Raw genomic sequence first — 55,031 nt, forward strand, 5'->3', positions numbered from 1 at the left:
TATCGTGCGCGGCGACCACGGCGCGCGCGAGCGGATGGTCGCTCTGGCGCTGCACCGCCGCCGCGAGCGCGAGCGCTTCGTCGTGCGGCACGCCGACGGCTTCGAACGCGGTCACGGACGGCTTGCCTTCGGTCAGCGTGCCGGTCTTGTCGAACGCGATCACGGTCGTGCGCTGCGCGAGTTCGAGCGCCTGTGCATCCTTGATCAGCACGCCGTGCCGGGCCGCGACGCCCGTGCCGGCCATGATCGCGGCGGGCGTCGCGAGGCCGAGCGCGCACGGGCATGCGATGACGAGCACCGCGACCGCGTTGAGGATCGCGGTTTCAGTGCCGGCGCCCGCGATCAGCCAGCCGACCAGCGTCAGCAACGCGATGCCGAGGATCGCCGGCACGAACACCTCGCTCACGCGATCGACGAGCCGCTGGATCGGCGCCTTCTCGGCCTGCGCGGATTCGACGAGGCGGATGATGCGTGCGAGTGTCGTCTCCGCGCCGATCGCGGTGGTTTCGACGACGAGCGCGCCTTCGCCGTTGATCGAGCCGGCCGTGACGGAGTCGCCGTCGTCCTTCGGCACGGGCAGGCTTTCGCCGGTGATCAGCGATTCGTCGATATGCGAGCGGCCCGACACGATCCGGCCGTCGACCGGCACGCGCTCGCCGGGACGGATGCTGACGCGGGTGCCGACGCGTACCTGCGCCAGCGGCACGTCGCGCTCGACGCCGTGCTCGACGACGCGTGCGCGGTCGGGACGCAGCGCGTTCAGCGCGCGGATCGCGTCGGTGGTCTGACGCTTCGCGCGCGACTCGAGCCACTTGCCGAAGCGCACCAGCGTGACGATGACGGCCGACGCCTCGAAATACAGGTGGCCGGGATGCAGGGGGGCGCGCAGCAGCATCCACAGGCTCAGCCCGTACGCGGCCGACGTGCCGAGCGCGACGAGCAGGTCCATGTTGCCGGTGCGCGCCTTCACCGCATGCCAGGCCGCGCGATAGAAGCGCGCGCCGTAGCCGAACTGGACGATCGACGCGAGCATGAGCTGGAGCCAGCCGGGCAGCATCAGGTCGATGCCGAACGGCGCGACGAGCATCGGTGCGACAAGGGGCGCGCTCAACACGGCGGACCAGATCACGAGGTCGCGTTCGCGAATCGCTTCGAGGTGTTTGCGGGCGTCGGGGTCTTGCGCGGGGCGGGTCGGTTGCGCATCAGCCCCGGCGGTGGCGCCGGCTGATGATGCGGCGGAGAGCGACGCGCGGTAGCCGGCCGTGGTGACGGCCGCGATCAGCGTGGCGGCGTCGAGCGCGACGGCACCGTGCACCGACGCACGTTCGGTCGCGAGGTTGACGGAAGCGCGCGCGACGCCCGGCACGGCGGCCAGCGCCTTTTCGACGCGGCCGGCGCAGGATGCGCAGGTCATTCCGCCGATGTCGAGTTCGAGATCGGCGGGCTCGGTGGAGGCTGCCGGCGGGATCGCGGCGCCGGCCACCGGCGTCGCGCCATAGCCGGCTTGTTTCACGGCTTCGGCGAGCCGGGCGGCGGTTACATCGGGCGCGGCGTCGACGGTGGCCCGTTCGGTCGCGAGATTGACCGACGCGCGCGTGACGCCCGGCACCTTCGCCAGCGCCTTTTCGACACGCGACACGCAGGACGCGCAGGTCATCCCGTCGATGTCGAGTTCGATGGTGGTGCTGTCGGCCGGAAGCGGGTGGCGCGTCGTGGAAGCGGCTGCGGCCATCGGCGCGGGCGATGCTTCGACCGGATGGGGATGCGGCGCCGCGGCGTCTTCGAGCAGCGGGCCGCGCACGGCGGCGCGGTAGCCGGCTGCGCCGACCGCCTCGACGAGTTGCGCGTCTTCTACCGTATCGTGCGCAGTCACAGTCGCCGTGTGCGTGTCGAGGTCAACAGCCGCCTCGACGACGCCCGGTACCGCGGCCAGCGCCCGTTGCACGCGGCCCGTACAGCCGCCGCAATGCATGCCGTCGATGCTCAGCTCGATCGTATGCAGCGCTGCGGAGGCAAGTGATTCAGTCATGTCGGATTCCCTGAATGCGCGGCTCATGCCGCCAATGATCCCAGTATCAACATTCCCATGATGGTAAGGTCAAGCGGTGCGTGATGCATGCGATGCAAGGCGGGTGGATCGGCTCAAGGCCATCCCTGTTCACAGGGTGCCACGGCCCGGAAAAAGCGAACGCCCGGCTTCCGCGAGGAAAGCCGGGCGTCACGTGCTTGCACGCGATCGCGTGGTCACGCGCAGAGCTTGGCGCTTGCGAGACGGTTCAGGCTGACGCCTTGTTCGGCGGCCTGGATCACCAGCGCGCGGTGAGCTTGCGGCGGGATGCGGACCTTGAATTCACCGCTATAGGTGCGGTCGGCGATCGGTTCTGGCACCTTTTCGCCGTTCGCGGTCATGTCGCGCACGACATCGGCGACGAGCCGGCGGATGCCGGCGAGCGCGCCTTCCGGCGTCGCGTCGAGCCGGTGTCAATAGTGACACCATTTGTCAATCCAGATGGCAACTCGACCGTCGCTGAGACAGATCCAAAGCCAGCCGAAACCGCTTCGATGCCGCCCCAATTATCCTGAAGATCCGGCAAGACATTTTTGGGACCCGTTCGGCCCGCGGATACGCGCCACCCGCTAATCGGCATATTGGGGGATGCCCCGAGGCGCTATGATACCGGCCTGACATCAGTGCCCACCGTTATGAACCGTAGCGAGACGGTTGTCCGGGGGAGGCTGGGGTGCCTTGCTTTCGCCATTCGCAAGTCGAACAAGGCGTTGACTGAAAAGAACGATATTCGGCCAGTAATCGATGATTGAAAACCAGCAGGAATCAGTTTCTCTGCGGCGCGCGTGCGCGTCGCTCGCCATCGCGGCGTTGCTAGCGGGGTGCGCGTCGCAACCGGACGCCATCCAGCGGAAAACCGGCTGGATGCGCGCGGAAGTCGCCGACTCCTATGTCTACGCGTATCCGCTCGTGCTGATGGACGTCGCGAAGGAAGCGGCGACGGGCGGCGACGGCGCGCAACCGGGGCAGGCGCCGCTCAACACGCTGCGCCATGCGCAGGCGCTGCCGCCCGTCGGCGCGGTCAATCCTCCGCTGCCGGGCGTCGACACGCTCGACTCGACCGGCTGGCTCGACGTCGCGACCGAACCCGTGATCGTCACGTTGCCCGACACGCGCGGCCGCTACTGGGATGCGCGCGCACTCGACATGTGGACGAACGTGCTGTGGTCGTCGTCGAGCGTGGCCGCACGCGGGGCACGCGGCGGCGCGCGATCGCAAACGATTGCCTTCGCCGCGAAGGACTGGCAGGGCACGCTGCCGAAGGGCGCGGTCCGGATCGACGTCCCGCCGGCCAACGCGTGGCTCGAAGTCCGGCTGCAGACGAGCGGCGGGCGCGACCTCACGAACGTGAAGAAACTGCAGCGCGCGATCCGCGTGGTGCCGCTGTCCGTCTACACGGGCGCGTCGCGCGGCGCGTCGGTCGCGGTGCATGCGGGCAGCGCGCCGTCCGAAGCGGTGGGCGGCGGCACGCCGGCCGAGCAGGTGGCCGCACTCGATCCGAAGGCGTTCTTCACGCGCTTCGCGCAGGCGCTGCAGGACAACCCGGCGCCGGCCGACGATGCGCACGCACAGGCACTGCTCGGCGACATCGGCGTGTCGGCCGGCTACCCGGTGCTGTGGACGGGCGACCGCCTCGCGGCCGCGACGGCCGGCGTCGCCGAGGCGCGCGCGCGGCTCTCGACCCCGCCGTCGAACCTGCTGAACGCGAACGGCTGGAGCTGGATCGGCGATACGGCCGGCAAGTACGGGCAGGACTACACGCTGCGCGCGTACGCGGCCTACACGCAGTTCGGCACCGCGACGCGCGACGACGAAACGCTCGCGGTCGTCCGCATCGATAGCGACGGCCATCCGCTGAACGGCGCGAACCGCTACGTGCTGCATTTCGCGCCGGGCGCGCTGCCGCCGGTGCGTGCATTCTGGACGCTGACACCCTATTCGACCAACGGCGCGCTGCCCGACGTCGGGTCGGCGCGCCGTTCGCTCGGCGATCGCGACCGCCTGCGCCGCAACCACGACGGCTCGATCGACATCGTCGTGTCGGCGTCGCCGGGCGGCACGCAGGCGGCCAACTGGCTGCCGGCGCCGCGCGCCGATTTCGCACTCGCGTTGCGCCTGTACGCACCGAAGCCGCAGGCGAGCGACGGGTCGTGGATGCCGCCCGTCGTCGTCCGGAAATGAACGGATGACCGGCGGCGTTGTCCGACCGGCGGGCGCGACGGCGCCCGAACCCCGTCCCGTCCCCTCCTGAGCCTATACTTTCGGGATAGCGTGCGCGGCCGCCCGGTTCTCCGGCGCGGCCCGGCATTCCATCCCGAGGCATTCAAGCATGGCAAGCGCAGACAAAGAAACCGTACCCTCCACTCTCCATGCCCTCGGTGGCGTTGCACGCTCGCGCCGGGCCCGGCGCATCGGCATCGGCCTGCTGATCTTCCTCGTTTTATTCGGACTGCTCGGGTTCTTCGCGGCGCCGCCGCTGATCCGCCATATCGCCGAACAGCAGTTGAGCAAACAGCTCGACCGGCCCGCCACGATCCAGCGCATCGCGCTGAACCCGTACACGCTGAATCTCGAAGCCGACGGCATCCATCTCGGCGACAAAGGCGGCCAGGGCGACTTCGTCGACATCGCGAAGCTCGTCGTGCGGCCGTCGTGGTCGTCGCTGTTCCGCGGCGCGCCGATCGTCAATGAAGTCCGCCTCGACTCGCCGCGCTTTCATATCGTCCGCTACGACGCGCAGCGCTTCAACTTCACCGACCTGATCGAGAAGTTCTCGACGCCGTCGCCGAAACCCGAAAGCAAGCCGACGCAGTTCTCGGTGTCGAACATCCAGGTCAACAACGGCCGGATCGATTTCGACGACCGTCTGCTGAACGAACAGCACGTCGTCGACAACTGGACGCTCGGCATTCCGTACATCGCGACGCTGGCCTCGAAGACCGACATCTTCGTCGAGCCGAAGCTGCGCGCGCGCTTCGACGGCAGCCCGATCGCGATCGACGGCAAGACCAAGCCGTTCGCGCAGTCGCGCGAATCGGAGATCGCGCTGAAATTCGACGGCCTCGACGTGCCGAAGCTGATCTCGTACGTGCCGGCGAAGCTGCCGGTGGCCGTGACGAGCGGCCTCTTGAGCAGCGACCTCACGGTCAATTTCGTGATGAGCGGCGAGACGCCCGCGCTGCGCGTGTCGGGCACCGTCGACCTGAAGGACGCGAAGGTGACGGACCACGCGTCCGCGCCGCTGTTCGCCGCGCGCGGCGTGCACGTCGCGGCGGCCAGCCTCGAACCGCTGCGCAACGCGATGCATTTCGACGAGATCCGGATCGACCAGCCGGTGGTCGACCTGTCGCGCGACAAGCAGGGCGTGCTGAACGTCGAGAAGCTCGCCGGGCAGCCGGCAGCCGCCTCGAAGGCCGCCGAGGGCAAGCCGGCGGCGTCCGGCGCCGGCGCTTCCGCCGCTGCCGAAGCCACCGCCAGCGGGGCCAAGGCCGAAGCCGGCGCCGGCGCGAAGGAGGCGCCGCCGCTCGACCTGACGATCCGCCATTTCGCGATCGACGGCGGCACGGTCAACGTCGACGACCGCGTGCCGGCCACGCCGACCGCGCTGTCGCTCACGAAGCTCGCCGCGACGCTCGACGGCTTCACGATGCAGGGCAAGACGCCCGCGAAATACACGCTGTCGACGTCGCTGTCGCGCGGCGGCGACGTGACGGCCGAAGGCGCGTTCAATCTCGCGGAGAAGCAGGCCGAGAGCAAGCTGACGGTCGCCGCACTCGCGCTGCCGGCGCTGCAGCCGTACCTCGGCGAGGCGACGCGTGCGCGCGTGCTCGACGGCACGCTCGGCGCGACCGTCAACGCGAAGGCCGACTGGGGCAAGACGCCGCTCGCCGCGCAGGTTGCCGACAGCACGGTCAGCCTGAAGTCGCTGAAGATCGCGACGCCTGACGCGAAGGCGCCCGCGATCGTGCTGCCCGACGCGAGCGCGAAGATCGCGAAGGTCGACGTGGCCACGCGCATCGCGGAGATCGCCAGCGTCGACGTCAGCGGGCTCGCGCTCGACGTGCAGCGCCTGAAGGACGGCAAGATCGACCTCGCGGCGCTGGCCGAACCCGCGCAGGCCGCGGTGCCGAAGCGCACGGTCGCGCGCAAGGCCGAGGCCGCCGCGCCGTCGTGGCATTACCGGATCGACGCGCTGAACGTGAAGGATTCCGCCGCGAACTTCACCGACCTGTCGACGCCGCGTCCGGTGAAGCTGGCGATCAAGCCGCTGGACCTGTCGGTGCAGAAGATCAGCGACGACCTGACCAAGCCGCTGCCCGTGCAGCTGAAGGCGACGCTGAACCGCAAGGGTTCGCTGAACGTGACGGGCGACGTGACCGCGCAGCCGCTGAAGCTCGGCCTGAAGATCAACGGCAACCGCCTCGACGCGGCCGCGTTCGAGCCGTATTTCGGCAGCGCGCTGAACGCGACGATCGCGAGCGCGCTGCTCAACGCGCAGGGCAACCTGACGTTCGCGCAGGTGAAGGGCGCGCCGCGCGCGACCTATCGCGGCGACGTCGCGCTGGTCGACGTGCGGATGCTCGACAAGGCGACCTCCGACCCGTTCGCGGGGTGGCGCTCGCTCGCGCTGACGAACCTGAAGGCGAACTACGACGAGAAGGGCACCGATGTCGATGCCGCGCGCGTGACGTTCTCGAACTTCTACGGCCGCGTGCTGCTCGACGCGCAGGGGCGTTTGAACCTGAAGGACGTGGTCGCGAAGGAGACGGGCCCCGCGCAGTCGCTCACGCGTGACGCGAGCAAGGGCGAGCCGGTGCCGCTGTCGCCGGGCGTGACGCCGCCGGCCGCCGCCCAGGCGGCTTCGGCCGCGGCCGCGCAGCAGGCATCCGCGCCGGCCGCCGCGTCGGCGACGGTGGTCGTGAAGGCCGCGCCGCAACCGCAGAACCCGGTGCGCATGCATTTCGGCGAGCTGCTGCTGCAGAGCGGCCGTGTGACGTACACCGACAACTTCATCAAGCCGAACTACACGGCGAACCTCGTCGCGATCAAGGGCACGGTCGGCGCGTTCGGCACGGATTCGACGACGTCCGCGCCGGTCGACGTGGCCGCGAACCTCGCGGGCAACGGGCCGATCTCGATCAAGGGTTCGGTGAACCCGCTGATCGAGAAGCCGGCGCTCGACCTCACCGCGACCGCGCACGACATCGAGCTGACCAACCTGACGCCGTACTCGGCGAAGTACGCGGGCTACCCGATCACGAAGGGCAAGCTCAACGTCGACCTGCATTACGAACTGGCGAACGACCAGCTGAAGGCGAACAACCACATCTTCATCGACCAGCTCACGTTCGGCGACCATGTGGAGAACGACACGGCGACCCGGCTGCCGGTGAAGCTCGCGATCTCGCTGCTGAAGAACACGCGCGGCCAGATCGACGTGAACCTGCCGGTGTCGGGCTCGCTGTCGAATCCGGAGTTCAGCGTCGGCGGGCTGATCTGGCGCGCGGTGCTGAACCTGATCGCGAAGGCCGTCACGTCGCCGTTCTCGCTGCTCGCGCATGCGTTCGGCGGCGGCGGCGAGGATCTCGGCTACGTCGAATTCGCGCCGGGCTCGTACCAGCTCGACGACGCGCAGCAGAAGAAGCTCGACACCGTCGTGAAGATGCTGACCGAGAAGCCGTCGATCCGCCTCGACCTGATCGGTCGCGTCGATCCGGCGAAGGACACGTCGGGGCTGGGTGACGCGTACGTCGAGCGGCTCGTGCGCCAGCAGAAGCTGAAGGACGTGGTCGGGCAGGGCGAGAGCATCGACCCGATGTCGGTGAAGGTCGAGCCGGCCGAGTACGGCAAGTACCTGACGCGCGCGTACAAGGCCGCCGACTTCAAGAAGCCGCGCAACGTGATCGGCCTGCAGAAGACGCTGCCCGACGCCGACATGAAGAAGGCGCTCGCCGAGCACGCGCCGGCCGACGACAACGCGCTGCGTGCGCTCGCGCAGCAGCGCGCGCAGGCCGTGCGCCAGTACCTCGACGGGAAGATCGATTCGAGCCGCGTGTTCGTCGTCGCGCCGAAGCTCGATGCGAAGGGCATCGAGGACAAGGGCGCGACCACCCGCGTCGACTTCGGCCTGCAGTAAGCAGGCCGTCCGCCGCCGCGTCCGATCATCCGTTCGGGCGCGGCGGCGCGTTTCCTTCAGCGCGCGGCGATCGCCGGTTCCTCGCGCTTGCCCAGCTCCTTCTTGGCAGCCAGCGGCAGACGCGCGTCGTCCCACTGCGCCAGCCATTCGACTTCCTTCGCCGTGAACACCTGTCCGTAGTTGCGCAACGCGTACTGCAACGCGTCGACGACGTGGTGGCGAATGATTTCGGGGGTGCGTGCATCGTCCAGCACGAACCGGAGGGCTTCCAGGGTCGACATACTCGTGCTCCGGGTCAGGGAAAACCCTTTATCACACACCAATAGTCGCGCGCCAAGCCGGAAAAAAAATCGTACGACCGATGACGTTGCCGACGGTTCGACCGATGCACCGGTGTAGTGCCGGCAGGTGAGCGTGCCCATCGCAATGTGCGCCCGATCACCTTGCTTCGCGAACGATTCGTGTCACTTGCGATTGGTTACGTTTGATAGAAAACAGAAAGCCCCGCTTCATGCGAGCGACCCACGGCGCAGCCATAGTCTTGCGCGCCTGATGGCTAGTCACGCAGTTCAACGTCAATCGAAGAGGTGGGGTGATCATGTCTTTCCTTGGTAAGCAGCGGAAGGTGGTGGCGATGGTGGCGGGCGCGCTGGCGCTCGCCGGTGCGGGTGCGCACGCTGCGCAGCAGGACGACGACAGTCACGGCGAGGACCGCGGCCACGCGAGCCGCGTCGTCAAGCACGTGCTGCTGATCAGCGTCGACGGCCTGCACGAGCAGGATCTCGCGCGCTGCATCGGCGCGAACACGTGCCCGAACATCGCGGTGCTCGCGAAGAGCGGCGTGACGTACACGAACGCCTACACGCCGGGCCTGTCGGATTCGTTCCCGGGCCTCGCCGCGCTCGTGACGGGCGGCTCGCCGAAGACGGCCGGCCTGTTCTACGACGTGTCGTACGACCGCAACCTGTACGCGCCGGGCGACACGAGCTGCTCGGGCAAGCAGGGCTGGAACGTCGTGTTCGACGAGACGACCGGCATCGACGCGCAGAACGGCGGCGCGCTCGTCCACCTGAACGGCGGCGGCGCGTTCAACCCGCAGGCGATCCCGAACGCGAAGGTCGACGGCAAGTGCGCGCCGGTCTATCCGCACAACTACGTGAAGACCAACACGGTGTTCGAGGCCGTGAAGGCCGGCATCCCGAACGCGACCACCGCGTGGGCCGACAAGCACGCGTGGGGCTACGACTGGCTGAACGGGCCGTCGGGCACCGGCGTCGACGACCTGATGCGCACCGAGATCAACTCGATCGACCCGGTGACGAAGACGGACTACACCGACGTCTATTCGCATACCGCGCAGTTCGACAACCTGCACGTGCAGGCGCTGATCAACCAGATCAACGGCCGTGACTCGACGGGCACGAAGCGCGCGCCGGTGCCGACGCTGTTCGGCGGCAACTTCCAGACGCTCAGCGTCGCGCAGAAGGCGCCGGTCGCGAAGGGCGGCGGCTATCTCGATGCGAACTTCACGCCGAACGGGCAGGTCGCGAACGCGATCACGTACGTCGACAACTCGATCGGCCATGTCGTCGCGGCGCTGAAGCAGGCGAACCTGTATGCGTCGACTGCCGTGATCGTCACGTCGAAGCATGGCCAGTCGCCGGCCGATCACACGAAGCTCGTGAAGAACGGCGACACGCTGACGAAGCTGCTCGAAGCGAACAACTACATCGACCCGAACGGCAACTTCGGCCAGAACAACACGAAGACGGGCAACCTGAACGACGGCTCCGGCCTGGTCGACACGGGCTTCGTGCAGACCGACGACGTCGGCCTGATCTGGCTGCGCGACCGCAACCAGCGCACGGCCGTGGTGCAGACGCTGAAGGCGAACCTCAGCTGCAACGCGCCGGGGATCTGCGCGGACGGCCCGCAGGCGTACGTGCTGTACGGCGCGGCGCTTGCCGAGCGCTTCGGCGATCCGGCCAACGGCCGCACGCCGGACATCGTCGTCCAGCCGAATCCGGGCGTGATCTACACGTCGAGCACGAAGAAGGACGAGGAGCACGGCGGCAACGCGCCGGACGACAGCCACCTCGGCCTGCTCGTGTCGTACCCGGGCCTGCATCGCGCACGCACGGTGACCGACACGGTCGGCACGAAGCAGGTCGCGCCGACGATCCTCGGGCTGCTCGGCGCGAACCCGCGCCTGCTGCATGCGGTGGTGGCCGAGGGCACGGAGGTGCTGCCGGGGCTGGGCATCCGCCGCTGACGGCGACAGCCGGACGCCGCTGCCCGGTGGTGTCCGGCAACGTGGGGCGCGCGGCCGAGCGCGTCCCGCCGCATGACGAAAGCGATCCGGCTTACGCCGGCGCGCATTCGTCCAGCATCCATGCCCTGAAGTGCCGCAACGCTTCGCTCGTCTCGAGGCGCTCCGGCGCGTAGCACAGGTAGTGCCCCTGCGCGTCGACCTCGACGGGCGCATCGAACGGTTCGACGAGCGTGCCGGCCGCGAGATTGTCCGCGATCAGGAATCGCGGCACGAGCGCGAGCCCGAGACCCGCCTGCGCGGCCTGGATCAGCACCGAATACTGTTCGAAGCGTGGCCCGGCGAGCGCGTTCATCTGCGTGGCGCGATGGCGTTCCGCCCAGGCGGACCACGCGATTTCCGCCTGCTCGTGCACGAGGCGCGGCGCCGAGACGGCGTCGGCGGGCGTGCGCAATGCGTGCCGCTCGCCGAATTCGCGCGTACAGACCGGCACGAAGGTTCGCCCGTCCAGGTAATCGCTTCGCACCCCTTCCCAGGCCCCGTCGCCATAGCGGATCGCCGCGTCGAGCCCGAACGGAAAGATGTCGCCGTGCGCGAGATGGCGGCGAAAGCTCAGCGTGACGCCGGGCGCGACGGCCAGGAAACGCGAGAGCCGCGGCACGAGCCACTTGGTCGTAAACGTCGGCACGCTGGCGATCGTCAGCAGGTCGCCGTTTTCGCGCGCGCTCAGCAGTTCGATCGACGCGTTGCCGATCTCGCGCAGCGGGCCGGCGACGCGTGCGTGGTACACCTGCCCGGCACGCGTGAGCACGAGGCTGCGCCCCTCGCGCACGAACAGCTTCACGCCGAACAGCGCCTCGAGATTCGCGATCTGCCGGCTGACCGCGCTGGGCGTCAGGCCCAGTTCGCGGGCCGCATACGAGAAGTTCAGATACTTCGCGGAACAGGTGAATGCGTGCAGTTCCGAGACGTTCGGATACAGGTGCTTCATCGCGACTATTCCTTCGGCGCACAGATCGATGCGGGCTTTGTACGTTTTTTTCATGACGATGCCATGTCGGATCCGCACACTGCGGCCATCCAGAAAACGCGTGACAGCCCCGCCCGGCGGGTGTTGCGCGGTGTCTTCGTCTCTTGTTCGCGAGTGTTTTCATGCCTGCGTCTACCGCCCCGGCCCTGGCCGATGGTGTTCCGATTTCGCGTAACAGGCCGGTGCGTCCGCGTGTCGGACGCCTCTTGCTGCACGCGCTCGTCGCGGTGTTCGGGCTCTACCTGTTGCTGCCGATCGTGCTGCTGCTGATCGGCTCGGTGGGCCAGTCGTGGACCAACACGCTGCTGCCGACCGGCTTCACCGGTCACTGGTTCGCCGATCTCGCCGGAAATCGCAGCTTCACCCGCGCATTCGGCGTGAGCCTGACGGTGGCGCTGGCGTGTTGCGCGCTGAACGCCGCGGTCGGCCTGCCGCTCGCGTATGCGCTGCATCACCGTGCGCAGGCCGGGCGCGGCATGGCGACCCGCGTCGTGATGCTGATGCCGGTGGCCGTGCCCGCGCTGACGCTCGGCTTCGGCTATATCGCGATCTTCAGCGGCGACACGCTGCCCTGGCTCGGCACGCTGCCGCTGATGATCGGAGCCCACGCGGTGCTGACGCTGCCGTACCTGCTGCAGACGCTGCTCAGCGATCTGCGCCACCTCGGGCTCGCGCGCCTCGAGGCCTGCGCGGCGACGCTCGGCGCGACGCCGCTGCGCCAGTTCGTCACGATCGTGCTGCCGAACCTGCGGCACAGCCTGTTCTCGGGGCTCGTGATGGTGGCCGCGCTGTCGATCGGCGAATTCCAGATCTCGAACCTGATTGCCGGCTTTCGCTACCGCAACTATCCGATCGTGCTGCTGCAGGCGTTCTACGGCGCGGCGGGGATGGCGTGCGCGGCCACCGTCGTGCTGCTCGTCCTCGCCGTGCTCGCGACGCTCGTGTCGGTCGGCACCGTGCAACGTATGAAGTGAGTCCGTCATGAGTCTCGAGTTCGAACACGTCAGTTTCCAGTATCCCGGCGCGCGGCATGGCGTCGACGACGTCACGCTGTCCGCCGCGCAAGGCGAGCTGCTCGCGGTGATGGGGCGCAGCGGGTCCGGCAAGTCCACGCTGCTGCGGCTCGCGGCCGGCCTGCTCGACGGCGGTAGCGGCCGCATCGTGATCGGCGGCGCCGACATGGCCGGCGTGCCGGTGTGGCGGCGCGAGGTCGGCATGGTGTTCCAGCACTACGCGCTGTTCCCGAACCTGTCGGTGGCCGACAACGTCGCGTATGGGCTGAAAATGCGCGGCGTCGCGGCCGATGCGCGGCGGCAGCGCGCGCGTGACATGCTCGAGCGCGTCGGCCTGGCGGCGCATGCGGAACGCGGCATCGCGATGCTGTCCGGCGGGCAGCAGCAGCGCGTCGCGCTGGCGCGTGCGCTCGTGATCGAGCCGAAGCTGCTGCTGCTCGACGAGCCGCTGGCCGCGCTCGACGCCGGCATCCGCCATCAGTTGCGCGACGAAATCCGCGCGCTGCAGCGCGCGTGCGGCGCGACGACGCTGCTCGTCACGCACGACCAGGACGAGGCGCTGAGCATGGCCGACCGCGTTGCGATCGTCGACGGCGGGCGCGTGCTGCAGGTGGGCACGCCGCGCGACCTGTACGAGCGGCCTGTGTCCGCGCAGGTCGCGCGCTTCGTCGGGCATTCGACGCTGCTGCGCGGCCGCGTGACCGCGCCCGACACGGTCGACGTGCGGTTCGCGACGCTGCGCGTCGAGACCGGCGGGCACCGGCCGGGCGCCGAGGTCGAGGTGCTGGTGCGGCCCGAGCACGTGGAGGCCGATCCGCCGGCGCACGGCGTGAACCGCATCGACGGCGCGCCGGGCGACGTGCGCTACTTCGGCGCGATGCAACGCTACGACTTCATTCCCGCCGGCTCCGCCGACCCGCTGCTGTGCGAAGGCCGCGTGCCGGCCACCCGGCGGATCGCGATCGACCCGCGCCATCTGCTCGTGCTGCCGGCCGCGCCGGATGCGCAATGACCCCTTTCATTCAACGGAGATTCCCGATGCCTGCAGGCCACCCTCTTGTGAAAACCCTACGCGCCGGCGTGCTGGCACTCTGCGCGTTCGCGGCGCTGGCTGCCGCACCGGCGCACGCCGCGCCGCTGTATCCGGGCGAGGACGCGCTGTATGCGAAGGCCGCCGACGAAGGGCTCGTCGTGTCGTTCGACACGGGCCCGGAATGGGCGAACTGGAAGGCGCTGTTCGCCGAGTTCCGCAAGCGCTATCCGAAGGTCGAGATCACCTACAACGATATCGGCTCGGCCGCGACCGTGGTGTCGCTCGACAAGTCGCGCCGCCGTCCGCAGGCCGATACCGCGTACTACTTCGCCGCGTCGGCGCTCGACGCCGAAAGCAAGGATGTCGTCGCGCCGTTCAAGCCGGTCAACTTCGACAAGCTGCCGGACGTGTTTCGCTCGGCGGACGGCCGCTGGTTCGCGGTGCACTCGCTGAACATCGCGTTCCTCGTCAACCGCAAGCTCGTGAAGAACGTGCCGCAGCGCTGGTCCGACCTGCTGAAGCCGGAGTATCGCAACGCGGTCGTCTATCTCGACCCGCGTTCGACCGGGCAGGGGCAGGTCGCGGTGTTCGCGGCAGCCTATGCGAACGGCGGCGGCGTCGAGAACCCGAAACCCGGTACGGAATTCCTCGGCAAGCTGAAGCGCGCGGGTAACGTGCTGCGCGTCGAAGGCACGACGCCTTACGCGAAATTCGTGAAGGGCGAGATTCCGATCCTGATCGGCTACGAGAACGACGGCCTGAAGGCGAAGTACGTCGACGGCATGGGTGACGCGGCCGACGTCGTGATTCCGCAGGACGGCAGCGTATCGGCGCCATATGCGATGAGCCTCGTGAAGAACGGCCCGAACCCGTCCGCCGCGCAGCTCTGGCTCAACCTGGTGATGAGCGACGTCGGTCAGGCGCTGTTCGCGCAGGGCTTCGTGCGGCCGGCCGTGCCCGGCACGCCGGTCGCGCCGGACGTCGCGGCGAAGCTGCCGAAGGCGCCGCAGGTACGTCCGCTCGACGTGGCGAAGGCGGCCGCGCGCAAGGCCGAGGTCGACCAGCTCTGGTCGCAGGCGACGCTCGGCCAGTAAGGGGCGCACGATGCAGACCTCCCTGGCGGAACGCGGCGCGCTGCGCCGCTTCGGCGCGGTGCCGGCGGCGGTATTGCTGGCGGTGTGCTTCGCGCTGCCCCTCGCCGCGCTCGTCGGCTCGGCCTTCACGGACGGCGGCCGTGCGTTCGGCGTGGTGCTGCGCGATCCGCTCGTCGCCGATGCGATCGCGCATTCGCTGGCGCTGGCGGTGGGCGCCGGCACGCTGTCGGTCGGCATCGGCGTGCCGGTCGCATTCGCGCTGGCGGGCCAGTCGCCCGCCCGCCGCCACTGGACGCTCGCGCTGCTCGGCGTGCCGCTCGCCTTCTCCGGGCTCGTGATCGCGTACGGCTTCATCCTCGCGTTCGGCCGCGCCGGCTTCGTCACCACGCTCGCGGCGTCGCTGGGCGCGGACCCGACCGTGCTCGGCGGCGCGATCTACACGATGCCGGGGTTGGCGGTCGCGTATGCGTATTACCTGATCCCGCGGGTCGCGCTGATGATTTACCCGGCGCTCGCGAATCTCGACCGGCGGCCGCTCGAGGCGGCACTGACGCTCGGCGCGCGCCCGTGGCGTGCGTGGCTCGACGTCGCGTGGCGCGAACTGTGGCCGTCGGTCGCGTCCGCGTGGTGCCTCGTCACGGCGATCGCGCTCGGCACCTACGGCACGGCGCTCGCGCTGGCCGGCACGCAGATCAACATCCTGCCGCTGCTGATGTATCTGAAGCTGTCGGACGGGCAAACCGATTTCTCGCAGGCGGCGGTGCTGTCGATCGTGCTGACGGCGATCTGCACCTGCGTTCTTGCATTGGGGGAAGGCCTTGTACGGCAACGACGTCATGGATGAGTGGTCGGAAGCGGCGTGCGACGCGCTGGCGCAACTCGCGCAGCGGCAGCGCGGCGCGCGGCGGCATCGCATGCCGGTCGGCGTGATCGGTCCGCGCGAGGCGACCGACGAGCAGATGCGGGTCGCGCAGCGGATCGCGCATGCGCTCGCGGCGACGGGTGTCGCCATCGTCGGCGGCGGCAAGCAGGGCGTGATGGAGGCGGCCGCGCGCGGCGTGCATGCGGCCGGCGGGTGCGCGATCGGGCTGCTGCCGGAAGACGATGCGACGCTCGCGAATCCCTACCTGAGCGTCGCGCTGCCGACCGGGCTGGGCATCACGCGCAACGCACTGGTCGCGCGGGCGTCGCTGTGCCTGATCGCGGTCGGCGGCGGGCTCGGCACGCTGTCCGAGATCGCGCTCGGGTTGCAGTGGGGCAAGCCGGTGTTCGCGATTTGCGACGCGCCGCGCGTGGCGGGTGCCGAATGCTTCGACGAAGCGGATCCGCTCGTGGCGCGGGTCGCGCGGTGGCTGGCCGATTCGGCGTAGGGCGGTGGGACGAGGTTGAGGCTTCTCGTCCGCGGACCGTCGGTAGCGGACTTGAAATGGCGCGGGCAACTCGCCATATTGGCGATGCACGAACCTTCAACGACGCCTCGAAAGGAGTCCAGATGCGCCTTCTGCTTGCCCTGCTGCTGCCGTGGTTCCAGTTCTTCACGATCGGCCGCCCGATCGCCGGGATCATCTGCCTGATCCTGCAAATCACGATCATCGGCTGGATACCGGCCGCGATCTGGTCGGTGTATGCGCTGAGCCAGTACAAGACCGATCGGAAGATCGAGGCGGCGCTGCGCGAGCGGCGCTGAAGCAATCGGCAACAGGGGCCGTCGCCCCCGCGGTGCGGGTTACTGTGGCGGCGCCCCCTCCAGCGCTTCCGCCCGCGCGAACAGCCAGTCGACGAACGTGCGCAGCGACGGATCGTCGTCGTCGCGATACAGGCAATGAAACGGCGGCGCTTCCAGATGGACTTCCGGAAACAGCGCGACGAGCCGCCCTTGCTCGATGTCGTCGCGCACCACTGCACGCGGCGCGAGGCACACGCCGAGCCCGCTTGCCGCAGCCTTGATCATCAGGAAGAACTCGCGATAGAACGGCCCGCGCAGCGTCTCGGTGACGACCGAGCCCGCCTGATGGAACCAGTATTGCCATGCCTGCGGCAAACCCGCGTAATGCAGCAGCGGCGCGTTGCGCAGGTCAGCCGGCGTGCGCGCCTGGTCGAGCACCGGGTGGCCGGGCGCGCACACCGGCACCGCGACGGTCGCGAGCAGCGGCCGCGACACGAACCCCTTGCGGCGCAGCTCCGGTGTATAGCGACGAACCACGATGTCGCAGGCTTCGTCGAACTGGTCGCGCTCGTTGTCGGGCGTCGTGACGAGTTGCACGTCGATATCGGGATGCTGGGCCTGGAACGCGGCCAGTTGCGTGAGCAACCATCCGTGCGCGAACGAGACGGACGTGTTGATCCGCACCGGATGGCCGCCGCCGGGTTCGAACATCTGCCCCGTCGCCTGAGCGAGCCGGCCGAGGCAGCTCGCGACGTCGACAAGATAATGCCGCGCGCGCGGCGTGAGCCGCAACGAGCGTCCGTCACGCTCGAACAGCTTCTGCCCGAAGAACGATTCGAGCACGCGGATCTGCTGCGCGACCGCGCTCTGGGTTACGTTCAGCTCGTCGGCGGCGAGGGTGAGGCTCTGCAGGCGGCCGGCAGCTTCGAAGCTGCGCAGCGCGTTCAGGGGCGGCAATCGGCGCATCGTGAGATCGCGAAGAAAAGCTACACAGTGGGTCAAAAAATGTCGTTTGTGGCGGTCGGGGCGCGTCCCTATGATGGCGCCGACAGGAGAACACCGCGATGACGATCATAGTGCCACCCGATTGCCGATCAACCGCAATTCGCCGCCGACTTCGCGCCCGGCGCGCGATGCGCCGCGAGGCAGCGGTGCCGACGATGCATGGCCGCGGCGCGCTGGCGCTCGCCTGTGCCGGACTGTTCGCGGTCCTGGCCGGGTGTGCAGCGAAGCCGGAAAACGAACGCCAGATCGGCAGCGGCGGATCGCTGGTGCGCTACAGCTCCAGCCAGACCGAAGTCGACCTGTCCGAAAGCGAGCAGCAGACGCTGCGCATGATGACCGACCGCCGCTATGCCGGTGCGACGCAGGGGCGCGCACTCGACGCGGTGGCCGGCGTGCTGCGCGCGCAGGGTTATGCGCCGGTGACGGTCGATCGCGATTCGGGCCTGATCGAGGGCGGGCGCAGCGATACGCTGATTCCGAAGTGGCGGCAACTGCTGCGCGGCGCGCTGAAGGCGCGCATCGGCGGCTTGCCCGCGAAGCCGGATCACGAGCGGGTGGCCGCCGTCGTCACGGTTCGCGTGACGGCGGCGCGCGACGCGATCGTGCGTGCGCGATTCGACCGCACGGTATGGGACAGCAACGGCGACTCGCGGATGAAGACCATCGTCGAGCCCGATTTCTACCAGACTTTCTTCAGCGCGATGGACAAGGCGATGTGCACGACGTCGTGCGAGCGGTGATCGGCACGCAGGTGCCGGCGCCGGGAGCGCAAGGGGGAACGGGAGCGGAGTGCGCGCTGCCGTCGCCCGGAGAATGGCCGCGCATGCCGGCGCGTCGCCCGGTGCATCCGGCCGGAGCGGCAGCCGTCAACGAGAAAACGGCTGCCGGATCGTCGCTCGACGCGGCAGCCGCTTCGCCTACTTCACCGCAAACAGCGTCAGGTTCATGAAGATCTTGAACGCATAGCCGAGCGTGACGGCGCCGATCACGCCGCCCGCCCACAGGACGACGAACCACATCCAGCCGCGCATGCGCGGCTTCGGCGCAGCGGGCTGGCGATCGGCGGAATCAGTGGTGGTAGTAATGCTGGTCTTCATGGCGCACCTTGCCTCGGAATACCCAGTAACCCATCGTCGTGTAGGCGATGATGATCGGGAGGATAACCGCTGCGCCGACCAGCGTGAAGGTCTGGCTGGAACGCGGCGCCGCGGCTTCCCAGATCGTCATCGTCTGGGGAATCGCATACGGGAACAGCGTGACGAGCAGGCCGACGTAGCCGAGCAGCACGAGCGCCAGCGCAAGCACGAACGGGGTCATGTCGTGCCGGGCGCGCACCGCGCGGCGCATCCACACCGCGCAGCCGGCGACCAGGAACGGCACCGGCAGCAGGCGCCAGAACAGCCCCGAATCGAACCAGCGCTGCGCGATGGCCGGATCCTGCAGCGGCGTCCACAGGCTGACGACCGCGATGAAGCCGAGCAGCACGACCGTCAGCGGCCACACGACGCGATGCAGGCGCCGTTGCAGGTCGCCTTCCGTCTTCGCGACGAGCCAGCAGCAGCCGAGCAGCGCATAGGTCACGATCAGGCCGAGGCCGGTCAGCAGGCTGAACGGCGTGAGCCAGTCGAAGGCGTCGCCCGCGAACACGCCGTCCTTCACGTTGATGCCCTGCAGGAACGCGCCGAGCGCGATCCCCTGGAAGAACGTCGCGCCGGCCGAGCCGCCGATGAACGCGAGATCCCACAGCTGCTTCGTGCGCCGCGCCTTCGCGCGGATCTCGAACGACACGCCGCGGAAGATCAGGCACACCAGCATGAAGATCAGCGGCAGGTACAGCGCCGACAATACGGTCGAATAGACGACCGGAAACACCGCGAACAGCCCGGCGCCGCCGAGCACGAGCCACGTCTCGTTGCCGTCCCACACGGGTGCGACGGTGTTCATCATCAGGTCGCGTTCCTTCTCGTCCGGGAAGAACGGGAAGACGATGCCGATGCCGAGGTCGAAGCCGTCGAGCACGACGTACATGAAGAGCCCCAATGCGATGATCGCGGCCCAGATTACGGTGACGTCCATAGGTTTTCTCGTATGCGGAAAGAGTGGGCTCAGACGGTCTCGAGCGGCTCGTCGACGGCCGACATCGGCCGGCGCGCGGTGTGGTCGGGGCGCGTGTCCGGGGTGTCGTCGTGCTTCACGGCGGGCAGCGCGGGGCCGGCTTTCATCAGCTTCAGCATGTAGTACACGCCGGTGCCGAACACGAGGAAGTACACGATCACGAACGTCATCATCGACAGGCTGACCTGCTGCACCGACAGCGGCGACACGGCCTGCGCGGTGCGCATCACGCCATACACGACCCACGGCTGGCGGCCCGCTTCGGTCGTCACCCAGCCCGCGAGCAGCGACACGAAGCCGGTCGGGCCCATCACGAGCGCGAAGCGCTGGAACCACTTCGATTCATACAGGCGGCCGCGGCGGCGCAGGAGCCACGCGAGCGCGGCGAGGCCGATCATCGCGAAGCCGAGGCCGACCATGATGCGGAAGCTCCAGAACACGACCGTCGAATTCGGACGGTCTTCCGGCGGGAATTCCTTCAGGCCGCGGATCTCGCCGTCCCAGCTGTGCGTGAGGATCAGGCTGCCGAGGTGCGGCACCTTCACCGCGTAGCGGGTCGTTTCCGCCTTCATGTCGGGGATGCCGAACAGGTTGAGCGGCGTGCCGCCCTTCTCGGTTTCCCACAGCCCTTCGATCGCGGCGATCTTCGCCGGCTGGTGCTTCAGCGTGTTGATACCGTGCTGGTCGCCGATCACGGCCTGCAGCGGCGCGAGTACCAGCAGCAGCCACAGCGCCATCGAGAACATCTTCTTCACGCCCTTGTCGCGGCGGCCCTTCAGCAGGTGCCAGGCGCCGGTCGCGGCCACCACCAGCGCGGCGACGATGAACGCGGCGATCGCCATGTGGAACAGGCGGTACGGGAACGACGGGTTGAAGATGATCGCGAACCAGTCGGTCGGCACGACGCGGCCGTCGACGATCTCGAAGCCCTGCGGCGTCTGCATCCAGCTGTTCGACGCGAGAATCCAGAACGTCGAGATCAGCGTGCCGATCGCGACCATCAGCGTCGCGCCGAAGTGCGCGCGCGGGCTCACGCGGTTCCAGCCGAACAGCATGATGCCGAGGAAGCCGGCCTCGAGGAAGAACGCGGTCATGACCTCGTACATCAGCAGCGGCCCGGTGACGGCGCCAGCGAAGCTCGAGAAGCCCGACCAGTTCGTGCCGAACTGGTAGCTCATCACGACGCCGGAGACGACGCCCATCCCGAACGCGACCGCGAAGATCTTCGACCAGAACAGGCAGAGGGTTTTGTAGTACTGCTTGCCGGTTTTCAGCCAGCGATATTCGAGCACGGCGATGAAGCTGGCGAGGCCGATGCTCAGCGCCGGAAAGACGATATGAAAGGAGACGGTGAACGCGAATTGCAGGCGGGCCAGATCGAGGGCCGAAAGAGCGGTGTCCATACCAGTTGACCGAGGCTGACGATACCCGCCGGCGGGTGCCGGCGGACCCCGGCGGACGGGCGTCGGGGTTGGCTGGAGTATGGGCCGCGATGTTGCACCGCGAAATGCGCCAACTCGTCGCAGATGTCCAGCCCGTCGCGCGCGATTCCGGGGTAAATCGTTGATTCGTATCAAGAAGGCTGCTTGCGGCGCGCGCGGCCGCGGCGTGGCGGTCTGACGCACGTGCGGCAATATGGCGCGTCGCGTCATCGGAACGGTTCGGCGCGGACGCAAACGCCGCGTGACACCGCGCGTCACGGCGCCCGCGCGCAGCCGAACCGTTTCAGTGCGTTATCGCGTAACGCACGCGGTCGTGCCGGCGGGCCGCGGCCGATCGGGTCTGTCACATGGGTAACGCCGCGCAACATGGGCGCGCCGGCCCGTAATGGATGACGGATCGCGCGCGGCGTAGCGTTCGGGATGTCGGGTTCGCATCGACGAACCGCCAGCCGGAGAACGTGACGTGAATGGATTGAAGCTCGCACTGGGCGCGGTGGCCGCAGTGGCGATCGCGACGGGCGGTGTGGCGCATGCCGCCCGGGTCGGGGTCTACATCGGCCCCGGCTACCCGTATTACTACCCCGTCGTCCCCGCGCCTTACTACTACCCGCCGCCTGTCGTCGCCGTGCCCGTCGATCCGGGGCCGCCGCCCGAGTACGTCGAGAAGGGGCAGCCGCAGGACGAAGGCGACGCGAACCTCTGGTACTACTGCGACGCGTCGAAGCATTACTACCCGTATGTAAAGACCTGCAAGTCCGGCTGGCGATCGGTGCCGGCGCGGCCGCAGTGATGGAGGCGCGACGATGAAATCCGTATTTCGACCGCTGCGCGTGCCGGCCGCGCTGGCGCTGGCCGGCCTGCTCGGCGCATGCGCGTACATGCCGACCGGGCCGAGCGTGATGGCGCTGCCCGGCACGGGCAAGTCGTTCGACCAGTTCCGCGCCGACGATGCGAACTGCCGTCAATACGCGTTCCAGCAATCGGGCGGCGTGAGCGCGGGCCAGGCGTCGACCGCGAGCGCGGTCGGCAGCGCGGCCGTCGGCACCGCAGCAGACGAGCCACGAGGCGCGCCACACGACCGTGACCGCGCCGATCGCGAAGGATGCCGCGCGCCACGACAGCCAGGTCATCAGCGCGGCGACGATCGGCGGCGTGACCGCGTTGCCGAGCCGCGAGAACGAATGCGTGAAGCCCTGCACGACGCCGCGCCGTTCGCGCGGGAACCAATGGGTGATCGCGCGGGCCTGGGCGGGCAGCGTCGCGCCTTCGCCGATGCCGAGCAGCAGCCGCGCGGCGAACAGCAGCCCGAGGCTGTGCACGAGCCCGGTGGCGAAGGTCGACACGACCCAGATCAGCCCGCAGCCGATCAGCGTGATGCGGGCGCCGAACCGGTCGGCGATCCAGCCGCCGCCGATCTGGCAGATTGCATACGAATACGCGAACGCGGAGAATGCGACGCCGAGTTCGGTATTCGACAGGCCGAGTTCGGCCTTGATCGCGCCGGCCGCGGTCGCCAGGTTGACGCGGTCGACGTAGAGGATGAACGAAAGCGCGCACAGCAGCCACAGCGTGTGGCGCCGTTGACGGTGGTCGTTGGGCATGTGTCTCACTCCATTCTCGTGCGCGGCGTGACAATGACGCCGCGTTCACTGGTCGGGCCAGCATCGCGCGGCGGCGGAGACACTGTCTAATGAATCTTTGGGATCAATCGATAACCCCAGGTATTCATTCCCGTTTCATCCGCATCAGCCGCATCATCTGCATCAGCCGTACTCGACGCAACGGAGCACCACAGGTGAAGAATTGACCGACGACGAAGAACTTTCACTCCGCCGCGAGAGCCGCTTCTGGGACCTGCCGCCGGTGAAATGGTGGATCCGCGGGCATGGCCGCGACGGCTATTCGTTCCGTCTGCTGCTGTGGCCGCCGGTGATCGTGTTCGTGCTCGAATTCGTCTGCGTGCTGTTCGACGCGCTGTACACCGCCATCGGCATCAGCGCCGTCGCGACGCTGTTCCTCGGCTTCGCCGGATACCACGGCGCGCAGCGCGAATGGCTGGTGCCCGCCGCGACCACGCGCGCACTCGTGAAGGCGCGCATGAAGAAGGCGGCCGAACGGTTCTCGTCGCTCGGCGTGGGCGCGACCGTGCTCGCGATCTTCGTCGCGGCGACCTCGCTGTCGCTCGTGATGTCGGGTCAGCCGGTGCTGGATACCGCCTCGAAGGACGCGGTGTCGATCTTCATCGCGCTGGTGTTCCTGCCGGTGTACGTGTCCGGCGCGGTGCGCAAGCTGGCGATCGCGCGGATCGAGGAACTGGAGGCGCTGCGCAATGCGACCCTCGGCACCCGGTTGACATTCGACCGGGCCGGTGCGGTGCGCGCGGTCGTCGTGCAGGGCGCGGCGGGGAAAGGAACGGTGTCCGTGCGGGAGTACACGGTGCTCGGGTTCAGCCCGCCGCTCGAACAGGTCGGGCGCGAACCGGGCGCGTGACGGTGTAAAGGCGGGTGGCGTCTTGATGTAGAAGCAAGAGAAAGCCGCCTACCCTATTGCATTTAAAGCGATTTCCCGACGTCGCTTTAGACGCGTGGACATAAACCTGGGCATAGATTCATGTCCTAGCGCTTCGTGGACGACCATGGATAACAATGGAGATGCCTGATGCCACGGAGAAGCGTGATCCGTGGATACCCAAGTACGGCGGACCATCAGCCGCGAACTTGGACACGAAAGGACGCAGATTACGGCGGTGTATGTGGGATGGTGACGGGCCGTGAAAAACGATACGAGTGAACCTGCCAGCCCTTAGTGATAAAGAAGCAGGAGCGGACTTCCAAGGCATGCTTTTACTTCCTCAATAGGTACGCACTGGGGCCCCATCTGCTCTAAATATTTATTCGTCAATCGAGCAAGGCAAGATGCATTGGTCATGGCTTGTTTGTATATTTTTGAATCCTTGGTCTTCGATAGATTCAGCTCATCCGCCAAGCCAAATCCCATTTGAAATGAAGGTTCCAAATCTCTACTTACATCCGTCGCAAGCTGATATTTGTCCCAGCACGCCTTATACCCAGGCGGCGCATGCGGAGAGTCGCTATGGAGTGACAGCGTAGTTCTTAGTCTTATGTCGCCGACTATAAAAAAATACTCCGGCCTCGGAATGTAGCCGATAGCATCCTGATAGCCAAGAAAGTAGGCGTGTTCGTAACGACCTTCGAGGAAGTATTTCCTTCCCCTCTCCTCTGCCTTGGTTGCCTGTTCAATATTGGCCGTCAAATTGATTTTCCTCTTGTAGTTTTTTGCTGTATTTCGAAAATCCCGCCAATCAATAACCACGTCCCCATTTAAATCTGCCTCGAAAGCATGGGCGTGGAAGGGCACAGAGGAAAGCAAAAGTGAGCAAGCAAAGCGCACTGACCTTTTGATCATTACCGATTCCTTTCGGGTTTGCCTTTGACAATCAGTGTACCCACGCCGTTGCCGTCCGCGCTACGGTGGCTAACGAGCATTTCGTGAATTGAAGACCAGCTGCTTAAGCTCAAGACAGTCGCGCAACCTTCAGACACATTGCCCACGTGAACGTATCGACTATTGTTGCCATACGAAATTGGAAACCACACTTGGTGGTGGGACAGTCTTGAGTATTCAGTCTTGTACTGATTGGTGTAGTCTTTCTTGTGAGGAAAGTCAGGCAACAAAATCGAGTATGTCCCTGGCGGAATAGGATAGAAGTCGCCGTTCCAACTGGTGTTCATTGCGACCTCAAAATGAATGCTACCGAGAACTCCGCGTGCTAATTGCTGTTGCAGCTGCTGATTTCGAGACTTTGAGAACCATCCTGGGTCAAAGTGTCCATAGGTCACAACCAACTCGACAGGCTGCTGCTTGGGAGCTGTTTTTCCCAGATATTCATTCGCGTTATCATCAGACAAGAATGATACTTGTCCTTTCGATTCTCCCTCAAGCACTTTGAAGTAAGTTCGGCCGTTCTTGCTTCCGATGAGCATAACTTTGCAATATTTGAAAAGTGATTTCCACTGAAGACGTGGAAGATCACCACTCCCGACAAGTAACCAGCCGCTGTCGGAATCAACTTTGTTGATATATCGAATTACGTCGGCACTGATTCTGCTGGCACTTAGCGGAGCGGTATTTGTGGAGGCGTCGCCTCGCCAGGCTGGATTTGCCATCGTTAGTCCTCGTTATGGTTGATGAGTATATGATCCATATCGGGTTCGATAGAAATTCCTAATGTATCAGCAGAAATCACGCGGTCGGTGCGTCCGTTTATATCAGTGATCCCGCGAATAACTGCGCCGTCTGCTGTAGTAATTTTATATGGCATATCCGGAATTGCATTGCCGTCCAGATCGTGCAAGATGAATTGTTCGTCGTAGCCCGAACCGCTTGCAAAGGCAGTATGGGCAATTACGAGGCTTGCAGGAGCGGCGCGTGCGATGAGCTTTGCACCGCAGGTTGTTAAGTGGTCTTCTGTAGCCACCGGTAGCTCATTGTCGGTGAAGCTTGCTACCCCTTGGGCGACCTTGAAGATATGAGGTGAACATTTTGGGCATGTAACAATGTCACCAACCCGCACTATGGGGACGTCATTCCAAGTATGGAAAGGGCTTCCGGAGATGACGACTCCTCCATGGGTCGTAAGATCTCCAACTACGATCTGAGATTTTCCGTTTATGTTTGTGCGCATGCTCATCGAGAAAACTCCAATTCTTTATAAAAATCTCCGCAGCCGCCGTCAACTGGATTTCTGAGCGCAAGTCGTTTTGGCGGGTATTGCGGATATAAGTTTTCACATTTGATGGGCGCTTGAATATGGGATGCGTCTGAAAAAATATCGAATACGTCTGCTTTTAGTACGAAGATTGATTTTTGTTTTTTGTTCGTTATTTTATGGATATTGCTTTCGACATGAGTACGCTGACGTTCGATTGCATCCGAACGTCAGTTTTCCTCATTGGCCCACGTTGAGTCGAACCAAGGGCGGGTGTGAGCGCTCCGAGTCGATCTCCACGACCGCGCAGCCGCGAGTCCTCGACCTGGCGTTCCAGCTAGCCGGCTTGAGCAAGATGCATGAACACGGCAGCGTTACGCGCGGGATCGCCATGAGGCGCTGATGGGTTGGACGGCGCCGGCCGTAGGCGGACCTTCAGCGCGGCCGCTGATGCGGCGCGGCAAACGGATCTTGAACTGACGGCGCACGTTGGACAGGTGAACGACTTGGAGGCACTGCTTGATGTCCTCGGCCGGCAATGCACGTTCACGCGCGACGGCCTTGTAGACGTGTCGCATCGGTAACGCCATTACCGGGGTGGCCGAGATCAGCCTGCATGTCACTGCATAGTCGAGCATGCGTTTGAGCAGACCACGCACCTTGGCGCGCTGTTGCTTCTGGGCGGGCGACTCGCCAACTGTTGCCATTTGCGATGTGCCATCGCGCATGAGCCCTGTGTTCTTGAGGGTAAGCGCTGGGTACTTGCCCCGCGTGAGCTGTTCGTATTTGCCGGTCAGTCTGTAGCGGTAGCGCTAGACCATGCCGCTTATTGGAAATACCTCCAGATACAGGCCGAGATCATCGCTGACGGTATGGGTCTTGTCCCTGGGCGAGTGCCTTCAGGGCGGTATCGGCCAGTGCCATCTTCTTCCTTCGTATGTCCAAGTAGAGGGTGGCTCAGGCCAAAATCGTTACTTGGACATAAAACCAGACGGCTTTCGGTGTGCTTCGGTAGGGCTCGATAGGAAAAGACCTGTATCCATGCGGGTTTCAAGGGTTTTTGTGGTCCTTGATGGACCCCGGTGGATGTCAGGTCATTTGCTAGGCCGGAAAGCGCGCGTGGTCCGGCGCCGGCACGAGGTTGTCGGGCCACTGCACTTCGAACCGCGTGCCGCCCGCGCCGGTCGGCACGCAGACGGCTTCGCCGTGATGCGCATGCGCGATCGCCGCGACGACGGCGAGCCCGAGGCCGCTGCCGCCGGGCTGCGACTCGTCGACGCGCCGGAAGGCCTTGAACACGTGCGGCGCGAAATCGGCCGGGATGCCGGGGCCGTCGTCCTCGACGCGCAGCCGGCACATCCCTGCCTCGATGCGCGTCTGGATCCGGATCGTGCCGGGCACCGCGTGGCGGCGTGCGTTTTCCAGCAGCGCGAGCAGCGCCTGACGAATCCGCACCGGGTCGCAGCGCATGCGTCGCGGGTCGAGATCGAGCACCGGCTGCTGGCCGGCGGCCTGCAATGCATGGGCGAACACGTCGACCACCGCGCGCACGTCGGCGGCAAGGTCGGCGTCGCGGATCTCGATGCTCAAATGGCCGCCATCCGCGAGGCTGACCACGCGCAGATCCTCGATCAGCCGCGTCAGCCCTTCGACCTGCGTGAGCAGGCTGCGGAACTGCGCTTCGTCGGGCTTGAACACGCCTTCGGCGAGCCCCTGCAGGCGCCCGCGCAGCACCGTGACGGGCGTGCGCAGCTCGTGCGCGATCGCGGCATTCCAGATCGTCTGTTCATTGGTCACGCGCTGCAGCTCGTCGGCGAGCGCGTTGAAGTGGTCGGCGAGCAGCGCGGCTTCATGCAGCGAGCGGTCGCCTGCGACGGCACGTGCGTCGAGATCGCCGCGCGCGACGCGGCGAATGCTGTCCGTGACCGAATTGAGCGGCACGAGGATGCGGCGCGCGAGATTGACGGCGACCGCGACCGACAGCGCGAGGCCGACCGACGTGGTCGCGATCAGCCACAGCCATTCCGGTGCGGTCGGCATCAGGTTCTTCGTGTTGAAATGCGCGGGCCAGTAGTTGAACGCGACGTAGTAGAAGAGGGTGGCGGTGAGCACCATCAGCAGCGTCACGCCGAACACCATCCCGGCCATCGTCAGCGCGATCTGCCGGCTCAGGCCATCGAGCTTCACGTCAACTCCAGAGCTTGTAGCCGACGCCGCGCACGCTGACCGGCACGCCCTGCACGCCGAGGTCGTCCAGCTTCTTGCGCAGCTTGCTGACGTGGCTGTCCACCGTGCGTTCCAGCGCGTCGCCTTCCGGCAGGCAGGTGGCCATCAGCTCGGCGCGGCTGAACACACGCCGCGGCGCGCGCGCGAGCTGCGCGAGCAGCTTGAACTCGGTGAGCGTCAGCACGAGCGTGTGCCGTTCGCTGCCCACTTCGAGCGTGGCTTCGTGGCGTTCGAGATCGATCTCGAACGGTGCGACCCGCAGCACGCGCTGCTCTTCATGGCGGGAGCCGGCCATCGAACGGCGCAGCACCGCCTGCGCACGCGCGACGACTTCGGCGGGATTGAACGGCTTCACCACGTAGTCGTCGGCGCCGATGCGCAGGCCGGTGAGCTTGTCGATGTCCTGGTCGAGCGCGGTCAGCATGATCACGGGCGTGTCGCCGCGATGACGGATTTCGGCGAGCACCTTCCAGCCGTCGACGTGCGGCATCTGCACGTCGAGCAGCACGAGGTCGGGCTTGAGCTGCAGGTGCAGTTCCAGTGCGCGGCGGCCGTCGGCCGCGTGCACGGTGCGCAGGCCGCCGCGCGCGAGATAGGCGGTCAGGATCTCGGCGATCTCGGGTTCGTCTTCGGCGATGAGGACGAGCGCCTGGGCGTCCTGGCCGGCGCTGGAAGGGGGCGGGAGATCAGGCAGGGCCATTCGTGTGAGTCCATCGGGGGTTCCATCGAGTCGCCATACTACCGCATGGGAAACGCCGTCGAGCAGAGGGTGGGCGGCGGTGGGCGGCGGCGTCTTGGCGAACGATGTGAAGACGATGGCCCGGTTCGACGGGGGCGCCGCGCCCGCGGTCGGCCGGCGCCGCGGGCGGGACGCCCGTCTGCAACGTGAAGGGGCGCGAAACGCGGCGCGGGCCGTGTCAGCGGCCGACTTCCTTCAGCAGCGCGGCGGCCGCGAGCTTGCCGATCCCGTTCGACGCGAGCGGGCTGTCGCCGGTGATCAGCTTGCGGTCCTGATGGCAGCGGCCGGTCATGTCCTTGTTGAGCACTTTCGCGCCGAGCTTTTCGAGGCTTTGCGCGACGAGCCACGGCAGCGGGCCCGGCATGTAGCCGATCTCGAGATTCGGGCCGGTGTCGAGCGCATCCGGGAACACGCACATCTCGTAGCCCTTGAACGGGTAGTCCTGCGGATCTTCGTCCACGGCCGCGGACAACAGGCTCGCGGGTCCGTGGCACTGCGTGATGATGTGGCGGTCGTTGTCGAGCGCCCAGTGCAGCGCGCGCTTCACCTCCTTGCTGTACGGAATGGCGGCGAGCACGCCATGGCCACCCGGGATGAACACGGCGATGTACGGCGATTCGGGCCCGAGGTTGGCGTCGAGCACATCGGACAGCTTCAGCGGTGCCTTGAGCTTCGGCAGGTACTTCCGGTACGTGCCCTGCACCGCCTCGTCGTCGCCCGGCATGGCCCAGAGTTCGAGTTTCGCGGGGTTCCCCGACAGCGTCGCGATGTCGATCTCGAAGCCGGCCTGGTCCATGTGATGCATCGGCAGCAGCATTTCGACCGGATGATTGCCGGTCGAGAACATCTTGCCGTTCGTCATCAGGATGTAGCGCTCGTCGGTCGCGATCATCAGCACCTTCCACTTGCCCCCCGTGTACGGATTCGGGTAATCCGCGCCGGTGAAGTCGGTCTTCGACGACGTGTACTGCGACAGCGAATACGGGGACGGAAAGTACGCGTTGTTTTCGGCCGGATCGGGCGTGGGCGTTCTGTCCATCTGCGGCTGTTCGGAAGTCATGGCTGCTCCTTTCTCGGGGGATGGATTGAGGATTCGGCATGCAAAACGGCACACAACGCGTGCATTGCACATGCACGGTTGCGAATCGGCGGCGTGGGCCTCCGTTCATGCCCGGGGCGAGGGGATGCGCGTCCCGCACAACGGGTTGCGCGCCGTCATGAATCGTACCTCGCCACCCGGCGCGTCACGCCCCCCCGATCAGGTGGGTCGTGACACCGCACCGCGCACCGTGCGCACCTCGTCGTGGATACGCCCGGCACGTGACGGGCGGATGTCCGCCGGATCGGCGCGCCACCGCCGACTCCCCCTGACAGGGGGGGGGGCGCCCAAGCCGGCGCGTCGGGTATCGTGGCCCCACTCGCGAAGACCGGCCCCGGCGGATGCACAGGCCGTGCCGCCCGCGAGCGCGCAGCTTTGCCCGGCCGGCATCGTGCCTGACCGGTCGCTTATGGAGCCCTTCATGAATCCGTCACAGCCGCATTTGCACGATGCGCCGGCCTCGTCCGCGCATGCGTATCCGCTGCTGATCAAGCAGCTGCTTCATACGCCGCTCGCGACGCGGCCCGAGCAGGAGATCGTGTACGGCGACCTGGTCCGGCACGACTACTGGACGTTCCGGCATCGCATCGGGCAACTCGCGAGCGGGCTGACGTCGCTCGGCGTCGGCGCAGGCGATACCGTCGCCGTGATGGACTGGGACAGCCACCGCTACCTGGAGTGTTATTACGCGATCCCGATGATGGGCGCGGTGCTGATGACCGCGAACGTCAGGCTGTCGCCCGACCAGCTGCTGTATACGCTGAACCATTGCGGCGCGCGTGTCGTGCTGGTGCATCGCGATTTCCTGCCGCTGCTGGACGGCATCCGCGACCGGCTCGTGGCGGCGGAGCGCTTCGTGCTGATCGCGGACGGCGCCGAGACCGGGCTGCCCGACGGTTTCGCCGACGAATACGAACGGCTGGTCGCGGCTAGCTCGCCCGATTTCATGTTCGGCGATTTCGACGAGAACACCCGCGCGACGACGTTCTATACGACCGGCACGACCGGGCTGCCGAAAGGCGTCGCGTTCAGCCACCGCCAGCTCGTGCTGCACACGCTGGCGGGGATGGCCGCGCTGTCGAGCGCACGCGAGCACGGGCGCCTGCATCGCGACGATGTCTACATGCCGATCACGCCGATGTTCCACGTGCACGCGTGGGGGTTGCCCTACATCGCGACCACGCTCGGGCTCAAGCAGGTCTATCCGGGGCGCTACGCGCCCGACGGCCTGCTGGCGCTGATCGCGCGCGAGTCGGTGACGTTCTCGCACTGCGTGCCGACGCTGCTCGGCATGATCCTCGACTGCCCCGCATCGGTATCGGTCGATCTCTCGTCGTGGAAGGTGGTCGTCGGCGGCTCGCCGTTGCCGGAAGGGCTCGCGCGGGCGGCGCTCGCACGCGGCATCGACGTGTACACCGGTTACGGGATGTCGGAAACCTGCCCGCTGATGACGATCGCCCAGGTCGATGCGCCGCCCGGGGCCGACGGTACGGCCGACGATACGCTCACCCGCCGGACCAAGGCGGGGCTGCCGCTGCCGCTCGTCGATTTGCGCATCGTCGATGCGCAGTTTCGCGACGTGCCGCATGACGGCCGTGCGGCCGGCGAAGTCGTCGTGCGCATGCCGTGGGCGACGGCCGGCTATCTCGGCGACGCGCCGGCGTCGGCGTCGCTGTGGGCCGGCGGCTATCTCCATACGAACGACATCGGCGCGATCGATCCGGAGGGGCAGCTGCAGATCACCGACCGGATCAAGGACGTGATCAAGACGGGCGGGGAATGGGTGTCGTCGCTGGAACTGGAGGACATCCTGTCGCGCCATCCCGCCGTGCGCGAATCGGCCGTCATCGGCGTGAAGGACGCGCGCTGGGGCGAGCGGCCGCTCGCGCTCGTCGTGCTGGCCGACGACCAGGTGGGGCGCGTCAGTCCGGCCGAGTTGCAGGCGCACGTGAAGCAGGTCGCCGATCGCGGGCTGATTTCGCGGTACGCGGTGCCGGAGCGGCTGCTGATCGTCGACGCGATCGAGAAGACGAGCGTCGGGAAGATCAACAAGCGGGCGCTGCGGGAGCGCTACCAGCCCGCGTGACGGCGCGGCCGGCTAAGCGCCGGCCTGCCGGCCGCGCCGGCTCATCCGAGCGTCGTCTTGCCGAGATCCTCGAAGAGCCGGACGTTGTCCCAGTAGGCGGCCAGCCGCGTGATGAGGCCGTCGGCATCGAACTCGAACACGAACGCGTGCCGCAGCGTGAACGACCGGCCGCGATTCCGGATACCGAGGAAGTCCCGCGCCTGCGTGCCGCGGATCGTGACCTCGGCGGTGGCGTGGCGGCCGGCATCATCCGCATGAATGGCGTCGATCCGGTTCGACAGGTTCGGGAACGCGTCGAGCAGCGCGCCCCAGGTCATCCTGCCGTGCGTGGCCACCGGCGCAGCCGCGCCGGCCGGCACGTAGTCGAGTACGGCAGCGGGGGAACAGAGCGCGAGCATGCCTTCGATGTCATGCTGGCGATACCGGTCGAAAAAGGCGGCGACGACATCGCGACGGTTCATGCGGACTCCTGGGGAAAGGCTGGGCAACGGTCCCGATGCGCGGCGCGAGCCGGCTGTGCAGGACACCTTCCGGTCAGGATGGAGTGACTTTCCCGGCGCGGTAGCCCCCCGAATGGGGGGCTGAACAGCACCCGCCCGATCGAGAACAATGCGGTTCCTTCCGTTCGACCGGCGCGCGCCGCGGTACGGATATCACCTACTTTTGACGGCCGTCGCCGTGTCGCTATGCTGTTCCGGCGCGGGGCGGCGCCGCGCCGCGCACCGGGCCGCACGGCGGTCCGGCCTTCCAGGCGGATGCACGCGCGCAGCGCAAGGAGAACAGGAACAGCATGACGTCCAGCGACAGCAGACAAGCAGCAGGGCCTGCGGACGCCGACGGGATCGAAGTGCTGGTGCGCACCAAGCTCGCACCGGCATCGGCTCGTGGAATCGTGTCGCGCATCGCGCGGTTCGGCCTGCTCGCGCGCGGCCTCGATCGGCGGCTGACGCTCGTGTGCGCGCCGGCCGGGTACGGCAAGACGACCGTGCTGGCGGAGTGGCGCCATGCACTCGTCGCGACGAACGTGAAGGTCGCCTGGGTGAGCCTCGACCAGGACGACGACAACGCGTCGATCTTCTCGTCGTACGTGGTGGCGGCGATCGTCGACGCGACGGGCGGTGTCGGCGGCCGCGCGCAGCGGCTGCTGCGCGACCGCGCGCTGATTCCGCTGAAGATCGTGTTCGACGAACTGCTCAACGAGCTGGAGGGCGCGGGCATCGAGCTGGTCCTGATGCTCGACGACTACGACCGCCTCGCGTCGCCCGTCATCCACGACGCGATGTTCGAGCTGCTGCGTTATGCGCCGTCGAACCTGCACGTGGTGCTGTCGTGCCGCTCGGCGCCCGCGTTGCCGCTCAGCTATTTCGAATCGCGCGACGAGCTCGTCCGGGTCGACGAAGAGGATCTGCGCTTCGACGAAGCGGAGACGCGCGCGTTCTTCGAGCGCGTCGCCGGCAAGCCGCTCAATGCGGAAAACGTCGGGCGGCTGCGCGCGGCCACCGAAGGCTGGGTGTCGGGCCTGCAGCTCGCGGCGCTCGCGTTGCGCGACGACACCGATGCGGCGCGCGTCGCCGAGCAGGTCAGCCATGCGCGCGCCGGCATTGCCGCGTACCTGAACGAGAACGTGATGACGCAGGTGCCGGATGCGATCCGTCACTTCCTGCTCTGCACGGCCGTGCTGGACCGCATGACGCCCGCGCTGTGCGATGCGCTGACGGGCCGCGACGATGCCGTCGCGTGCCTGGAGTGGCTGAGCACGCACAACCTGTTCATCCGGTCGGTCGACGGCGGCCGCCGGAGCTACCGCTATCACGCGCTGTTCCTGCAATACCTGCGCGAGGAGCTGGCGTTGCGCCGGCCGGACGAGGTCGCCGCGCTGCATCGCCGCGCGAGCGCGTGGTACGCGGCCGAGCGGCAATGGCCGGATGCGGTCAGGCATGCGCTCGCCGCCGGCGATTTCGACGCGGCCGCCGGCTGGGTCGAGGCGTGTGCGATGAAGCTGATCGCCGCGAGCGACGTCCGCACCGTGCTCGACTGGGTGTCCCGCCTGCCGGAGCAGGCGCTGGCGGGCCGCCTGCGCCTGCGGATCGCCCACGTGTGGGCGCTGGCGTTGTCGATGCAGATGGTCGACGCACGCCGCGCGCTGGAGGCGATCGAAGCCGATATCGACGCACGGCGGCTCGGCACGGATGCGGTCACCGCGACCGAACTGCTCGGCGTCCGCTCGCTCATCGCGGGGCTGTCGGACCGGAGCGTCGAGTCGCTCGCGCTCGGCGAGCGCGTGCTGGCGGCCGGCCCGCCGGCCGGCTCGTGGGTCGAGCAGATCGGGCAGACGACGCTGATCTTCGGGCTCGGCTACGCGGGCCGCCTCGACGACGTGCTCGACCTGCGCGCGCGCGCGGAACGCGCGGCGTCGGGCCAGGAGCCGCTGTTCGCGCATGTCTACCGGCAGAACATGTCCGGCCTCGCCGAATTCGTCGCGGGCCGCCTGCACGATGCGTCGAAGACGTTCGAGACCGCGCTGCGCGGCGCGGAACGTTCGGCGGGGCGGCTGTCGGCGGCAACCGCGCTGTCCGCCGGCTACCTGTCCGCGATCTACTACGAATGGAACGACTGGCCGAAGGTGCGCGAAGCGCAGCGCGACCGGTTCGACATCGCGATGCAGGCGTGCTCGCTCGGGCCGCTGCTGCGGTTCATGCAGACGGCCGCGGTGCTGCAGTTCCGGTCGGGCAACGAGGCCCGTGCGCACGAGATCCTCGACGAGGTCGACCACATCGCCTGCAGCCGGCAATGGCTGCGGTTGCGCGTCGCCTGCATGGCGACCGGCGTTCGGCTGCACGTGAGCGCGGGGAAGCTGACCCAGGCCCATCGTGTCGGGCGGGCGCTGGCGGCGCTGGTGCCGGCTGCCGCGCCGGAAGCCGCGTCGAGCTACGTCGAGACGTGGCAGATGGCGCAGTGCACGCGGGCGCGGCTGCTGCTGGCCGATGCCCGCGCGGAAGAAGCCGCCCAGGTCATGGCGTCGGTGCACGACGTGCTGGCCGCGCGCGGCTTCGACTGGTTCGCCGCGCAGGCCGCCGTGCTGCGTGCGGTCGCGCTCGAACAGGCCGGGCAGGAAGACGACGCACTGGCCGTGCTCGCCCCTGCGCTCGGATACGGGCAAGGCAACGGGCTCGTGCGCACGTTCGTCGATGAAGGCGCCGTGGCCGAACGCCTGACGGCGCGCGTGCTGAAGCGGGCCGACCGGTTTCCGGCGGTCGGCACGTGGTATCTGCGTGAACTCGCCCGAGCGTTCGAGGCGGACCGTGCGTCGAATGCCGCGCCGGCCGCGCGGCCCGGCACGGCCGGCAACCTGAGCGCGCGCGAGGTCGAGATCCTCGATTACGTCGCGCGCGGCCTGTCGAACAAGGAGATCGCCCGCGCGCTGCGCGTTGCGCCGGAGACGATCAAGTGGCACCTGAAGAACATCTTCGAGAAGCTCAACGTCACGTCGCGCATCCAGGCCGTTCGAAGCGGGCTGGCGCTCGATGTGTCGTCCCGCACGCGCGTCGGCGACGAGTAGGCGGTTGCGCGCGGCGCGCGGCGTTGCTCCGGCGCGACGGGCTCAGCGATGCGCGTCGAACGCGGACACGATCTCGTCGATCGTCGCGCGGATGCGCGCGGTGTGGCGCAGGTCGCGATGCGTGACGAGCCAGACCTCGTACGGCGCTTCCCGCGTCCGCGCGGGCCAGACGCGGGCGAGGCCGTCGCGTTCGCCCATGTGCACCGGCACTTCGCCGATGCCGAGGCCCGAGCGCAGCGCGGCGCGCATCATCAGGCTCGAATTCATCCGCCCGACGATGCGGCCTGCGTCGATCGGTTCGCCGGCGATCGCCGGCTTGCGGCTCGCGTCGACGTACGGCTGGTAGACGACCAGATCGTGCCCCGCGAACGCACTGCCGCGCACGGGTTCGCCATGCCGTTGCAGATAGTCGTGCGAAGCGAACAGGCCCATGTCCCAGCAGGCGAGGCGGCGCGCGACGAGATCGGGGTTGTCGGGCCGCACGGTGCGCACCGCGATGTCGGCCTCCCGTTTTGCCAGGTTCAGGATTTGAGTCGACGTGTTCAGCGACACGCATACGTCGGGGTGCTTCGCGTGCAGCCGCGCGATCGACGGCATGACGAATTCGAGCGCGAGCGCATCGGTCGTCGTGATCTTGACCTCGCCGGCGAGCCGCCGGTCGACGCCCTGCGTCACGCGGACGAGTTCGTGCGCATGCTGCTCCATCGCCTCGGCGGCGCGCAGCGCCAGTTCGCCGACCGGCGTGGTCAGGTAGCCCTTCGACGAGCGCAGGAACAGCGTGGCGCCGAGCATGTGCTCGAGCTGCGCGAGCCGGCGCCCGACCGTCGCCTGGTCGACCCCGAGCGATTGCGCCGCGCGGCGCAACGTGCGTTCGCGATGAATCGCGAGGAACACGCGTGCGTCGTCCCAGTTCATCGATTGTGCTGACTGATGCATTTTTGCATTCCTCGTTCGGCAATTCACTGCGTGCCCGCGCGCGGCACCGTCCCTAGACTGTCTTCACACCCATTGCGATGCCGCGATTCGAGGATGACCCGCGAATCGGCCGCGCATCGACGAACGTTGAGGATCATATCGTGACTGATGACGTGAAAACCCTGCCCGCCCGCATGACGGCGATCGAAATCGTGCGTCCCGGCGGCCCCGACGTGCTCGTGCCGACCACGCGTCCCGTGCCGTCGCCGGGCCACGACGAAGTGCTGATCCGCATTCATGCGGCCGGCGTGAACGGCCCCGACGTGTTCCAGCGCAAGGGGCTGTACGATCCGCCGCCCGGCGCGTCCGACATTCCCGGTCTCGAGGTTGCCGGCGAAGTCGTCGCGGTCGGCCGCGACGTCACGCGCTTCGCGATCGGCGACGAAGTCTGCGCGCTGATTCCGGGCGGCGGCTACGCGGAATACGCGGTGGCAAACGAAAGCAATACGCTCGCGATCCCCGACGGCCTCGACATGACGGAAGCGGCGGCGATGCCCGAAACCTTCATGACGGTCTGGCTGAACCTGTTCCAGCGCGGCGGGTTCGCGGCCGGCGACAGCGTGCTGATTCACGGCGGCGCGTCGGGCATCGGCACGACCGCGACGATGCTGGCGAAGGCGTTCGGCGCGTCGACCATCATCACGACGGTGGGCTCGGACGCGCAGCGCGACGCGAGCCTGCGGCTCGGCGCGGATCTCGCGATCGAATACCGCAACGAGGATTTCGTCGACGCGGTCAAGCGCTTCACCGACGGCAAGGGCGTCGACGTGATCGTCGACATCATCGCCGGCGACTACGTCGCGCGCAATTTCGCGGCGGCCGCGATGAACGGCCGCATCGTCCAGATCGGCGTGATCAACGGGCCCGCGAAGGAGCTCGACCTGTTCCCGATGCTCACCAAGCGTCTCACGCACATCGGCTCGACGCTGCGCTCGCGTACCTACGCGGAAAAGGCGCAGCTCATCCGCGAGCTGGAGGAAGCCGTGTGGCCGCTGATCCGGCAGGGCAAGGTGAAGCCGCAGGTCTACCGGACCTTCGATCTGCGCGACGCGAGCGCGGCGCACGCACTGATGGATTCCGGCCGCCACATCGGCAAGATCGTGCTGCGCACGCCGGCTTTCGTCGCAGACGGCAAGCATTCCACATGATCGGCCCGCGCTTCAGCCCCCGGACGGGGGGCTGAAGGCTGCGCGGCGAATGGCGACAATCTGTACCACTGAACATGGCGGCGTGCGACGCGATCGATGGCCCAGCGGCACGTCGACGCTTCGCGGGCCGCGGTTCGAAACCGAGGCCGCGGTGCGCGGCCGGGCGCGCGACGGCCCGGTCGTGCGCGCGTGGCGAATGGCGCGCCGGCCGCGATGGACGATGAATCGAAATGGACATGCTTGAAAACATGCGGACGTTCGTGCGTGTCGTGCAGGCCGGCAGCTTCACCGCCGTCGCGAGGCAGGACGACATGGCGACCGCGCAGGTGTCGCGGGCCGTCGCCAGCCTGGAGGACTACGCGCAGATCCGGCTGCTGAACCGGACGACCCGCAAGATCGCGCTGACCGACAGCGGGCGGCGCTATTTCGAGCGCCTGCTGGCGATCCTCGGCGATGTCGACCAGGCGAACGCCGAAGCGCGCAATGCACTGGTGCGCCCGTACGGGCGGCTGCGCGTGCATACGATGCCGGGGCTCGGGCAGAGCCACGTGACCGCGTCGGCCGTCGCGTATCAGGCGATCTTTCCCGAAGTGTCCGTCGAAATGACGTATTCGCAGCGGCTGCCGAATCTCGTCGAAGAGGGGTACGACGTGTCGGTCGTCACCGCGTCGAGCCTGCCAGATTCCGGCTACATCGCGCACTCGTGCGGGCGGAGCTACAGCGTGCTGGTCGCGTCGCCCGCCTATCTCGCGCGGCACGGCACGCCGCGCGACCCGGCCGAACTGGCGGGTCATACGTGCCTGCGCCTCGATACGCCAGCCGACGCGAATGGCGAATGGCAGTTGCACGGCGGCGACGGCGGCGTCGCGACGCATGCCGTGCCCGCCGCGCCGTTCCACGCGAATGCGCCGGAAGCGCTGTCGATCGCGCTGCGTGCGGGGCTGGGCATCGGCTCGCTCGCGATCTACTCGGTCATCGACGATCTGCGCAGCGGGCGGCTCGTCCGCGTGCTGCCCGATTACCGGCTGACGATGCTCGATGTCTACGCGATGTTCGCGTCCCGGCGCTTCGTGGACGCGAAGATCCGCACCTTTCTCGACCACCTGCGCGCGACGCTGTCGCCCGCGCTGGCGGCCGACGAACACACACTTGAATCGATCACCGCGCCGCGCGGCCGTGCGCGAAGCCGTGCGATGTCCGGTGCGGCGGCCTGACCGCTTTCCCCCGCCGTTTCCCCCCGCAGTTATCCATCGTTCCTTGAGGAGATTTTTCGATGAAGATTCATCTTGCCGTCATTGCAGGTTATGTCGCGCTGTCGCCGATCCTGGGCCATGCGCAGTCGGGCGCACCCAATGCGGACGTGTCCGGCCCGCAACGGGTCGCCACGTCGGCGGCCGCGTCCTCCGTTGCGTCGCCGTCACCCGCGGCGGCGGCACGGTCTGCGAAGAAGGCCGATCGCGCGGCCGACCGCGCGTTCGCGAAGAAGGTCCGCCAGGCGATCGCGAAGGCGCCCGGCATCGGCGACGCGCATGTCACCGTGTTTGCGAAGGCGAAGACGGGCGACGTGACGCTGGCCGGCCAGATCACGGACCCGTCGCAGGATCAGGTCGCGGTGGAGGCGGCCCGCCAGGTGCCGGGTGTCACGTCCGTGAAAAGCCGGTTGCAGTTGCGTCTGGAAGGCGCGCAGTAACGGGCACGTGCCCCCGGGCGGCGACGTCCGGGGCATTCGCGTGTCATGCCCGTGAATCGACTGCCGGCCATCCCGGCGCGGGTATGCGCACGTCCCGGTATGGCCGGCAGCGATTGTTTCAAACGGGCCTCTGCCTGCCCGGCTGGCGCGCTGCTGCGTCAGATCTGGCCCATCAGCACCAGTATCACGACAATGACGACGACCAGCCCGACGGTGCCCGAGGGCCAATAGCCCCAACTTCGGCTGTGGGGCCATGCAGGAAATGCACCGATGAGTAGGAGAATCAGAATGATGATAAGGATCGTACCGAGCATCGCACCCCTCCTGGAACGGATTGGACATCGCGGTTCTTCCGCCGTGTAGAGGCGAGCAATGCGCGTGCCGCGACGGCGCGCGCCGAACAGTGGCAAGGCCCGCAGCGGGGTGAATTCACGAAATGAATACCCCCGGATTCAGAAAATAAAGTTTAAAAATGCGTCGGCGCCCCCTATGCTGAATCCTTCTGATCTGGCGGGCATGCGATGGCTGAACTTTTTCTGGTACGGCACGGGCAGGCGTCCTTCGGGACGGACGACTACGACCGGTTGTCCTCGGCGGGCGAGCAGCAGGGCGTCTGGCTCGGCGAATACTTCGCGCGGCAAGCGCTCACATTCGACCGCGTGATCTGCGGCACGCTGACCCGCCATGCGCAGACGGTCGACGCGATCCTGCGCGGGATGGGCCGCGAAGGCGCGCCGGTCGACCGCCACCCGGGCCTGAACGAATACGACTTCCACGGCCTGTTCGCGGCCGCCGCGCGCGACTACCCCGACATCGCCCGCCTCGCGGCCGGCTCGATGAAAGAGCATTTCCGCGCGCTCCGGCAGGTGCTGCAGCTCTGGTCGGAAGACAAGCTCGGCGATTCGGCCCCCGAGACCTGGGCGCACTTCCAGCAGCGCGTGGCCGAGGCCCGCGCGGCGATCCGCCACGGCGGCGGCCAGCGCGTGCTGGCGGTGAGCTCCGGCGGCCCGATCGCGGTCACCGTGCAGCAGGTGCTGGCCGCCCCGCCGTCGAGCGCGATCGCGCTGAACCTGCAGATCCGCAACAGCAGTCTTTCGCAGTTTTTCTTCAATGCCGATGCGTTCCACCTCGCGTCGTTCAACGGCATCCCGCATCTGGAGGATCCCGAACGACACGCGCTGCGAACCTACGGCTGACCCACGAACGATCGCGACGATGACGAACCCTACCCAGCACCTCGACGTTGCCCGCCTCACGCGCTATCTGGAAGCGCACGTGCCGGGCTTCGAAGGCCCGGTCGACACGGAGAAGTTTGCCGGCGGCCAGTCGAATCCGACTTTCCTGCTGCACGCGAAGAGCGGCCGCTACGTGCTGCGCCGCCAGCCGCCGGGCGAACTGCTGAAGTCCGCGCACGCGGTCGACCGCGAATTCCGCGTGCTCACCGCGCTGTCGGGCACCGCGGTGCCGGTCGCGCGTCCGGTTCACCTCTGCGAGGACCGCGACGTGATCGGCAGCCTGTTCTACGTGATGAGCTACGAGGACGGCCGGATCTTCTGGGACCCCGCATTGCCGGAGCTGCCGAAGGCCGATCGCGCGGCCTGCTACGACGCGCTGCTGCAGACGATGGCCGCGTTGCACGACGTCGATGTCGATGCGGTCGGCCTCGCCGACTACGGCCGCCCGGGCAATTACTTCGAGCGCCAGATCGGCGTGTGGACGAAGCAGTACCGCGCGGCGGAAACCGAGCGCCTCGACGCGATGGAAACGCTGATCGACTGGCTGCCGAAGGCGTGCCCCGCCGATACCGGCCGGCCGACGCTGGTGCACGGCGATTTCCGGATCGACAACCTGATGTTCGCGCGCGACAGCTATCGCGTGCAGGCCGTGCTCGACTGGGAACTGTCGACGCTCGGCAACCCGCTCGCCGATCTCGCGTATCTCTGCATGTGCCTGCGGCTGCCGTCCGGCGGGCAGGTGCGCGGGCTCGCGGGCCAGGATCGCGCCGAACTCGGCGTGCCGGACGAAGCGGCGATCGTCGCGCGCTATTGCGAACTGCGCGGCATCGAGCCGATCCGCGACTGGCACTTCTACCTCGCGTTCAGTTTCTTCCGGCTCGCGTCGATCGCGCAGGGCGTGAAGGCGCGCGCGCTGCAGGGCAATGCGTCGAGCGAGCAGGCGCTGCGCGTCGGCGCGATGACCGGGCGGCTCGCCGAGCTGGCCGTCGGCGTGATCGACGCGCATCGCTGAAGCGGCCGGTTTCACCGGGCAGCGGCAGGACACCACATCAATGGAGGAGCACAGCAACATGGCAACGAATCTGTTCGACCTGACGGGCAAGATCGCCCTGGTGACGGGCGCGAGCCGCGGCATCGGCGAGGAAATCGCGAAACTGCTCGCGGAGCAGGGCGCGCACGTGATCGTGTCGAGCCGCAAGCTCGACGACTGCCAGGCCGTGGCCGACGAGATCGTCGCGGCAGGCGGCCGCGCCGAGGCGCTGGCCTGCCACGTCGGGCGGCTCGAGGACATCGCCGCGACGTTCGAGCACATCCGCGGCAAGCACGGCCGCCTCGACATCCTCGTGAACAACGCGGCCGCGAACCCGTATTTCGGGCACATCCTCGATACCGACCTCGCCGCATACGAGAAGACGGTCGACGTGAACATCCGCGGCTACTTCTTCATGTCGGTCGAAGCCGGCAAGCTGATGAAGACGCACGGTGGCGGCGCGATCGTCAACACGGCGTCGGTGAACGCGCTGCAGCCGGGCGACCGGCAGGGCATCTACTCGATCACGAAGGCCGCGGTCGTCAACATGACGAAGGCGTTCGCGAAGGAATGCGGGCCGCTCGGCATCCGCGTGAACGCGTTGCTGCCGGGTCTCACGAAGACGAAGTTCGCGGGCGCGCTGTTCGCCGACAAGGAGATCTACGAGACCTGGATGGGCAAGATCCCGCTGCGCCGCCATGCGGAGCCGCGCGAAATGGCCGGCACGGTGCTGTATCTCGTGTCGGACGCGGCGAGCTACACGAACGGCGAATGCATCGTCGTCGACGGCGGCCTGACGATCTGAGCGCGCGATGAAGATCGACAGCTATGCCGGGCAAGCCGTGATGATCACCGGCGCCGCGAGCGGCTTCGGCGCGTTGCTCGCGAGCGAGCTGGTCGCGGTGGGCGCGCGCGTCGCGCTCGGCGACCTGAACGCCGACGCGCTCGAACGCGTGGCCGCGCCGCTGCGCGCGGCCGGCGCCGACGTGATCGCGCAACGCTGCGACGTGCGCGTCGAGGCGGAGGTCGCATCGTTGGTGCAGGCGGCGGCCGCGCGTTTCGGCCGGCTCGACGTCGGCATCAACAACGCGGGCATTGCACCGCCGATGAAGGCGCTGATCGATACCGACGAAGCCGATCTCGACCTGAGCTTCGCGGTGAACGCGAAGGGCGTGTTCTTCGGGATGAAGCACCAGATCCGCCAGATGCTCGCGCAGCGCGCAGGCGTGATCCTGAACGTCGCGTCGATGGCCGGGCTCGGCGGCGCGCCGAAGCTGGCGGCCTACGCGGCGTCCAAGCATGCGGTGGTCGGGCTCACGAAGACGGCGGCCATCGAATACGCGCGCCACGGCATTCGCGTGAATGCGGTGTGCCCGTTCTACAGCACGACGCCGATGGTCACCGACAGCGATATCGGCGACCGCCAGGATTTTCTCGCGCAGGGCTCGCCGATGAAGCGGCTCGGCCGGCCCGAGGAAATCGTCGCGACGATGCTGACGCTGTGCGCGAAGGAAAACACTTATCTGACCGGGCAGGCCGTCGCCGTCGACGGCGGTGTCTCGGCCTTCTGACCGAACCGGACGAACGGAATCGAGGAGTCGATCATGGATTTTGGCTACACCCCGAAAGTGGAAGAACTGCGCGGCCGCGTGCGCGCATTCATGGACGCGCACATCGTGCCGCGCATTCGCCAGTGGAACGAGGAAGTGCACGCGGGCCAGTATCCCGTGTCGTTCATGGAGGAGCTGAAGGCGCGCGCGAAGGCGGAAGGGCTGTGGAACCTGTTCCTGCCGCACCTGAAGGACGACGAGCCCGGCATGGGCCTGACGAACCTCGAATACGCGCCGCTCGCCGAGATCATGGGGCGGGTGGGCTGGGCGTCGGAAGTGTTCAACTGCAACGCGCCGGACACCGGCAACATGGAGCTGCTGCACATGTTCGCGACGCCCGAGCAGCGCGAGCAGTGGCTGAAACCGCTGCTGCGCGGCGAGATCCGCTCGGCGTTCGCGATGACGGAGCCCGACGTGGCGTCGTCGGATGCGACGAACATCACGACGCGCATCGAGCGCGTGGGCGACGAGTACGTGATCAACGGCCGCAAGTGGTTCATCACGAACGCCGCGCATCCGAACTGCAAGATCTTCATCGTGATGGGCAAGACCGATCCCGAGGCCGCGTCGCACCAGCAGCAGAGCATGATCCTCGTGCCGCGCGACACGCCGGGCGTGACGATCGTGCGCAACATCACGGTGGTCAATCACTACGCGCCGGAAGGGCACTGCGAGATCACGTTCGACAACGTGCGCGTGCCGGCGCGCAACCTGCTCGGCGAGGAAGGCAGCGGCTTCGCGCTCGCGCAGGCCCGCCTCGGGCCGGGCCGTATCCACCACTGCATGCGCTCGATCGGCGCGGCCGAGCTCGCGCTGGAGCTGATGGTCGACCGCGCGCAGTCGCGCGTCGCGTTCGGCAAGCCGCTGAACAAGCACGGCACGGTCGGCGAATGGATCGCGCGCTCGCGCATCGAGATCGAGCAGGCGCGTTTGCTCGTGCTGAAGGCCGCGTGGATGATCGACAAGGTCGGTGCGAAGGCCGCCCGCAAGGAAATCTCGATGATCAAGGCGCTGGTGCCGACCGTCTATACGGACGTGTGCGACCGCGCGATGCAGGTGTTCGGCGCGGCGGGGTTGAGCCCCGATACGCCGCTCGCCGATCACTGGACCTGGGGCCGCGCGCTGCGCTTCGCCGACGGCCCGGACGAGGTGCACCTGCAGGCGATCGCGCGGATGGAAATCAAGGACGGCGAGCCGGGTTCGACGGCTGCGTACCTGACGCCGCCGCTGCGCGGCTGAGCGTCGCGCCACGATGCGCAGGGCCGTGGACGAACGGGAGGCGCCCGCCGTAAGATGCCGGCAAGGAGATCCGGCGATGCGCCTTTCGAAGATTGACCTGAACCTGTTCGTCGTATTCGACGCGATCTACACCAAGCGCAACCTGACGCGCGCGGCCGAGGTGCTGAACCTCACGCAGCCCGCCGTCAGCAACGCGCTGGCGCGGCTGCGCAAGACCCTGAACGATCCGCTGTTCGTCAGCACGCCGGCCGGGATGATGCCTACGCCGCTGGCCGAGAACATCGTCGGCCGCGTGCGCGAGGCGATGCAGCTGCTCGATTCGAGCGCGCACGAAGGCGACGTGTTCGATCCGGCATCGTCGACGCGTGTGTTCCGGATGAGCATGAGCGACCTGACCGAGGCGCTGCTGCTGCCCGCGCTCGGCGAACTGCTGCAGACGCATGCGCCCGGCATGCACGTGCGCAGCTACACGATGGACCGCCGCGAAGTCGCGACCGCGCTCGCGAACGGTTCGGTCGACCTCGCGATCGACGCACCGCTGATCGGCGATCCGCACCTGCACCAGGCGCTGCTCGTGCGCGACCGCTATGCGTGCATGATCCGCGACGATCACCCGTTCAAGGGCGACACGCTCACCATGGACGACTACCTTGCGATGGGGCACATCCACGTGTCGAGCCGCCGCAAGGGCAGCGGGCACGTCGACGCGGAGCTGACGCGGCTCGGGCTGCGCCGCACGATCCAGATGCGCGTGCAGCACTACATGGTCGCGCCGCTGATCGCGATGCGCGGCGATCTCGCGCTGACGGCGCCGCTGCGGCTGCTGCAGCGCTATCCGGCGCGGATTCTCGAACTGCCGTTCGAGATGCCGGGCCTCGAATACTTCTGCTACTGGCATCGCAGCGCCGATCAGGACCAGGGCAGCCGGTGGCTGCGCGAGCAACTGGTGATGCTGATGGGCGGGATCGGCGACGCGCAGTGATGAACGCGGGTTGAACCGGCATCACCTGCGGGTTGCGATCACCGTCAAAGGCGCAACGCCCGCGCCAGCACCTTCGCCACATGCACGGCCTGCGTCTGCGCGCCGTCCTGGATCTGATGCCGGCAACTCGTGCCGTCGGCGACGACGATCGTCCCTTCGGCCCGCGCCCGCACGACGGGCAGCAGCGACAGCTCGGCCATCGCCTGCGATGCGGCGTAGTGCTCGGCTTCGTACCCGAAGCTACCGGCCATCCCGCAGCACGACGATTCGACCGGCGACACTTTCAACTCGGGTATCCAGCGCAGCACCGTCTGCACCGGCGTGAACGCGCCGAACGCCTTCTGATGGCAGTGGCCGTGCACGAGCGCTTCGTTCGCATCGATCTCGTGTAGCGGCAGCGACAACCGCCCTGCCTGCTGCTCGCGCACGAGAAACTCCTCGAACAGGAACGCGTGGCTCGCGAGCCGCGCGGCTTCGTCGCCATACCCATAGGCCAGAAACTCGTCGCGCATCGACAGCAGGCACGAAGGCTCCAGCCCGACGATCGCGACGCCGCGTTCGAGGTAGGGCCGCAACGTATCGAGCGTGCGCTTCGCCTCGGCCTTCGCTTCGTCGACGAGCCCGGCCGCGAGGAACGTGCGGCCGCAGCACAATGGCCGCTCGCCTTCGCGCACGTTGAAATGCACCGCGTAGCCGGCCGCTTCGAGCACGGCCTGTGCGGCCCGCGCGTTGTCCGGTTCCTGGTAGTTGCTGAACGTATCGACGAAGAGCAGCACTTCGCGGGTGGCAGCGCCAGCTTCCTGAGAAGACGACATGGGGGGCGCACCGGCCACCGCATCCGCCAGAAACGGTCGCGCAAACGCAGGCAGCGCCCGTTGCGGCGCGAGGCCGATCCACCGCTTCATCCACGACGCAACAACCGGCAGGCCGTTCGCGAACGCGATCGCGCCGCGCATCCTTGAAGTCCACGGCGCATAACGCGGCAGATACGCGACGAGCCGTTCACGCAGCGTCGTGCCGTGCTTGCGGTTCCACGCATGCCGCGTCTCGATCTTGAAGCGCGCCATGTCGACGCCCGTCGGGCAATCGCGCTTGCAGCCCTTGCACGACACGCACAGGTCGAGCGCGGCCTTCACGTCGTCGCCGGCGAGGCCATCGGCGCCGAGCTGGCCCGTCACCGCGAGCCGCAGCGTGTTCGCACGGCCGCGCGTCACGTGCTGCTCGTCGCGCGTCACGCGGTAGCTCGGGCACATCGTGCCCGCGTCGAACTTGCGGCAGTGGCCGTTGTTGTTGCACATCTCGACGGCCGACGCGAGCCCGTGCGTGATGTCGGTGCCGGAGCCGGGTGCGGTTTCTTCACCGGTCAACGGATTGCGCGTGACGTTCCACGCCGACCAGTCGAGCGCCGGTTGCAGCGGCAGTGCCGCATAGCCGGGCGCGAAACGAAAATGCTCGCGCGCATCCATCTTCGGCGGATTGACGATCTTGTCCGGGTTGAAGCGGTTGTCGGGATCGAACAGCGTCTTGATCTCCGCGAACGCCGCATTCAGCCGCGGGCCGTACTGCCAGGCGACCCATTCGCCACGGCACAGCCCGTCGCCGTGTTCGCCCGAATACGCGCCCTTGTACTCGCGCACGAGCGCCGCCGCCTCTTCGGCGATCTCGCGCATGCGTGTCGCGCCGTCGCGCCGCATGTCGAGGATCGGCCGCACGTGCAGCGTGCCGACGCTCGCGTGCGCGTACCACGTGCCTTCGGTTTCATGCTTGTGGAACACGTCGGTCAGGCGGCGCGTGTATTCGGCGAGGTGTTCGAGCGGCACCGCGCAATCCTCGATGAACGACACCGGCTTGCCGTCGCCCTTCATGCTCATCATGATGTTCAGCCCGGCCTTGCGTACGTCCCACAGTGCCTTCTGCGCGCTGGCGTCGGTCATCTTCACGACGCTGTCGGGCAAGCCGAGATCGGCCATCAGTTCGGTGAGCCGATCGAGCTGCGTCAGTTGCGCGTCGCGCGATTCGCCGGCGAACTCGACGAGCAGGATCGCCTGCGGCTGCCCGGCCAGCGCCTGTTCGATCACCGGGCGGAACGCGGGGTTCTCCATCGACAGGTCGATCATCGTGCGATCGACGAGTTCGACCGCTACCGGCTTCAGCTTCACGATGTGCTGCGCGGTGTCCATTGCCTGGTAGAAGGTCGGGAAGTTCACGACACCGAGCGCCTTGTGCGCGGGCAGCGGCGCGAGCTTCAGCGTGATCTGCCGGCTGTACGCGAGCGTGCCTTCCGAGCCGACGAGCAGGTGCGCGAGATTCGCGTGACCGTCGTCGGTGTACGCGCGCGGGTTCTGGCAGTCGAACAGGTCGAGGTTGTAGCCGGCCACGCGGCGCAGCACCTTCGGCACGCGCTCGACGAGTTCGTCGCGCTCGCGCTTGGCGATGCGCTCGACGCCGTGCAGCAGGTCGAGCGTGCGGCGGTCGGTCACCGGCTGCGCGAGCGAGCCGAAGCGGCATTCGCTGCCGTCGGCGAGGATCGCGTCGATCGCGACCACGTTGTGCACCATGTTGCCGTACTCGATCGAGCGCGACCCGCACGAGTTGTTGCCGGCCATCCCGCCGATCGTGCATTGCGCGGCCGTCGACACGTCGACCGGAAACCACAGCCCGTGCGGCTTCAGCCACGCGTTCAGGTGATCGAGCACGATGCCGGGCTCGACGGTGACGGTGCGCGCCTGCGCATCGAAGTCGACGATCCGGTTCAGCCACTTGCTGTTGTCGACGACGAGCGCGTCGCCGACCGTCTGCCCGCACTGGCTCGTGCCGGCGCCACGCGCGAGCACGGGGATCTTGCGGTCGCGCGCGATGTCGAGCGCGACCCGCAGGTCGTCCTGGTCGCGCGGCACGACCACGCCGAGCGGCATGATCTGGTAGATCGACGCGTCGGTCGCGTAGCGGCCGCGGCTTGCGCGATCGGCGTGGACGTCGCCGCGCATGTCGCGACGCAGCCGCTCGAACAGCGGCGACAGCGCGGCGCCATGCGACGGCACGAGATGGACGGGGCGAACCAGCGAAGGCGAGACGGCGGATGTCATGGCGGCGGTCGGTATCGGATGGAAGCGGAGCGGGCGGGGATCAGGCGAGGGTCACGCTGACGGGCGGCAGCCCCGGTATGCGGCCGACGGCCATGCCCGCGGCCGGTGGGAAAAACATCCCCGTGTACGAGCCCGTCGTGACGACGGTGCCGGCCGGCAGCGCGATGCCGCGTCGCGACGCGTGATTGACGAGCCACGGCAGCAGGCGGCGCGGGTCGCCTGCGGGGTGGGTGCCCGGTGTCGAGCTGGCGATGTCTTGGCCGTCGAACGAGAAAGCGGGAGCCGGCGCGCCGAACGGGAAATCGTCGCGATAGCCGGTCATCTCGCCGAGTACGAGCGCGCCGTGGTTCTGCAGGTCGGCGAGCTGCGCGACGGGCGCGACGTCCGGCCATTCGCGGAAGCGGCTCGCGACGATCTCGATCGATGCGCCCATCTGCGCGATGCCGTCGGACACTTCATCGTCGGCATATGCGGCCGCACGCGGCGCGAAGTCGCGGCCGAAGCGGAATGCGATCTCCAGTTCGAGGCCGAGCGGCCGGAATGCACTGCGCGGCAGCGTGACGCCGCTCGCATGCCGGCAATCGTCCGGCAGCGGTGCGCCCTGGATCGGGCCATCGGGCTGCTTCGCGCCGACCTTCCACGCGCCGATCGCGGCGCCGCGCTCGGCGAGCAGGTGCGCCTGCACCGCATACGCAGTGTCGGCATCGGCGGGGACGAGTTCCGAAGGCAGCGCGGCGAACGCGATGCCGTGTTGCCAGCCGGCGGCGAGCCGGACGGCGAGATCGTGGGTAGCTTGGGTCATCGTGAGTCACGCGAGGAAAAGGCAGGCGCCGCCGGCGGCCGCGCCCCATTGGCATCAGGCCGGCGAGCGATTGGCGGCCGGTTGTTCGGCGGATGCGTCGGCGAAGCGGCTGTCCGGCTGCATGCGGAACGCGAGCAGCACGCCCACGCCCATCAGCACCATGCTGCCGATGAACGGCAGCTCCCAGCTGCCGAAGCGGTCGATCACGAAGCCGGAGATCACCGGCGACAGGATCGCCGCGAGCGCGGAGCCGGAATTCATCATCCCGCTCGCGGTGCCCGAGTATTCCGGCGCGATGTCCATCGGCACGGCCCACATCGGGCCGATCGTCATTTCCGCGAAGAAGAAGCCGGCCGCGAGGCACGCCATCGACACGTACAGGTGGTGCGTGAACAGCAGCGGCAACAGCGCCAGCAGCGTGAGCAGCATGCAGATCGACACCATCCAGCTGCGCGCCCGCTTGAGGCTGCCGGTGCGCGCGTAGACGCGGTCGGTGACGATGCCGCCGAGCGTGTCGCCGATCACGCCCGCGAAGAACACCGCGGACGCGAAGACGGCCGATTTCTTCAGGTCGAGGTCGTAGCTGTGCAGGAAATACTGCGGAATCCAGCTCAGGAACAGCCACAGCGTCCAGCCGTAGCAGAAGTACACGATCGTGACGGGCATCATCCGGCGGAACAGCGGGCCCCACGGCACGTTCGCGGGCTTCTGCTTCGGTGGCGGCAGCGCATCGAGTTCGGCCTGCGTGATGCGCGGGTGATCCTTCGGGTGTTCGGTGTAGACGAGCGCCCACACCGCGACCCACACGATGCTGATTACGCCGCAGATGTAGAACGATTCGCGCCATCCGTACACGGCCATCACCGCGACGACCGCGGCCGGCGCGACCGCGTTGCCGACGCGCGAGAACGCATGCGTGATGCCCTGCGCGAAGCCGCGCTTCTCGCGCGGCACCCAGCGCGACATCGCCGACGTGGCCGCCGGAAATGTCGCGCCTTCGCCGAGCCCGAGCAACAGGCGTGCGGCGAGCAGCGACGCGAGGCCGCCGGCCATCCCGGTGAGCAGCGTCGCGACGGCCCACAGCAGCCCGCATGCGAGCAGCGTGCGGCGCGCGCCGAAGCGGTCGCTGACCCAGCCGCCGATGATCTGGAACACGAGGTACGGATACGCGAACGCGGAGAACACGAGACCGATCTCCGTCTTGTTCAGCCCGAATTCCCGGCCGAACCCGGCGGCGGCCGTGCTCACGTTCACGCGATCGAGGTACGTGATGAAGTACATCACGCATAGCATCACCAGCACGATGCCGGTCGCCCGGAACAGCTTCATGTTGTGTCTCCTTGATGTTGTCTGGCTTGCCGCTGCAACCGCGCCGGCTCTGGGGCCGCTTTCGTGCCGATGCAGCACGGCCGCGCGTCGTGCGGGCCGCAAATGGGAGTGAGCGGTGTGCCCGCGGCGGGCCGCGGGCACACGCGGTCAGGCCGCCTCGCGCAGCGCGGGCGTGTGCGTGTTGGTGGCGAGCGTGTCCATCGCCGCGACGACGCCGCTCGCGGCCACCGGCACGCCGGCGAGCTTCAACCCCATCTCGCAGCCGGCGAGCGTGGCCATCAGCGTGAGGTCGTTGCAGTCGCCGAGATGGCCGATGCGGAACATCTTGCCGCGCATCTTGCCGAGCGCCTGCCCGAGCGACATGTCGAAGCGTTCGTAGATCAGCTTGCGCACCGCGTCCGCGTCGACGCCGTCGGGCATCATCACGCCGGTCAGCACGGGGCTGTAGACGGCCGGGTCCGCGCACTGGATCTCGAGGCCCCATGCACGCACCGCGCGGCGCGTCGCTTCCGCGAGCCGCTGGTGGCGCGCGAACACGTTGTCGAGCCCTTCGCCGAGGATCATGTCGAGCGCTTCCGCGAGGCCGTACAGCAGGTTGGTGTTCGGCGTGTACGGCCAGTAGCCGTTCCTGTTCGCCTCGATGATCTCGTGCCAGCCCCAGAACGCGCGCGGCAGTCTGGCGTGCTCGCTCGCGGCGAGCGCCTTCGGCGACACCGCGTTGAAGCTGATGCCGGGCGGCAGCATCAACCCTTTCTGCGAACCCGACACAGTGACGTCCACGCCCCATTCGTCATGGCGATAGTCGGCCGACGCGAGCCCCGAGATCGTGTCGACCATCAGCAGCGCCGGGTGACCGGCCGCGTCGATCGCGCGGCGCACGGCCGCGATGTCGGAGGTGACGCCCGTGGACGTTTCGTTGTGCACCACGCACACGGCCTTGATCACGTGCGCGGTGTCGGCGCGCAGGCGCGCTTCGATCATGTCGGGCTGTACGCCGCGGCGCCAGCCTTCGATGCCCGGCAGCCCGAGGAATTCGGGTTTCAGGCCCAGCGCCTCGGCCATCTTCTTCCACAGTGTCGCGAAGTGGCCCGTCTCGAACATCAGCACGGGATCGCCGGCGCTCAGCGTGTTGGTCAGCGCGGCTTCCCATGCGCCGGTACCCGACGCCGGATAGATGATCACCGGCTGCGTGGTCTTGAAGATCTTCTTGATGCCGGCCAGCACCTTCAGGCCGAGCGCGCCGAATTCGGGGCCACGGTGGTCGATGGTCGGATAGCTCATCGCGCGCAGGATGCGGTCGGGCACCGGGCTCGGCCCGGGAATCTGCAGGAAATGGCGGCCGGACGGGTGGAAGTCGAGGTGCGGCATGGTCGTTTTGTCTCCTTGGTTGCATTTTGAATTTTGCATGCAAAATACTTTAGCAGAGCGATCCCGGCAAAACCAAGCGCTGATTTCGCCGAAAATGCCGGTGTTTACCCGACATTGGTGGGGAGATATTCGGGGCGGGCGAGTTGCAGTAGAATCGCGGGAAGCACGAAGGAAGGATTTTGCATGCAAGATTTGAATGATCTGGAGCCTGTCGGCACCGCGCCGGCACTGCCGAAACTGGAGCGGCAGCGGCTGCACGACACGGTCGTGGAGCACCTGCGCAAATTCATCGTCGAGGGCGTGCTCACGCCGGGCATGCGGCTGAACGAGCGCGAGCTGTGCGAGACGCTCGGCATCTCGCGCACGCCGCTGCGCGAGGCGTTCAAGGTGCTGGCGGCCGAGGGGCTGCTGGTGCTGTCGCCGAATCGCGGCGCGAGCGTGTACCGGATGAGCGAATCGGAGATCCGCGAGACCTTCGAGCTGATGTCGGGGCTGGAGGCGTTTTCAGGCGAGCTGGCATGCGAGCGCATCACACCCGCGGAACTCGCGGAGATCAAGGCGCTGCATTACTCGATGCTCGCGTGCCGGATGCAGAACGACCTGCCCGGCTACTACAGCCGCAACCAGGAAATCCACGACCGCATCAACGAGGCCGCGCGCAACTCGGCGCTGCGCGCCACGTACCAGTCGATCAACCGCCGGATCATGTCGATGCGGTTCCGCTCGAACCAGCACGTCGAGAAGTGGGATCGCGCGGTGCACGATCACGAGGAGATGATCAAGGCGCTGGAGGCGCGCGACGGCAAGGCGCTCGCGGCGATCCTGCGGCGGCATCTGCTGGAGAAGCGCGACGCGGTGTTGCTGCTGCACGCGGAAGCGGACGCGTAGTCACGCGCCGCGCCCCGGCGCGCGTGACGTTCACGCGGGCGTGCGCTGCCCCTCTCTCGGCCCGTGCCCCGTCCACCGCTTGAACGCGCGCCGGAAGTTGTGCGCGTCGCTGAACCCGACTTCGTGCGCGACGTCCTCGATCGACAGCCGCGGGTTGCTCAGCAGCGTGAATGCGCGCTTGCGGCGGATCGTGTCGATCACCGTCTGATACGACACGCCCTGATCGGCGAGCCGCCGCCGGAGTGTGCGCTCGCTCATGCACAGCTGCGCGGCGATCTCGGCAAGCGACGGCGCGTGCCGCAGGTCGCGCCGCATGATCCGTTCGATCGATTCGAGAAATTCGGTGCCTTCGGGTTCGGGCGGCAGCGCGTCCTGCAGGAATTCGAGCGCTTGCCGATGCGCGAGCGGATCGTGGGTCGCGATCGGGCGGTTGCCGAGCGCCGCGTCGCATGAGAACAGGTTCTGCTCCTGTTCGAACCGCACCGGGCACGGGAACACGCGCGCATATTGCTCCGCATAGGCCGGCGGCGGGTAGCTGAGATCGACGCCCTTCGGCTGGAACGCGGGGCCGACGAGCGAACGCCCGATCTTCATGAAGCTGCCGAACGCTTCCTCGACGAGGAACGCCTCGATGTCGGGTTCGAGGAATACGTTGGTCGCGCGGATCGACAGCGTGCGTGCATCCGACGTCACGTCGAAGCGCAACAGCGGCCCCGTGTGGCGCTGCAGTTCCATCCCGACCGCGATCGCGTCCTTCAGCGTCGGGCTCGTCAGCATCGCATAGCCGACCAGGCCGATCGACGCGATCGTCTCGCTCGTGCCGAGTTCGAGGCCGAGCGCCCGCCCCGGCGCCATCTCGAGCGCGCGGCGGATCATCGTGCTCGCCTGGCGCAAGGAAATCCGGCACGACGGATTCGACAGGTCCGCGACGTCGAAGCCGAGCCCAAGGCACAGCCGCGTGGGGTCGATGCCCAGTTCCTTGCTTGTCTCCGCGAGGCACCGCAACAGATGGACCGGCAGATTCGCCGTCGTATAACGGTCGGGTTCGTCCATGGATGCTCCGTATTTTTTTCCATGGATTGTACTCGTCCCGCCCGCCCGGAAACCCGGCGCCGCCCCGGCCGCGATTGCCCACATCCGGCGCGGCCCCGTGTCAGAAGTAGTGGCGCAGGCCGACCGTCGCGCCGAGCTGCGTGGTGCTCGTACTCGGCGACTGTCCATTGATGCCGACCAGCTGCGCGCCGACCAGGCCGCCGCGATAGATCGCGTAGTCGACTTCCGCATAGAGCATGCTGCGCTTCGACAGGCTGTAGCCGGCGATCACCTGGAACTGGCGCGCGCGGCCGTCGAAGTCCGGCGTGTAGCCCGACTGCGTGGTCCACCATGCGTTGACGGCGGCCGTGAACGCCGGCGTGAACCGGTAGGTCAACCCCGCGAGCGCCATCTTGCGGCGCCGGAACCCGCCGGGCGTCGACGGATCGACCACCTGCGCGGGCGAGATGATGCCGAGCGCGGCGAGATCGGTCGAGCTGAACGGGCCGTTCTCGAACGACGTGAAGTCGTTGTCGCGCGCGTTCTCGATATAGCCGGCGTTGACGGTCGCGTTGCCGAGCGTCACCGAGCCGCCGCCGCCGTAGATATCGAACTTGGCGTGCGTGACGTCGTCCCAACTGCGCATGAACGACGCGCCGACCGTGAACGGCCCCTTGTCCGGCGCATACGCGACCGCCGCACCGGCCTGGCCGCCCAGCACGCCGCCGCCTGCATGGCCGCCCGGCGCGTACTGCGCGAGCAGGTACAGGCTGCCGAGCTGCGCACCGTACTGGATCATGTTGCTGGTGCGCGAGCCCGCGAGCATCGTCTGCTCGGGCTTGAACAGGTTGAAGTACGGATCCTGCGGGCCGGCCCACAGGTTCGAGCCGTAAGTCAGCGACACCATCTCGAACGGCACGTTGTACTGGCGGCCGAGTGCGAGCTGGCCGAGCGACGTCGACGTGAGCCCCACGTACGCGACCTGGAAGAAGTTCGGCGCGCCGGCCGGCACGATCGCGCCGCTGTTCGGGCCGAAGTGGCTTTCCACGTTGAACTGCGCGGACAGCCCGCCGCCGAGATCCTCCTGCCCCTTGAGGCCCCAGTAGCTTTCCGTCAGGCCGCCGCCGTCGGCCATCGAGATCTTGCGGCCCGTTGACACCGGCGCGCCGTCGGCGCCGTAGGACACGCCGTGGGTTTCGTAGCGGATGCCCGCATCGATCACGCCGTACAGCGTCACGTTGCTTTGCGCGTGCGCACCGGTACTGGCCAGGATCATCATCGCGCAGCACGCGGCGCGAACGCTATCGT

Annotated in this window: 47 protein-coding genes and 1 pseudogene; 23 read left to right on the forward strand and 25 right to left on the reverse strand. The window is 67.5% G+C overall.

The features are described 5' to 3' along the window. Together G3N96_RS16005 and G3N96_RS16010 are read right to left on the reverse strand one after the other, a co-directional pair. Nucleotides 1–2,029 (reverse strand): heavy metal translocating P-type ATPase (locus G3N96_RS16005; RefSeq protein ID WP_206137780.1); only part of this gene is annotated, 2,029 nt, incomplete at its 3' end. Between the two features lie 215 nt (nucleotides 2,030–2,244). Continuing rightward, a pseudogene (locus tag G3N96_RS16010) lies at nucleotides 2,245–2,475 on the reverse strand (toxin-antitoxin system HicB family antitoxin); the annotation flags it as partial. 337 nt (nucleotides 2,476–2,812) lie between these two features. On the opposite strand from G3N96_RS16010, the gene G3N96_RS16015 reads away from it, so the two are divergent. Both G3N96_RS16015 and G3N96_RS16020 read left to right on the forward strand, forming a co-directional pair. Continuing rightward, nucleotides 2,813–4,249, forward strand: coding sequence for a DUF1254 domain-containing protein (locus G3N96_RS16015; protein ID WP_206137781.1), 1,437 nt, complete (start codon nucleotides 2,813–2,815; stop codon nucleotides 4,247–4,249). Between the two features lie 148 nt (nucleotides 4,250–4,397). Further along, nucleotides 4,398–8,204, forward strand: coding sequence for a DUF748 domain-containing protein (locus G3N96_RS16020; protein WP_206137782.1), 3,807 nt, complete (start codon nucleotides 4,398–4,400; stop codon nucleotides 8,202–8,204). Between the two features lie 56 nt (nucleotides 8,205–8,260). Here G3N96_RS16020 and G3N96_RS16025 read toward each other — a convergent pair whose 3' ends face one another. Next, a complete protein-coding gene (locus G3N96_RS16025) occupies nucleotides 8,261–8,485 on the reverse strand; it encodes a hypothetical protein (RefSeq protein ID WP_027790361.1) in 225 nt (74 codons plus the stop codon). Between the two features lie 311 nt (nucleotides 8,486–8,796). On the opposite strand from G3N96_RS16025, the gene G3N96_RS16030 reads away from it, so the two are divergent. After that, on the forward strand, nucleotides 8,797–10,476 hold the full coding sequence (locus G3N96_RS16030) for an alkaline phosphatase family protein (RefSeq protein WP_206137783.1): 1,680 nt from the start codon (nucleotides 8,797–8,799) through the stop codon (nucleotides 10,474–10,476). A 91-nt stretch (nucleotides 10,477–10,567) separates the two neighbouring features. Here the strand turns inward: G3N96_RS16030 and G3N96_RS16035 are convergent, their stop codons facing one another. Beyond that, entirely contained in the window at nucleotides 10,568–11,464 is an 897-nt protein-coding gene (locus tag G3N96_RS16035; RefSeq protein ID WP_124582537.1) for a LysR substrate-binding domain-containing protein, read from the reverse strand. A gap of 161 nt (nucleotides 11,465–11,625) precedes the next feature. Between G3N96_RS16035 and G3N96_RS16040 the strand changes: the two genes are divergently transcribed. The 6 genes from G3N96_RS16040 (at nucleotide 11,626) to G3N96_RS16065 (ending at nucleotide 16,330) form a co-directional block, all read left to right on the forward strand. Continuing rightward, nucleotides 11,626–12,477, forward strand: coding sequence for an ABC transporter permease subunit (locus G3N96_RS16040; protein ID WP_206137784.1), 852 nt, complete (start codon nucleotides 11,626–11,628; stop codon nucleotides 12,475–12,477). A 7-nt stretch (nucleotides 12,478–12,484) separates the two neighbouring features. After that, nucleotides 12,485–13,528 carry an ABC transporter ATP-binding protein gene (locus tag G3N96_RS16045; protein ID WP_206137785.1) on the forward strand — a complete coding sequence of 348 codons (1,044 nt, stop codon included), beginning with the start codon at nucleotides 12,485–12,487 and terminating at the stop codon, nucleotides 13,526–13,528. A 26-nt stretch (nucleotides 13,529–13,554) separates the two neighbouring features. After that, nucleotides 13,555–14,643 carry an extracellular solute-binding protein gene (locus tag G3N96_RS16050; RefSeq protein WP_206137786.1) on the forward strand — a complete coding sequence of 363 codons (1,089 nt, stop codon included), beginning with the start codon at nucleotides 13,555–13,557 and terminating at the stop codon, nucleotides 14,641–14,643. A gap of 10 nt (nucleotides 14,644–14,653) precedes the next feature. Beyond that, the gene (locus G3N96_RS16055; RefSeq protein WP_206137787.1) at nucleotides 14,654–15,487 is read left to right on the forward strand and encodes an ABC transporter permease subunit; all 834 of its coding nucleotides are present in this window, start codon (nucleotides 14,654–14,656) and stop codon (nucleotides 15,485–15,487) included. After that, nucleotides 15,480–16,013 carry a TIGR00725 family protein gene (locus G3N96_RS16060; protein ID WP_206137788.1) on the forward strand — a complete coding sequence of 178 codons (534 nt, stop codon included), beginning with the start codon at nucleotides 15,480–15,482 and terminating at the stop codon, nucleotides 16,011–16,013. Before G3N96_RS16055 ends, G3N96_RS16060 begins: the two co-directional genes overlap by 8 nt. 122 nt (nucleotides 16,014–16,135) lie before the next feature. Beyond that, on the forward strand, nucleotides 16,136–16,330 hold the full coding sequence (locus G3N96_RS16065) for a YqaE/Pmp3 family membrane protein (protein ID WP_089441448.1): 195 nt from the start codon (nucleotides 16,136–16,138) through the stop codon (nucleotides 16,328–16,330). 39 nt (nucleotides 16,331–16,369) lie between these two features. On the opposite strand, the gene G3N96_RS16070 is transcribed toward G3N96_RS16065, so the two are convergent. Further along, on the reverse strand, nucleotides 16,370–17,275 hold the full coding sequence (locus tag G3N96_RS16070; protein ID WP_241022665.1) for a LysR substrate-binding domain-containing protein: 906 nt from the start codon (nucleotides 17,273–17,275) through the stop codon (nucleotides 16,370–16,372). A 194-nt stretch (nucleotides 17,276–17,469) separates the two neighbouring features. On the opposite strand from G3N96_RS16070, the gene G3N96_RS16075 reads away from it, so the two are divergent. Further along, the gene (locus G3N96_RS16075) at nucleotides 17,470–18,054 is read left to right on the forward strand and encodes a hypothetical protein (protein ID WP_241022668.1); all 585 of its coding nucleotides are present in this window, start codon (nucleotides 17,470–17,472) and stop codon (nucleotides 18,052–18,054) included. 177 nt (nucleotides 18,055–18,231) lie between these two features. Here the strand turns inward: G3N96_RS16075 and G3N96_RS16080 are convergent, their stop codons facing one another. The 4 genes from G3N96_RS16080 to G3N96_RS39865 all read right to left on the reverse strand — a co-directional run bounded on the left by G3N96_RS16080 (nucleotide 18,232) and on the right by G3N96_RS39865 (nucleotide 22,472). Continuing rightward, on the reverse strand, nucleotides 18,232–18,411 hold the full coding sequence (locus G3N96_RS16080) for a hypothetical protein (RefSeq protein WP_089428885.1): 180 nt from the start codon (nucleotides 18,409–18,411) through the stop codon (nucleotides 18,232–18,234). Further along, a complete protein-coding gene (gene cydB, locus G3N96_RS16085) occupies nucleotides 18,383–19,390 on the reverse strand; it encodes a cytochrome d ubiquinol oxidase subunit II (RefSeq protein ID WP_039364378.1) in 1,008 nt (335 codons plus the stop codon). Before cydB ends, G3N96_RS16080 begins: the two co-directional genes overlap by 29 nt. Before the next feature lie 29 nt (nucleotides 19,391–19,419). Continuing rightward, the gene (locus G3N96_RS16090) at nucleotides 19,420–20,832 is read right to left on the reverse strand and encodes a cytochrome ubiquinol oxidase subunit I (RefSeq protein ID WP_206137790.1); all 1,413 of its coding nucleotides are present in this window, start codon (nucleotides 20,830–20,832) and stop codon (nucleotides 19,420–19,422) included. Between the two features lie 293 nt (nucleotides 20,833–21,125). Beyond that, nucleotides 21,126–22,472 (reverse strand): MFS transporter, encoded by a 1,347-nt coding sequence (locus tag G3N96_RS39865; RefSeq protein WP_346778895.1) that lies wholly within the window; start codon nucleotides 22,470–22,472, stop codon nucleotides 21,126–21,128. A 202-nt stretch (nucleotides 22,473–22,674) separates the two neighbouring features. Here G3N96_RS39865 and G3N96_RS16110 point away from each other — a divergent pair, with 202 nt between their 5' ends. Next, nucleotides 22,675–23,361, forward strand: a complete 687-nt coding sequence (locus G3N96_RS16110) for a hypothetical protein (RefSeq protein ID WP_206137791.1) — start codon at nucleotides 22,675–22,677, stop codon at nucleotides 23,359–23,361. Between the two features lie 312 nt (nucleotides 23,362–23,673). Here G3N96_RS16110 and G3N96_RS16115 read toward each other — a convergent pair whose 3' ends face one another. From G3N96_RS16115 to hchA, 7 genes are all read right to left on the reverse strand, one after another. After that, the gene (locus G3N96_RS16115; RefSeq protein ID WP_206137792.1) at nucleotides 23,674–24,297 is read right to left on the reverse strand and encodes a hypothetical protein; all 624 of its coding nucleotides are present in this window, start codon (nucleotides 24,295–24,297) and stop codon (nucleotides 23,674–23,676) included. Continuing rightward, a complete protein-coding gene (locus G3N96_RS16120) occupies nucleotides 24,297–25,058 on the reverse strand; it encodes a hypothetical protein (RefSeq protein WP_206137794.1) in 762 nt (253 codons plus the stop codon). The genes G3N96_RS16115 and G3N96_RS16120 overlap by 1 nt, the downstream gene beginning before the upstream one ends. Before the next feature lie 2 nt (nucleotides 25,059–25,060). Next, the gene (locus tag G3N96_RS16125) at nucleotides 25,061–25,582 is read right to left on the reverse strand and encodes a PAAR domain-containing protein (protein ID WP_206137795.1); all 522 of its coding nucleotides are present in this window, start codon (nucleotides 25,580–25,582) and stop codon (nucleotides 25,061–25,063) included. A gap of 392 nt (nucleotides 25,583–25,974) precedes the next feature. Further along, nucleotides 25,975–26,307, reverse strand: coding sequence for a hypothetical protein (locus tag G3N96_RS16130; RefSeq protein WP_206137796.1), 333 nt, complete (start codon nucleotides 26,305–26,307; stop codon nucleotides 25,975–25,977). A 394-nt stretch (nucleotides 26,308–26,701) separates the two neighbouring features. Beyond that, the gene (locus tag G3N96_RS16135; RefSeq protein WP_206137797.1) at nucleotides 26,702–27,787 is read right to left on the reverse strand and encodes an ATP-binding protein; all 1,086 of its coding nucleotides are present in this window, start codon (nucleotides 27,785–27,787) and stop codon (nucleotides 26,702–26,704) included. Nucleotide 27,788: 1 nt separating this feature from the next. Further along, nucleotides 27,789–28,526, reverse strand: a complete 738-nt coding sequence (locus G3N96_RS16140) for a response regulator (RefSeq protein WP_206137798.1) — start codon at nucleotides 28,524–28,526, stop codon at nucleotides 27,789–27,791. Between the two features lie 217 nt (nucleotides 28,527–28,743). Further along, on the reverse strand, nucleotides 28,744–29,625 hold the full coding sequence (gene hchA, locus G3N96_RS16145) for a glyoxalase III HchA (RefSeq protein ID WP_206137799.1): 882 nt from the start codon (nucleotides 29,623–29,625) through the stop codon (nucleotides 28,744–28,746). A 460-nt stretch (nucleotides 29,626–30,085) separates the two neighbouring features. Here hchA and G3N96_RS16150 point away from each other — a divergent pair, with 460 nt between their 5' ends. Next, nucleotides 30,086–31,750 (forward strand): fatty acid--CoA ligase, encoded by a 1,665-nt coding sequence (locus tag G3N96_RS16150; protein WP_206137800.1) that lies wholly within the window; start codon nucleotides 30,086–30,088, stop codon nucleotides 31,748–31,750. Between the two features lie 41 nt (nucleotides 31,751–31,791). On the opposite strand, the gene G3N96_RS16155 is transcribed toward G3N96_RS16150, so the two are convergent. Continuing rightward, nucleotides 31,792–32,211, reverse strand: coding sequence for a nuclear transport factor 2 family protein (locus G3N96_RS16155; protein ID WP_206137801.1), 420 nt, complete (start codon nucleotides 32,209–32,211; stop codon nucleotides 31,792–31,794). Nucleotides 32,212–32,540: 329 nt separating this feature from the next. Here G3N96_RS16155 and G3N96_RS16160 point away from each other — a divergent pair, with 329 nt between their 5' ends. Next, entirely contained in the window at nucleotides 32,541–35,309 is a 2,769-nt protein-coding gene (locus G3N96_RS16160; protein ID WP_206137802.1) for a LuxR C-terminal-related transcriptional regulator, read from the forward strand. Between the two features lie 42 nt (nucleotides 35,310–35,351). Here the strand turns inward: G3N96_RS16160 and G3N96_RS16165 are convergent, their stop codons facing one another. Further along, nucleotides 35,352–36,245, reverse strand: a complete 894-nt coding sequence (locus tag G3N96_RS16165) for a LysR family transcriptional regulator (RefSeq protein WP_241022666.1) — start codon at nucleotides 36,243–36,245, stop codon at nucleotides 35,352–35,354. Nucleotides 36,246–36,418: 173 nt separating this feature from the next. Here G3N96_RS16165 and G3N96_RS16170 point away from each other — a divergent pair, with 173 nt between their 5' ends. The 3 genes from G3N96_RS16170 to G3N96_RS16180 all read left to right on the forward strand — a co-directional run bounded on the left by G3N96_RS16170 (nucleotide 36,419) and on the right by G3N96_RS16180 (nucleotide 39,122). Further along, nucleotides 36,419–37,432: an NAD(P)H-quinone oxidoreductase gene (locus tag G3N96_RS16170; RefSeq protein ID WP_206137816.1), complete on the forward strand. Its 1,014-nt coding sequence runs from the start codon at nucleotides 36,419–36,421 to the stop codon at nucleotides 37,430–37,432. Nucleotides 37,433–37,662: 230 nt separating this feature from the next. Further along, nucleotides 37,663–38,646 (forward strand): LysR family transcriptional regulator, encoded by a 984-nt coding sequence (locus G3N96_RS16175; protein ID WP_206137803.1) that lies wholly within the window; start codon nucleotides 37,663–37,665, stop codon nucleotides 38,644–38,646. A gap of 59 nt (nucleotides 38,647–38,705) precedes the next feature. Further along, complete coding sequence (locus G3N96_RS16180; RefSeq protein ID WP_206137804.1) at nucleotides 38,706–39,122, forward strand: BON domain-containing protein; 417 nt, start codon at nucleotides 38,706–38,708, stop codon at nucleotides 39,120–39,122. Between the two features lie 158 nt (nucleotides 39,123–39,280). On the opposite strand, the gene G3N96_RS16185 is transcribed toward G3N96_RS16180, so the two are convergent. Further along, nucleotides 39,281–39,436 (reverse strand): DUF3309 family protein, encoded by a 156-nt coding sequence (locus G3N96_RS16185; protein WP_089473878.1) that lies wholly within the window; start codon nucleotides 39,434–39,436, stop codon nucleotides 39,281–39,283. 207 nt (nucleotides 39,437–39,643) lie between these two features. Between G3N96_RS16185 and G3N96_RS16190 the strand changes: the two genes are divergently transcribed. From G3N96_RS16190 to G3N96_RS16215, 6 genes are all read left to right on the forward strand, one after another. After that, on the forward strand, nucleotides 39,644–40,318 hold the full coding sequence (locus tag G3N96_RS16190) for a histidine phosphatase family protein (RefSeq protein ID WP_206137805.1): 675 nt from the start codon (nucleotides 39,644–39,646) through the stop codon (nucleotides 40,316–40,318). 19 nt (nucleotides 40,319–40,337) lie between these two features. Further along, entirely contained in the window at nucleotides 40,338–41,369 is a 1,032-nt protein-coding gene (locus tag G3N96_RS16195; protein WP_206137806.1) for a phosphotransferase, read from the forward strand. Nucleotides 41,370–41,427: 58 nt separating this feature from the next. After that, entirely contained in the window at nucleotides 41,428–42,192 is a 765-nt protein-coding gene (locus G3N96_RS16200) for an SDR family oxidoreductase (RefSeq protein ID WP_206137807.1), read from the forward strand. Between the two features lie 7 nt (nucleotides 42,193–42,199). Then, the gene (locus tag G3N96_RS16205; RefSeq protein WP_206137808.1) at nucleotides 42,200–42,958 is read left to right on the forward strand and encodes a glucose 1-dehydrogenase; all 759 of its coding nucleotides are present in this window, start codon (nucleotides 42,200–42,202) and stop codon (nucleotides 42,956–42,958) included. A gap of 33 nt (nucleotides 42,959–42,991) precedes the next feature. Then, on the forward strand, nucleotides 42,992–44,236 hold the full coding sequence (locus tag G3N96_RS16210; RefSeq protein WP_124580418.1) for an acyl-CoA dehydrogenase family protein: 1,245 nt from the start codon (nucleotides 42,992–42,994) through the stop codon (nucleotides 44,234–44,236). A gap of 76 nt (nucleotides 44,237–44,312) precedes the next feature. Then, nucleotides 44,313–45,218, forward strand: a complete 906-nt coding sequence (locus tag G3N96_RS16215) for a LysR family transcriptional regulator (protein ID WP_089428610.1) — start codon at nucleotides 44,313–44,315, stop codon at nucleotides 45,216–45,218. 44 nt (nucleotides 45,219–45,262) lie between these two features. Here G3N96_RS16215 and G3N96_RS16220 read toward each other — a convergent pair whose 3' ends face one another. The 4 genes from G3N96_RS16220 to G3N96_RS16235 all read right to left on the reverse strand — a co-directional run bounded on the left by G3N96_RS16220 (nucleotide 45,263) and on the right by G3N96_RS16235 (nucleotide 51,803). Then, the gene (locus G3N96_RS16220) at nucleotides 45,263–48,304 is read right to left on the reverse strand and encodes an FAD-binding and (Fe-S)-binding domain-containing protein (protein ID WP_206137809.1); all 3,042 of its coding nucleotides are present in this window, start codon (nucleotides 48,302–48,304) and stop codon (nucleotides 45,263–45,265) included. Nucleotides 48,305–48,344: 40 nt separating this feature from the next. Then, nucleotides 48,345–49,106, reverse strand: coding sequence for a 2-keto-4-pentenoate hydratase (locus tag G3N96_RS16225; RefSeq protein WP_206137810.1), 762 nt, complete (start codon nucleotides 49,104–49,106; stop codon nucleotides 48,345–48,347). 54 nt (nucleotides 49,107–49,160) lie between these two features. Continuing rightward, a complete protein-coding gene (locus G3N96_RS16230; protein ID WP_206137811.1) occupies nucleotides 49,161–50,435 on the reverse strand; it encodes an MFS transporter in 1,275 nt (424 codons plus the stop codon). Nucleotides 50,436–50,582: 147 nt separating this feature from the next. Beyond that, nucleotides 50,583–51,803, reverse strand: coding sequence for an aminotransferase class V-fold PLP-dependent enzyme (locus G3N96_RS16235; RefSeq protein ID WP_206137812.1), 1,221 nt, complete (start codon nucleotides 51,801–51,803; stop codon nucleotides 50,583–50,585). Between the two features lie 183 nt (nucleotides 51,804–51,986). Between G3N96_RS16235 and G3N96_RS16240 the strand changes: the two genes are divergently transcribed. Next, entirely contained in the window at nucleotides 51,987–52,691 is a 705-nt protein-coding gene (locus tag G3N96_RS16240; protein WP_011356610.1) for a GntR family transcriptional regulator, read from the forward strand. Nucleotides 52,692–52,721: 30 nt separating this feature from the next. Here G3N96_RS16240 and G3N96_RS16245 read toward each other — a convergent pair whose 3' ends face one another. Both G3N96_RS16245 and G3N96_RS16250 read right to left on the reverse strand, forming a co-directional pair. Then, nucleotides 52,722–53,744, reverse strand: a complete 1,023-nt coding sequence (locus G3N96_RS16245; protein ID WP_206137813.1) for an AraC family transcriptional regulator — start codon at nucleotides 53,742–53,744, stop codon at nucleotides 52,722–52,724. Nucleotides 53,745–53,844: 100 nt separating this feature from the next. Then, the coding region (locus G3N96_RS16250) for a porin (protein ID WP_241022667.1) at nucleotides 53,845–55,031 on the reverse strand (1,187 nt) is incomplete at its 5' end.

Origin of the sequence: Burkholderia sp. Se-20373, from assembly GCF_017104705.1 — a bacterium.
Classification (GTDB): Bacteria; Pseudomonadota; Gammaproteobacteria; order Burkholderiales; family Burkholderiaceae; genus Burkholderia.

Excerpts from the sequence above, each read along its gene's own strand:
- G3N96_RS16205 (WP_206137808.1), top strand. The coding sequence starts at position 42,200 with ATGAAGATCGACAGCTATGCCGGGCAAGCCGTGATGATCACCGGCGCC.
- G3N96_RS16115 (WP_206137792.1), bottom strand. The coding sequence starts at position 24,297 with ATGATCAAAAGGTCAGTGCGCTTTGCTTGCTCACTTTTGCTTTCCTCT.
- G3N96_RS16015 (WP_206137781.1), top strand. The coding sequence starts at position 2,813 with ATGATTGAAAACCAGCAGGAATCAGTTTCTCTGCGGCGCGCGTGCGCG.
- G3N96_RS16220 (WP_206137809.1), bottom strand. The coding sequence starts at position 48,304 with ATGACATCCGCCGTCTCGCCTTCGCTGGTTCGCCCCGTCCATCTCGTG.
- G3N96_RS39865 (WP_346778895.1), bottom strand. The coding sequence starts at position 22,472 with ATGCCCAACGACCACCGTCAACGGCGCCACACGCTGTGGCTGCTGTGC.
- G3N96_RS16035 (WP_124582537.1), bottom strand. The coding sequence starts at position 11,464 with ATGAAGCACCTGTATCCGAACGTCTCGGAACTGCACGCATTCACCTGT.
- G3N96_RS16190 (WP_206137805.1), top strand. The coding sequence starts at position 39,644 with ATGGCTGAACTTTTTCTGGTACGGCACGGGCAGGCGTCCTTCGGGACG.
- G3N96_RS16175 (WP_206137803.1), top strand. The coding sequence starts at position 37,663 with ATGGACATGCTTGAAAACATGCGGACGTTCGTGCGTGTCGTGCAGGCC.
- G3N96_RS16130 (WP_206137796.1), bottom strand. The coding sequence starts at position 26,307 with ATGGCAACAGTTGGCGAGTCGCCCGCCCAGAAGCAACAGCGCGCCAAG.
- G3N96_RS16150 (WP_206137800.1), top strand. The coding sequence starts at position 30,086 with ATGAATCCGTCACAGCCGCATTTGCACGATGCGCCGGCCTCGTCCGCG.
- G3N96_RS16025 (WP_027790361.1), bottom strand. The coding sequence starts at position 8,485 with ATGTCGACCCTGGAAGCCCTCCGGTTCGTGCTGGACGATGCACGCACC.
- cydB (WP_039364378.1), bottom strand. The coding sequence starts at position 19,390 with ATGGACGTCACCGTAATCTGGGCCGCGATCATCGCATTGGGGCTCTTC.
- G3N96_RS16185 (WP_089473878.1), bottom strand. The coding sequence starts at position 39,436 with ATGCTCGGTACGATCCTTATCATCATTCTGATTCTCCTACTCATCGGT.
- G3N96_RS16090 (WP_206137790.1), bottom strand. The coding sequence starts at position 20,832 with ATGGACACCGCTCTTTCGGCCCTCGATCTGGCCCGCCTGCAATTCGCG.
- G3N96_RS16225 (WP_206137810.1), bottom strand. The coding sequence starts at position 49,106 with ATGACCCAAGCTACCCACGATCTCGCCGTCCGGCTCGCCGCCGGCTGG.
- G3N96_RS16230 (WP_206137811.1), bottom strand. The coding sequence starts at position 50,435 with ATGAAGCTGTTCCGGGCGACCGGCATCGTGCTGGTGATGCTATGCGTG.
- G3N96_RS16120 (WP_206137794.1), bottom strand. The coding sequence starts at position 25,058 with ATGGCAAATCCAGCCTGGCGAGGCGACGCCTCCACAAATACCGCTCCG.
- G3N96_RS16070 (WP_241022665.1), bottom strand. The coding sequence starts at position 17,275 with ATGCGCCGATTGCCGCCCCTGAACGCGCTGCGCAGCTTCGAAGCTGCC.
- G3N96_RS16170 (WP_206137816.1), top strand. The coding sequence starts at position 36,419 with ATGACGGCGATCGAAATCGTGCGTCCCGGCGGCCCCGACGTGCTCGTG.
- G3N96_RS16075 (WP_241022668.1), top strand. The coding sequence starts at position 17,470 with ATGCATGGCCGCGGCGCGCTGGCGCTCGCCTGTGCCGGACTGTTCGCG.
- G3N96_RS16200 (WP_206137807.1), top strand. The coding sequence starts at position 41,428 with ATGGCAACGAATCTGTTCGACCTGACGGGCAAGATCGCCCTGGTGACG.
- G3N96_RS16210 (WP_124580418.1), top strand. The coding sequence starts at position 42,992 with ATGGATTTTGGCTACACCCCGAAAGTGGAAGAACTGCGCGGCCGCGTG.
- G3N96_RS16125 (WP_206137795.1), bottom strand. The coding sequence starts at position 25,582 with ATGAGCATGCGCACAAACATAAACGGAAAATCTCAGATCGTAGTTGGA.
- G3N96_RS16050 (WP_206137786.1), top strand. The coding sequence starts at position 13,555 with ATGCCTGCAGGCCACCCTCTTGTGAAAACCCTACGCGCCGGCGTGCTG.
- G3N96_RS16160 (WP_206137802.1), top strand. The coding sequence starts at position 32,541 with ATGACGTCCAGCGACAGCAGACAAGCAGCAGGGCCTGCGGACGCCGAC.
- G3N96_RS16215 (WP_089428610.1), top strand. The coding sequence starts at position 44,313 with ATGCGCCTTTCGAAGATTGACCTGAACCTGTTCGTCGTATTCGACGCG.
- G3N96_RS16060 (WP_206137788.1), top strand. The coding sequence starts at position 15,480 with ATGGATGAGTGGTCGGAAGCGGCGTGCGACGCGCTGGCGCAACTCGCG.
- G3N96_RS16165 (WP_241022666.1), bottom strand. The coding sequence starts at position 36,245 with ATGCATCAGTCAGCACAATCGATGAACTGGGACGACGCACGCGTGTTC.
- hchA (WP_206137799.1), bottom strand. The coding sequence starts at position 29,625 with ATGACTTCCGAACAGCCGCAGATGGACAGAACGCCCACGCCCGATCCG.
- G3N96_RS16080 (WP_089428885.1), bottom strand. The coding sequence starts at position 18,411 with ATGAAGACCAGCATTACTACCACCACTGATTCCGCCGATCGCCAGCCC.
- G3N96_RS16020 (WP_206137782.1), top strand. The coding sequence starts at position 4,398 with ATGGCAAGCGCAGACAAAGAAACCGTACCCTCCACTCTCCATGCCCTC.
- G3N96_RS16055 (WP_206137787.1), top strand. The coding sequence starts at position 14,654 with ATGCAGACCTCCCTGGCGGAACGCGGCGCGCTGCGCCGCTTCGGCGCG.
- G3N96_RS16065 (WP_089441448.1), top strand. The coding sequence starts at position 16,136 with ATGCGCCTTCTGCTTGCCCTGCTGCTGCCGTGGTTCCAGTTCTTCACG.
- G3N96_RS16195 (WP_206137806.1), top strand. The coding sequence starts at position 40,338 with ATGACGAACCCTACCCAGCACCTCGACGTTGCCCGCCTCACGCGCTAT.
- G3N96_RS16235 (WP_206137812.1), bottom strand. The coding sequence starts at position 51,803 with ATGCCGCACCTCGACTTCCACCCGTCCGGCCGCCATTTCCTGCAGATT.
- G3N96_RS16040 (WP_206137784.1), top strand. The coding sequence starts at position 11,626 with ATGCCTGCGTCTACCGCCCCGGCCCTGGCCGATGGTGTTCCGATTTCG.
- G3N96_RS16240 (WP_011356610.1), top strand. The coding sequence starts at position 51,987 with ATGCAAGATTTGAATGATCTGGAGCCTGTCGGCACCGCGCCGGCACTG.
- G3N96_RS16140 (WP_206137798.1), bottom strand. The coding sequence starts at position 28,526 with ATGGCCCTGCCTGATCTCCCGCCCCCTTCCAGCGCCGGCCAGGACGCC.
- G3N96_RS16045 (WP_206137785.1), top strand. The coding sequence starts at position 12,485 with ATGAGTCTCGAGTTCGAACACGTCAGTTTCCAGTATCCCGGCGCGCGG.
- G3N96_RS16180 (WP_206137804.1), top strand. The coding sequence starts at position 38,706 with ATGAAGATTCATCTTGCCGTCATTGCAGGTTATGTCGCGCTGTCGCCG.
- G3N96_RS16245 (WP_206137813.1), bottom strand. The coding sequence starts at position 53,744 with ATGGACGAACCCGACCGTTATACGACGGCGAATCTGCCGGTCCATCTG.
- G3N96_RS16155 (WP_206137801.1), bottom strand. The coding sequence starts at position 32,211 with ATGAACCGTCGCGATGTCGTCGCCGCCTTTTTCGACCGGTATCGCCAG.